A 53,845-nucleotide genomic window follows, 5' to 3' on the forward strand; every position below is an offset into this window, starting at 1 on the left:
CCACGGCTGCGTGTCGTCGTCGATGCCGCATCAGAGCGACCACGCCTTCATGGCATGGCGCATGCCCGTGATGCAGCCCGCGAGCGTGGCCGAGTACCTGGAGTTCGGCCTGTATGGCTACGAGCTGTCGCGCTATTCGGGCGCGTGGGTCGGCATGGCGGCGTTGTCCGAGATCGTCGAGAGCGCCGGCACGGTGGATCTCGATGCGGTGAACGCGCGCGTGTCTGCCTGGGAGGACGCTGATGTCGTGCGCGCCGCCACCGGTCACCGCCCGCCAGCGGACGGCCTGCACTACCGCTGGCCCGATCTGCCGTCGCTGCGCATCGAGTCGCGGCTGGAGGACAAGCTCGCGGCCGTGGCCGCGTTCGCGCGGCGCAACAGCATCGACCGCCACATCATCTTGAGCCCGCACGCCCGGGTGGGCATCGTCACCTGCGGCAAGGCGCACCACGACCTGATGGAGGTGCTGCGGCGCCTGGAACTCTCGCCCGCGCAGCTCGCGCGCGCCGGTGTGCGGCTCTACAAGGTGGGGCTGAGCTTTCCGGTCGAGCAGACGCGCATCAAGGACTTCGCGCGCGGGCTCGACGAGATCCTCGTGGTGGAAGAGAAGGGGGCGGTGGTCGAGACGCAGCTGCGCGACATCCTCTACAACGCCCCCGCCGACGCGCGCCCGGTGCTCGTCGGCAAGCAGGACCGCGAAGGCCGACCACTCGTCTCCGCGCTCGGCGAGCTGCGCCCTTCGCGTCTCATCGAACTGGTCGCGCACTGGCTGGCCGTGCACTTTCCCGACAACCGCGACCTGGGCGACCATCTGCAGCATGTGCGCGACTTCACGCCGCCCGAGCTGCTGGGCAATGCGAGCGATGCGGTCAAGCGCCTGCCGTACTTCTGTGCCGGCTGCCCGCACAACACCAGTACCAAGGTGCCCGAGGGATCGACGGCGCGCGCGGGCATCGGCTGCCATTTCATGGCCAACTGGATGGACCGCAGCACGGCCGGCCTCATCCAGATGGGCGGCGAGGGCGTCGACTGGATCTCGCACGCGATGTTCACGAAGACCGCGCATGTGTTCCAGAACCTCGGCGATGGCACCTACTACCACTCGGGCTACTTGGCGATCCGCCAGGCCGTCGCGGCCAAGGCCACGCTCACCTACAAGATCCTGTTCAACGACGCGGTCGCGATGACCGGCGGCCAGCCGGTCGACGGGGTCATCAGCGTGGACGCGATCGCGCGGCAGGTGGAGTCGGAAGGCGTCACCAAGGTAGTGGTCGTGAGCGATGCCATCGGCAAGTACGACGCCATCAGGAGCCGCTTTCCGCACGGCACCGAATTCCATGACCGCGCCGCGCTCGACGAGGTGCAGCGCCGCCTGCGCGAAATGACCGGCGTGACCGTGCTGATCTACGAACAGACCTGCGCCGCTGAGAAGCGCCGCCGTCGCAAGAAGGGCGAGCTGGCCGACCCGCCCAAGCGCCTCTACATCAACGAGGCCGTGTGTGAAGGCTGCGGCGACTGCACCGTGCAGAGCAACTGCGTGGCCGTGCTCCCGCACGAAACCCCGATGGGCCGCAAGCGCAAGATCGACCAGACCAGCTGCAACAAGGACTATTCCTGCGCCAAGGGCTTCTGCCCGAGCTTCGTGGGCGTCACCGGCGGCAAGCTGCGGCGCAAGAGCGGGGCGCTGGCGGTCGGGCGCGATGCCTTCCTGCACCGCGTGGGCGCGCTCGCGCACCCCGCGCCGCACGCATGGACCGGCCCCTACGACCTGCTCGTGACCGGCGTGGGCGGCACTGGCGTGGTGACGGTGGGCGCGGTCATCGCGATGGCCGCGCACCTGGAGGGCAAGTCGGCCAGCGTGCTCGACTTCATGGGCTTCGCGCAGAAAGGCGGCTCGGTGCTGAGCTTCGTGCGTCTGGCCGACACGCCCGAGCGGCTGAACCAGGTGCGCATCGACACACAGCAGGCCGACGCGATCCTCGCGTGCGACGTGGTGGTGGGCGCGTCGCCCGACGCGCTGCAGACCGTGCGGCATGGGCGTACGCGCGTGCTCGCCAACATCCACGAGATCCCGGTGGCCGAGTCGCTGCGCAACCCCGATGCCGACCTGCATGTCGATCTGCTGCTGGAGAAGATGCGCTTCGTCGCGGGCGAGGAGCAGGTCGAGACCTTCGATGCGCAGAGCCTGGCCGAGGAGTTTCTCGGCGACACGCTGGCTGCGAACATCGTCGCGACCGGCTATGCGTGGCAGTGCGGCCTGGTGCCACTGAGCCTGGAGGCGCTCATGCATGCGATCGAACTCAACGGCGTGGCCGTGGCGGCCAACCAGTCGGCGTTCTCGCTGGGGCGGCTCGCGGCGGGCGACCCCGCTGCGCTCGACCAGTTGCGTGCTGCGCCCCTGCAAGCGCAGGCGCAGCAAACCGACGCGCGCCCGCTGGATGTGCTGCTCGCCGATGCGCGCCGCCATCTCACCGGCTACCAGAACGCCGCGTGGGCCGAGCGCTTCGACAAGCGCATCCGCGCGCTGCAGGCGGCCGAGTCCGCGCTGCCGGGCGGCGATGCGCGCCTGCCTTTCACGCACAACGCGGCGCGCAGCTTGTTGAAGCTCATGAGCTACAAGGATGAGTATGAGGTCGCGCGCCTCTACACCGACGGCGCGTTCATGCAGAAGCTCAAGGACCAGTTCGAAGGCGACCTGAAGCTCGAGTTCCACATGGCGCCGCCGCTGCTTTCGCGTCCGGCGCACGGCCAGGCGCCCCCCAAGATCCGCCTCGGCGCGTGGATGCTGCCGGCAATGAAATGGCTGGCTCACGGCAAGCGGCTGCGCGGCACGGGCCTCGACCCGTTTGGCTACACGCAGGAGCGCCGGACGGAGCGCGCGATGATCATCCAGTTCGATCATCGGCTCGATCAGCTGGTCGCCGAGCTTTCACCGGCGAACCAGCAGCTCGCCGCGCAGATCGCGGCGCTGCCGCTCTCGATTCGCGGCTTCGGTCATGTGAAGCTGGCCAACCTTGCGCTCGCCACCGAGCGCGAGGCGGAGCTGCTGCACCGCTTCGCGCCGCAGCGCTATCCCCGGCCGGAGAAGAAGACGAAGGCGGGGCAGTTCAGGGGGATCGCGGTCGTGTCGCAGTGACCGCGGGTCGAGCGCAGGGCGCGCCGCGGCTGGCTTGGTTGGGCTGGACAACAAGGGCGGTTTGTCGGCAGCGGCGAGGCTCCGCCGGCGCGCGGCTGCGCCAACGTTCGGCGCATCCTGCTGCCGATGGCAAAAGGCGACATGTGCGAGCGTAGGCTCAATGCCCGACCGGGCGGTGGGCCACTGCAAATCGGTGTGCCAAGTCGCCCAAGCGCCTGTCCAAGGTCCACAACTCCGCCCCTGGTGTCATGAGCGTGGATGCCAGCAGAGTCAGGTCGATAAGCTCGCACCCCACTCCAAACAGGCGTTCCGTCTCAATCAGGACGAGCACCTCCCGCAAGTTCGCCTGCTGCATCTGTCGCAGGTGCTGGAGATGGCCGAGCGTCTGCTTGCGCGACGGCGGGGTGCCGCACGCAAGCTCTCCCAGAACCATAGGATGCATCAAAACCCTATCCAGTTCGAGCAATTGCTCTAAGGCGACATTGCGGGCGCGAAAGTGGTCAACCCAGACCGAGGTGTCGACCAGGACAGGTTTCACGAATTCATGCCTCCGCGACGGCGGGGCACATCGGGCATCTTGGGCGCACGCCCCCCGAGGGCTGCAAGTCGTTTGGCCGCTTGCACCCTCACGAAGGTCTTGATCGCTTCCCTGAAGAGGTCCGATTTGTCCATGCTGGGATCCGCAACTGCGAGCGCTTCCTCGTAGAGCGCGTCTTCAATGGTGACAGTAGTTCTCATGGCAAAATTCCGTCATCAAAAGCGATGCGTTTTAGCATCAGATTGGATGACAGGCTGCATCAGCAACAAGAGGGGCATTCGATTCTCCGATTGCCCCTCTTGCAGTGCCAAAAATGCCGACCGGTTTTGGTCGACAAAATTTAGCTTTGTATACAGCTCGGTTGCAACTGTCTCGTTATGCTTTGAAAGCAGTTCCGGGCGCGCTTTTTTCTTGCGGCGATGCCGATCGATGCGGCACCCCGCAGGAAGGTTGAAGACCGTTCACTGCCGGGTTCAAGGGCGGTGCAGGTCATGGATTCGGCCGCCGATCGTTCCCCCTGCGCCTGGCTAGAGCGTCTCGTCGTCTTTGAGTACACCCGCGCTGCGCAGCGCGGAGTCCAGCCACTTGGCGGCGGTGTTGCCTTTCTTGATCGCCTCGATCCGCGCGGCCTCGTCCTCGACCTTCCTGCCTGCGGCCTGCAGGAGCGCTTCCACTCTCTCTCGCTCGACGACGACCACGCCATCGGCATCGCCAACCACGAGGTCGCCGGAGCGAACGGTCACGCCGCCGACGGACACCGGGTGCCCGATTCGGCCTGAAGCCAGCTTGGTCGGACCGTTGGGATTGGTCCCGACCGAGAAGACGGGAAAGTCCATCTCGTCGATCTCGAGGCTGTCGCGCACTGCGCCGTCGACCACCACGCCGGCGATGCCGACCTGCCGGCAGGCGTTCATCATGATGGTGCCCATGAGGGCTGCGGTCTGGTCGCCCTTGCCGTCGATCACCAGCACGTCGCCCGGCCTGGCCAGCGCAATGGCGGCGTGGATCATCAGGTTGTCGCCCGGCCGCACTTCCACCGTGAGCGCGCTGCCGGCCAGCTTCATGCGGTGGCGCAGGGCCGCGATGCGGCCGTGCAGGGCGCCGCGGCGGCCTGCGACGTCGGCCAGGATGGCGGGCTGGAACGCCGAGGCCTGCGCGACCAGGCCGGGGGAAATGCGCGGGAAGTCGCGCGCGATATCGGGGGAGGGGCTCTTCATGTCGTTGTCCTCACTCGGCCTTGACGCCGGCGTCTTTCACCACGCGGCCCCACTTGCGCTTGTCGGCGGCCAGGAACGCACGGAACTGCTCGGGCGTGCTTCCCACGGGCTCCAGGCCGTCGGCGGCGAGCCGCTTGGCGATGTCGGGCGTCGCGAGCACCTTGGCGACTTCGCGCTGGATGCGCTCGACGACGGCCGGCGGCGTATTCTTGGCGGCGCAGATGCCCGCCCATGTCACGGGTTCGAAGTCGGGAATGCCGGCTTCCGTCACGGTCGGAATATCGGGGAACGCCGCCAGCCGGCGCGGACTGGCCACCGCCAGCGCGCGCAGCTTGCCCGAACGCGCGTACTGCATCGAGCTCACGGGCTGGTCGAAGATCATCGAGACCTGACCCGCCAGCAGGTCCGTCATCGCCTGGCCGGTTCCCTTGTAGGCCACGTGAACGATGTCGATGCCTGCGCGCGTCTTCAGCATCTCGCCCGCCAGGTGGCCGCCCGTTGCGGTTCCGGAAGAAGCGAAGTTGAGTTCGCCCGGCTTCTGCCTGGCGTAGGCGACGAGCTCCTTGACGCTGGTCACCGGCAGCGTCGAGTTGACCATCAGCATGTAGGGCGCGTTGGTGACCTGCGTGACCGGCACGATGTCCTTCTCGGGGTCGAAGGGCATGCTTTTCAGAACGTGCGGCTGGATCGACAGGGTTCCGGTGGTGCACATCAGCAGGGTGTGTCCGTCCGCCGGCGCCGTGAGCATGGCCGAGACCGCGATGTTGCCGCCGGCGCCGGGCCTGTTGTCGACCAGCACTTGCGCACCGAGCCCCTCGGCCAGCTTCGGTGCGATCAGGCGCGCCACGACGTCGTTGGAGCCGCCGGGCGAAAAGCCGACCAGGATCTTCACCGGCTTCGACGGAAAGGGATCGGCCGCGAACGCATGGGCGGCGCACAGCCAGGCGGTGCCGGCGACGAGCCACGGCAGGAGGAGTTTGGGCGGAAGCGATCGGACGTTCATGGCTGTTCCTGGTTCATTCAGACGACGACGAGTTCGTTGCGAGCCTGCGCAATGCGGCGGCAACCCTCCAGCAGCTGTTCGGTGCTGGCGGCAAAAGAGAGCCGGAAGTGCGTCGGCACGCCGTAGGCGCTGCCTTGCAACGCAGCCAGATCCTGCGCATCGAGCAAATGCATGATCCAGTCGTCGCTGCTGCCGATCTTCACGCCCTTGGGCGTGCAGAGGCCGAACAGCGCGCTGCATGAAGCAAAGACGTAGAAGGCGCCATCGGGCACCTGGCAATGAATGCCGTCGATGGCGTTGAGCGCTGCAACCACCGTGTCGCGGCGCTGCTGGTATTCGCGCCGGTTCGCGGCAACGATGTCCTGCGGGCCCGCGAGCGCCGCGATGGCCGCGGCCTGGGCGATCGAGTTGGGGCCGGACGTGCTTTGCGACTGGAGCTTGACCATCGCCTTGATCAGCTCCGAAGGACCCGCGCCGTAGCCGATGCGCCAGCCCGTCATCGCATAGGCCTTGGAGACGCCGTTGACCGTGAGGGTGCGGTCCTTGAGGTCGGGCGCCGCCTGGGCCATGGTGGCGAACTCGACGTCGCCATAGATGAGATGCTCGTAGATGTCGTCGGTGAGTATCCAGACCTGGGGGTGGCGCCTCAGCACCTCGGCCAGCGCCTGGAGCTCGGCGCGCGTGTAGGTGGCGCCGCTCGGATTGTTCGGCGAGTTGAGCATCAGCCAGCGTGTCTTGCCGGTGATGGCGCGCTCGAGGTCCGCGGGCTGGAGCTTGAACCGGTTGGCGGCCGGGCAGTCGACGAACACCGGAACGCCGCCGGCCAGCAGGGCGATGTCCGGGTACGACACCCAATAGGGGGCGGGCACGATGACCTCGTCGCCCGCCGCCACCGTGCACATGAGGGCATTGAAGATCACCTGCTTGGCGCCGGTGCCGACGATGATTTCGCCCGGCGCGTAGTCCAGGCCGTTTTCGTTCCGGAGCTTGGCGGCAATGGCCTCCTTCAGCGCCGGCGTGCCGCCGACGTCGGTGTACCGGGTCTGGCCGGCGGCCATGGCGCGGATTGCCGACTCCTTGATGTGCTCGGGCGTCTCGAAGTCGGGCTCGCCGGCGGTCAGGCTCAGGATGTCCCGGCCCAAGGCGCGCAGTTCGCGCGCACGTTGGCCGGCCATGGAGCTGGGAGAGGGTTTGATGCGATGGAGCCGGGGAGCGATATGAAGCATGGGCGCAGTATCAAAGGCCATGCGCTGCGGGACAAACGAGAAATCGGAGGATCCGGGTATTCCTTTTTTTCCTGCGGAGCATCGGGCTTACATTCCATTGGAATGAACTTCACCTTCAAGCAGCTGGAGGCCTTTCTCTTCAGCACCAAGCTCCAGAGCTTCAGCGCGGCGGCGGTGAAGCTGCACACCACGCAGTCGGCCATCTCCAAGCGCCTGGCCGAACTCGAGGAGTCGCTGGGCGGGACGCTGCTGCACCGCACCTCCCATGGGCTGGAACTGGCCCAGGCCGGGCGCGAATTGCTGCCGCTGGCCGAGGAAGCCCATCGCCTGTGGCAGCGCATCCAGCATGACATCAGCGTGGACAAGACGCTGCGCGGCACTTTCCGCGTGGGCGTGACGGAACTGATTGCGATGACGTGGCTCACGCGGCTGATCCAGCTGCTTCAGAAGCTGCACCCCCAGGTGACGCTCGAGCCGGTGGTGGACGCGGGGCTGACGCTCTTCGAGCGCCTCGAGGCCAACAAGCTCGACCTGTCCATCATGCCGGGCACTTTCTGGGGCCAGGCGTTCGAATCGATCAAGGTCGGGCAGGTCGACCAGGCCTGGATCGCGAGCCCGCGGCTCGGCATTCCGCAACGCGCCCTGGCGCCACACGAGTTTGCCGACTATCCGGTGATCGAGCAGCCCGCGGGCGCCTCGAAGAACAAGTTCTACGAGGCCTGGCGCGCGGAGCACGGTTTCCGCTTCGGCAAGGTCATGCTGACGAACAGCACGACCGTCCTGCGCGAGCTGACGATCAGCGGCTTCGGCATCAGCCAGCAAGCGCTCGACTACGTGCGCCCGGACATCAAGAGCGGCCTGCTGCGTATCGTCAAGAGCGACCCGATGCCGCCACCGCTGGTCTACAGCGCGGTCTATCGGAGCGACAATTCCAGTCCTGCGCTGGCACGCATCGTCGAACTGGCCGTGAAGACCTGCGATTTCAAGTTGCGGGCGAGCCAGCACGACGTGGCCCCGGCCCGGCCGTTGCGGGGATCGAGTTCAGGCCTGCGGCAACGGCCGGTACGCAAGGGCGTGAAGAAGAAGCCGGCGAGAAGCTAGCGTCGTGGCATTGGCCGGCACGAAAGCCGGGCCTCCGCCGATGCGGCATACTCCCACCCCCCAACTCGCCAGAGACCCCGCTGAATGGACAAGGAAGTCGACCCCAAAGTGCTCGCCGTCATCGATGAGATGCGGCTTTCCGGACCGCGGCTCACGCCGGTCGAGATCGTTGCGAAGATGGGCGTCTTCGATGCGCGGGAAAAGCCGTTCGACCACGCCTGGCTTGCAACGGGCGACAACGTCATTGCCACCATCTGGGCCGAATTCGTGAACATCGGCGCCGGCGGACACTGGTTCTGCCTCGAGTCGCTCGACACGCAGCACCGCGTCGGCGGCGGCGTGCGCAGCCCCCAGCAGATCCAGCGCGCCAAGGACCGCCGTGCGCTGCTCAAGCGCACCGTCGATGCGGGCCAGGGCTTCCGTGCCGTGCTGCAGACCAACCGCGTCGCCATTGCCGAGCTCGAGAGCAACAAGAGCGCGAAGGTCTCCACGCGGGTGCGCGACGACGCCGAATGGCATGTTGCAAGCTGGGATTCCGACCAGCAGCTCGCGATCCTGGTGCGCGGTCCGCGCGGCTGGGTGCCCGGCGAAGCGGAGATACAGGCGGCCAAGGCGCGGGGCAGCGTGCCGGTCGCTGCGGCCGCCGATGCGGGCGCTGCGGCTGCCGAGCGGTCGGCCTCGCGGGAAGAGGTCCAGGCCGCCGCCATGGACTACGTGATGCGCCACTTCAAGGGCTACGGCTACAACGCCGAGGACGTCACTGGCCAGAAGCTCGGCTACGACCTCGAAGTGTCGAACGCGAAGGGCGCCAAGCTTCTCAGGGTGGTGGTGAAGGGCACGTCCACCGGGGTGCCCAGTTTCCGGCTCACGGACGAAGAACGCGCAAGCTCGGCGCGCGAGCCGCTCTGGCGGCTGCTGGTGGTTGCCGATGCCATCGGCACCGCGGCGCAGCACAAGATCTACAAGCCTTCAGAGATGGAGCAGGCGCCGGGGTTCGAGCCGCTGGACTAACGGGCATTGCTGCTTTCGTGGCGGCCGTGGGCCTGGAAAGCCCCTGGCTCAGCTGAACAGCTTTCCGTTGAACGCGATGCGCAGGGTGCGCACCGTGAGCACCGCCAGCGCCACGGTCAGCATCCCGAGCAGCAGGACCGCGATGGTCCACAGCGGCGCGGTCGCCCGCAGTTGCGCGTACTTCAGCGCCGCGTTGGCCAGTGCGGCCATCGGGAAGCCGATCGCCCACCATCCCGCGGAGAAATTGATGCTGGGCCGGAACACCTTCGGCGCAAGCACCGCGAACATGAAGAGCGCGAAGTAGAAGAGCAGCGCGGCAAAGCGGTCGATGCCGCCCGTGATGTTCGTGTAGGCAAGGAACCCGACCGCGAAGGGCCCCACGAGGATCATCAGCGAGGGCGTCATTGCCGGCGCGAGCGGCGGCTGGTGCACCAGCCGGCCGACGATGAGCACGAGCAGCACCAGTGCGAGCACCGCGCCCACGGCCATTGCCAGCAGGTTGAGCTCTGCGGCCCAGGCCATGGACGGCTCGTGCCCGGCGGTCACTGCGATGTCCAGCGTGGCGACGCCAGGGATCAGCCAGGCCGGCACCGCATGCGATGCATCCAGTTGCCCCCTGAGCAGGCGCGAGACCACCACGAAGCCGAGCACGAAGGTCGCGATCGCGCCCAGGGTCCACAGCGCGTGCGCGGCGGACGCACTGTAGGGCGCGATCACGGCCGACAGCAGCAGCATCGAGATGACGATGGTGCCGAAGAAGTTGCCGGTCACCGGGTGATTGAACTCTCCGCGCACGGCCTGCGGATGCCTGGCCAGCTTCGTCGCATAGCCCAGCGCCAGCAGCACGAAGACGCCGAGCGCAAAGGCGCCGATGGCCTCGCCGATGACGGCCGGCGCGCCCAGGCTGCCATGTGCCAGCCGCCAGGCCAAGGCCAGCCCCGAAAGCCCCATGACAGAGCCGAACAGGTTGACGGGCAGGTTGCGCAGCGAAGCTTCGCTTGCGGCGTGGAACACCGGAAAGGGCGGATTCAATGACTCGTTCTGCATGATGGCCTCGTTGGCTGAATTTGCTGGTACGGATAGTTTCTGCCAAACTGCTCGGGCCGTGGGCGCCGCGGCACGACGTTTTCCGCCAATCACCGAGCCTTCACCGCCATGCGTGTCGCGATCCTTGCCTTTCCCCGTGTCCAGCTGCTCGACGTCGCCGGCCCCGCCGACGTGTTCGCCGAGGCGGCCCGCCAGCTCGGGCAGCCGCGCGCCTACCAGGTGCAGGTGATCGGCACCGAGACAGGGTTGCTCAAGAGCAGCAGCGGGGTGCGGTTGGCGGTCGATGCCACGGTGGGCACGCATCGCGGGCCGATCGACACCTTGCTCGTGGCCGGCAGCCCCGGCATGGATGACGTGGTCGGCGACGCGGCGCTGCACAACTGGCTCAGGCGCCAATCGCGCACGGTGCGCCGCTACGGCTCGGTGTGCAGCGGCGCCTTCGTGCTCGCGTCCGCCGGGCTGCTGGACGGCAAGCGCGTGGCGACCCACTGGAACTCCACCGCGCGCCTGGCCACGGCCTACCCGCTGGCATGTGTCGAACCGGACGCGATCTATGTGAAGGACGGCAAGCTCTTCACCTCGGCCGGGGTGACCGCGGGCATGGACCTGGCGCTCGCCATGGTGGAGGAGGACCACGGCCGCGAACTCGCGCTGCGCGTCGCGCGCGAGCTGGTGATGTTCCTCAAGCGCCCGGGCGGCCAGAGCCAGTTCAGCGCCCACCTGGCGGCCCAGACTTCCGAGCGATCGAGCATGCGGCAGGTGCAGGACCATGTGCTTTCTCACCTGAAGGACGACCTCTCCGTGCCCGCGCTGGCTGCGCTGGCGGGCATGAGCGAGCGCAGCTTCGCGCGGATTTTTCGAAGCGAGACCGGCACCACGCCGGCCGAGTTCGTCGAGAACGCCCGCATCGATGCCGCCCGCCGCCTGGCCGAGGAGTCGCAGCTGCCGGCCAAGCGCCTGGCGGGGGAGGTGGGCTATGCCAACGTGGACGGCTTCAGGCGCGCCTTCGGCCGGCGCCTTGGCGTGAGCCTCGTGGAGTATCGGAGGCGGTTCGCGAAGTGATGGCCGGTCCCGGCCGAGGCGTCAGAATAGGCGAGGCCCCATCCTTCACGAAGCCCATGAAAGCCATCGCGTCCCTCACGGCCCTTGTGCTGGCCACCTGCCTTGCCGCGGCGCCTCGCGCCCAGCCTGCGCAGACTTCGCCGCCCTATGCCGGCCCGCTGTTCGACACGCACCTGCACTACAACCAGGAAGCCTGGGACGGCAACACCGGACCCTACCCGCCCGCCGAGGCGCTCGCGCGCATGCAGCGCAACAACGTGACGGCGATCATTGCCAATTCGAGGCCCAACGCCGGCACGCAGACGCTGGCCGCGGCGCGCGAGACCCGCGCCGCCGGCGTGGCCGTGGTGCCCTTCGTGCGGCTGTACCGCAACCGCGACGACTACAGCAACTGGTTCCGCGACGAGAGCATCCACGACATGGTGCAGGCCGAGCTGGCGCGCGGCACCGCGAGCGGGCCCTACCGCGGGATCGGCGAGTTCCACCTGTACGACAGCGCCAATGCCAACGGCCCGGTGGCCAAGAAGCTGGTCGCGCTGGCGGAGCGGCAGAAGCTCGCGGTGCTCGCGCACGTCGACGACGTGGCGATCGACCTGTTGATGGCCAACGCGCCGTCGAAGGGCCGGGACCTTCGGCTGATCTGGGCCCACACGGGCATCGGCGGCGCGCCCATCGAGCGGGTGCAGGCGCTGCTGGAACGCTATCCGCTGCTGATGGGCGAACTCTCGTACCGGCCGGGCCTGACCTGCGAAGGCGGCAGGCTGTGCCCCGAGTGGCGCGCGCTGATCCTCAAGTACCCGGAGCGCTTCATGATCGGCTCCGACACCTGGGTGAACCAGCGCTGGAGCGCCTACGACGAGATCATGCGCGGCTACCGCACCTGGCTCGGCGACCTGCCGCCCGACGTGGCGAAACGCATCGCCTGGGGCAACGCGGCCGCGCTGTTCGACCTGCGCTGAGCGCTTCGGCCGCTCAGTTGCCGGCGGCGCCTTCGGGCTGCGGCTGCAGCCATTGGGCGGCCTGTTCGCGCAGCGCCTCGATCTGCTGGCGGACCAGCGCGAGCTCGGTGCGGAACAGCCGCGCGGCGTGGTCGCCGGCATCGCTTCCCTGGGGCAGTGCTTGCGGCAGCGCAAGATCCGCGGGCTCGGCCACGGCTTCCGGTGGGCCGCCTTCCAGGTACGACGCCAGCGCATCCAGCGCCGCCGCGGCGCCCTCGGCCTCCGCGCGCAGCGCTTCCAGCTGCTGCGGTGCAGGCAGTGCCACGCGGTGCGCGCCGAGCGCCGAGAGGTAGCTCAGCAGCGCATGCGACTGGATCAGGAAGCGCAGCGCCGTGCCCGCGCGCGGCCGCACGAAGCCGGGTTCGCGGAACATCTCGAACACGGCGGTGGACAGCGTCGCATCGGCGTTGTGTGCGTTGCGCCGCGCGAGCCGGTAGGCCAGGTCGTCGCGCGCGCCCGAGCGGTACTGGTCCGCGATCTGCCGCAGGTAGTGCGCATGGTTGCGCAGCGCCGCCGCCGCCAGGTCGCTGAAGCGCCGCGCCTGCCAGTGCGGCAGCACCAGCAGCATCGCGAGCGCGGCAATCAGGCTGCCGATGGCGGTGTCGATCAGCCGCGGCAGCATCAGCATGTCGCTGTCGCCCACCTGGTTGAAGCACATCAGCACCAGCACCGTGACGGCGGCGGTCGCCAGCAGGTAGCGCGTCGCGCGCGTGGCGAAGAAGAACACGCCCGCGGCCACCGCCAGCAGCGACTGCGCCCAGTGCTGCGGAAAAAGCACCAGCAGGGCCCAGCCCGCCACCACGCCGATCGCCGTGCCCGCGACGCGCTGGCCGACGCGCGACACCGTGTCGCCCCAGGCCTGCTGGCAGACGAACAGCGTGGTCAGCAGGATCCAGTAGCCGCGCACCGGATGGATCAGCAGCATCACGCCGTAGCCGGCCACCAGCGCCACCGCCAGCCGCAGCGCGTGGCGGAACAGCGCCGAGCGCGGCGTGAACTGGCGCCGCACGCGTGCCACCATCTCGCGCGCTGAACGCGGCGAGCGGTCGAACAGGCCCATGTCGGCGCGCCCGGCACGGGCCGAGGGCTCGGTGGCGCCGGCGAGCTGCCGCTCGAGTTGCGCCAGGTTCCACGCCATGGCCTCGACGGACCCGAGCAGTGCCTGCCGGCGCGGTTCGCGCAATGGCTGCGCGCGCTCGTGGTCGATGGCGCTGTGCAGCTCCGCGAGCGCGTGGCCGGTGGCGGGATCGGCGGCAAAGGGTTCGCGCCGCTCGATGGACACGGCGAGCCGCCGGCAGGCCTCGCCCTGCAGCGCCAGCACGCGCTGGCAGCGGTAGAGCAGGTCGCTGTGGAAGAAGGCATCGGCCAGCGCGTTGTAGTCGTCATGCGAGGAGGTGGCGCGCTCGTGCACGTCCTGCGCTATCAGGTAGAGGCCGCGGTAGCGCACGATGCGGCCCGTGGGCGCGCGCGTGCTGCCGATGCGCCGGAAGATGCCTTCCTTGGCCGCGTTGAGCCCGGCCACCACCTGCGTGTTGAGCTGCGCGAGCGACAGCCGCTTGCGCTCCATGTCGATGCCGCGCAGCGGCTCGAAGAGCGAGGCCTTGAAGCACACGTAGTCGCCCAGCACGCGGAACAGCCCCGCCAGCTGCGCCTGCACCGGCTGGGCCGGAAAGAGCGTGCACCACGCCACCGAGAACACGCCATACCAGGCGGCGCCCGCCAGCAGCCACAGGGCCTCGCCGAGCCGGCCGGTGCCGCCCGGCGCGGTCGCGCCGCCGTCGATGCCCAGCATGGCGTAGATCGCCAGCGCGAGCGTCGCAAAGCCGACGGCCTTGTAGCGGGGCTCGATCGCGCCCAGCATCGTCAGCGCGAACGCGGCCAGCGCCAGTCCGGGGACGAAGAGCAGAGGGTGGTCGATCCACGACACCACCGCGAAGGCTGCCGCCGCGAAGCACGCCAGCGTGACGGCCTGCGCGCGCAGCCGGCCCCGGGCGCTGTCGTCGGTCTCGGCCAGCGCGCTTGCAATGGCACCGAGGAAAAGCGGCGTGATCGCTTCGGCATGTCCTCCGAGGCTGCCGATCGCCATCAGGCTGCCGAGCGTGAGCAACACCCGCAGCGGCTGGGCGCGGCCCGCCATCCAGCGAAGCCGCTGGTGGAAAAGATCGAGGGAGAAAAGAGAAGGCATTGCCATCGTTTTGCACGATGCGTGCCAGCGCGCGGCCTGTGCCGCGGCCGCCGGATTGATTCAGCCCGCCTCGGGCCAGCGGTGCCGGGTGCCGCCCGCGCGCCGGTCGGCCTTCTCCACCACCACGCCCTGTGCGCTCAGCGCGCCGGCGCGCTGCTCGAGGTGCTGCAGGCACTGCAGGAACACGTCGAGCTGCGCGGGCGCGATGCCGGCGAGCAGATCGGTGTTGAGCGCCGCGATGCGCGGGAACACCCGCTCGAAGAGCTCCCGGCCCGAGGGGCTCAGGCGGACATGCACGCCGCGCCGGTCCTCCTCGTCCTGCCGGCGCGACACCAGCTTCTTCTCGACCAGGCTGCGCAGGCCGCGCGAGGTGCGCACGCGGTCCAGCTGCAGATGCGCGGCCAGCGCCGAGGAGCTCATCTCGCCATGCTGCGCGAGCGTGCCGATCATTCCCCACTCGCGCCGCGTGATGCCGAAGCCGCCTTCGACCAGGCGCGTGGCCATGCCGCTGGCGGTGCGCACCGCGCGCGAAAGCCGGTACAGCAGCAGCTCGTCCAGGGAGCGGGGCGCGCGCAGGGCGCTGGCGTCGGGAAAGGCTTGCATGCCTTGCGTGTCGTGCATCAGGTCGGGGCCGTCAAGGCGGTGTCGTTCGCGCGCCTCGCGCGCAAATGATGGATTAGATCAACTGTTTGTTGCGTGCGTATAACCATGTAACAAATGACACGGGAAGAAACGAATGTGGGCTGGCGATTGTCGCCGTGAAGTCCTGCGCGCGCCCGGTCGCCACCACTGCAAGCAGGAAGATCCGATGACCGCATTCCTTTCCCGGCGCAAGCTCACGGCATGGTGCCTGGCGCTCGCCGCCGGTGCCGCTCCCCTGGCCCACGCCCAGGCGCCCGCGCTCGATGGCGCGCTCACGCTCGTGGTCGGCTACACCGCCGGCGGCAGCACCGACCGCATCGCGCGCCTGGTCGCCGAGCGGCTGGGCCCCAAGCTGGGCGTGGCTGTCACGGTGGAGAACCGACCCGGCGAAGGCGGCCGTCTCGCGGCCAAGGAGCTCCGGCGCGCGCCCGCATCGCAGAACGTGCTGATGCTTGGCAACCCCGCGGTGATGGTGGTGGCGCCGCTCGTCTTCAAGGACGCGGGTTACGACGCCGAGAAAGACTTCGTGCCGGTGTCGCAGGTCAGCAGCTACGACTTCGCGCTGGCCGTGGGCAACAAGCTGCAGCTCGACCGCGCGATGTTCCTGGTCGGCCGGCTCTGGGCGCATCCCGAAGAGGCCGTCTTCGGCGTGCCGGCCACCGGCAGCCTGCCGCACTTCTTCGGCCTGATGGTGGGCGACGCGCTGAGCGTGCAGCCGCAGATCAAGGGCTACGGCGGCTCGGCGCCGCTGTCGGCCGACCTGAGCGGCGGCAGCCTGCCGATTGCCATCGACACGCTCGACTCGCTCTACGGCCAGCACGTGGCCGGCAAGATCCGCATCCTGGCCGTGTCGGGCAAGCAGCGCGTGAGCTTCGCGCCGGGCATCCCCACCTTCCGCGAGGCCGGCATGAAGATCGATGCCGACGGCTGGAACACCTTCTTCGCCCCGGCCACGATGCCGCCGGCCAAGGTGCAGCTGCTGTCCACCAGGATCCGCGAAGTCATGCAGGACCCGGCGCTGCAGAAGGCTGCCAACGCCGCCTACATCACGCCCATCGTGAGCACGCAGGCCGAGACCGTGCAGATGCTCAAGGCCTTCCGCCAGCAGTGGGAGCCGGTGGTGCGGCGCTCGGGGTTTCAGCCCTGAGGGGGCGGTCGGCGTTGCCGATTGGCGCGGACTTTTCTGGCCGCGGGTTCCTATCCGCTGTTCTTGAGTAGAGACTGGTGGCCGGTCACTGAGCGGATGCCGGTCTCAGGTTTCTCCCGGCCGCCAGTCCGGGCTGAAGCCACCCAGGGCGGGGTGGTACATCTCGTCGCCTTCATGCTGGGTGAACTCGACGTTCAATCGGTCCTCGCGCAGGCCCAGCAGTTCGATGCAATGCGCGCACAAGGCTTTGGCTACCTCCATCCGAAGCTCGGCTGGCCGGCCGCGGCGGATGTCCAGCATCAGCAAGGAAACGGGCACAGGCGCCTTGCCCGCTTCGGCGACGCGCCAGATAGCGCCGGCGCCCAATTCCCGGATCGCTACGGATATTCGCCGAATATCAACGCTCATCATCGAAGCATAGGTCTCGCACATCCGAGCCGCGAGCTGTTGCTTCAAATCCCCGGGATAGCTGTCGTTGACGTCGAGTTGCAGGTAAGGCACAGGATTTCCTTGGAAAATCTAAGGCTCGCATTCCGCCAGGGGATCAGCAGAAATGATAGGCCTCACGCTCGCGCCGACGGTACGCGAATGAGCGGTCAAGCCGAAATACGTCGTATCGTCGTGCCACTGCGCGCCCCGAAGGAGTTCCCCGCCAATGACCTGGTCACTGTTCTATCGCTTCGACAACGAGGTGCCCACGGACTTTCACGAACTGCGCCAGTTCGGCAATTCGCTGTGGAGCGCGAACGGCAAGGTGAACACCATGGGGCACTCCATGGTCGCCGAGTTCGCAAGTCCCCAAGCCGCAAAGGATGCCCTCGCGCAGCGCGGCCACGAGATCGAGGCGCAGGGCTACAAACGGGTGCGCCAGGGCATGCACGATCCCGCTCGAATCGACTTCCCCTTGCTCACCAAAGAGATTCGCGAAGGTGCTCGCCGCGCCTTCCAGGCCATCCGCGCGGCCCATCCTGAGGAAACCATCCGCCTTTTCTCGCTCGGCAGCGATGACGGTGCGATGACCATCGTCCATGCCGCTGGCCATCTCGCTTTGGGCGCTCCGGGCGACATGGATGATGAAAGCGAGGTCTGGTGCTCCGCCGAGTGGCCCTACGCGGAGGGCGGTGAGTTCCTCGACATCGCCTACCGCATGATCCTGCCATGCCACCGCAGCGACCTGCCTTGCGACGTTGAATTCGACGTCCTGTACGCAGGCCTGTTCGAGGCTTGCATTGCCGCCATGGAACAACTCGATCGTGAGGGTTTCTTCGGCACCGGCGACACGCGTGAAGAGGTTGTGCTGCTATGCCAGATCGAAGGCAACGAGGATATGGAAGGCTCGATCGGCCGACTCAACACTTCTCGCGTGGTGGGCCGGCTCGAACGCTGGATCAAGCTCTGCGAATGAGCTGCGATCGGGATCGCCTTCAAGGCGCCCAGCCGTGGAGCTTCGATCGCGCCCTCGTCAGAAGGCGCTCTTGACGACACCGCCGTCGACGCGCAGGGCCGCACCCGTGGTCGCCGACGCGAGCGGACTTGCCACGTAGGCCACGAGCGAGGCCACCTCCTGCGGCGAAGCGAAGCGCTTGATCAGCGAGGTCGGGCGGACGTGGTCGAAGAACTCTGCCTCGACCTGCTCGAAGCTCTTGTCGCTCGAGCGCGCCATGCCTTCCACGAAGTCGCCGACGCCGCGTGACTTGGTCGGGCCCGGAAGTACGCTGTTCACCGTGATGTGGGTGCCGGCGAGCGATTCCGCAAGGCCGCGCGACACCGCGAGTTGCGCGGTCTTCGTCATGCCGTAGTGAATCATCTCGGTGGGGATCTGCACCGCGCTTTCACTGGAGATGAAGATGATCCGGCCCCAGTTCGCGCGCTTCATCTCCGGCAGCACCAGGCGTGCGAGGCGAACGCCGCTCAGCACGTTGACGTCGAAGAAGCGCTGCCAGTCTTCATCGGGAATATCTTCGAAGGCCTTGGCCTCGAAGATGCCCAGGTTGTTCACGAGGATGCCGATGCCGGGGTGGCGACGCACGGCTTCCTCGGCAGCGTCGGCCCGGCTGAGGTCCCCGGCATAACCGAGCACCGTGCCTTGCGTTTCCGAGCGGATGCGGTCCACCGCCTCGTCGACCGCTGCCTGCGATCTGCCGTTCACGATCACGCTTGCGCCCTCCTGGGCCAGCGTGCGCGCAATTGCAAAGCCGATGCCGGCGGTGCTTCCGCTCACCAGGGCGAGCTTTCCATCGAGTTGCAAGTCCATCTTGGTTCTCCAGGTTTGGCAGCTTTTACGCTAGCCCAGGAAATTGATCAATGCCGGAATGACCTGCTCTGGCGCCTCTTCCATCAACCAATGCCCGGAGCCTTTGACGAGGACGCCCTGCACGTTGGTCGCAACCATCTTTCCCTGCTCGATCAGGAAGGTTCCACCGGCTTTTTCACCGGAGAGCACCAGCATCGGCATGGGCAGCGGCGTCTTGCCCAGTTCGGCGAACTCGGCCGCATCCTGCTCGAAAGCCTTGAAATATTCAAACCCTGCACGCATGCCACCGGGTTGCGCGTAGGCCCTGGCATAGAACTGGCGGTCGGCTTCGGGCACCGAGTGCTTGGGGTCGGCCGCAAAATCGTTCCAGAAGTGCTCGAAATAGATGCGCTCGCGTCCTTTCACGAGCGCCAGCGGCGTCGCACCGTGGAAATGGAAATGCCACAGGTCGCGCAGGAGCCAGACGTTTTGCCATTCGCCGATGCCGGGCAGGAAGGCGTCCATGAGCACCACCTTGTCGGTCTCCGAAGGAAACTGCGCGGCATATGCGTAGGCCACCATCAGGCCGATGTCGTGGCCGACGATGCTGGCGCTGCGAATGCCGAGCGAACGCACAAGCTCGTGGATGTCGACAGCCATGTTCTTCTTGCCATAGCCCGTCTCGGGCTTCGAGGAATCGCCGGCACCTCGAAGATCGGGCACGACCACGGTGTGCGTCTTGGCCAGAAGCGGCACCAGCGGATTCCACATGTGCCCGGTCTCGGCATAGCCGTGCAGCAGCACGACGGCCGGCCCGCTGCCGCCGATGCGGTAGTGAATGCGGGTGCCGTTCACCTCCGCGCTGCCCGAGCGGAAGCCCGGCACCGCGTCGGCGGCGGGTGCCGCGTGTGCGGCGCGGCCCATGGCCAGGGCGGCGCCCACGGCGACGGCGCCGCCAAGCAGGGCGCGGCGGGTGGGCGCGGAGGGGGCGGCGGAGCTGAGATCGGTGTCGGTCATGGGGGTTTTCCTTTCCGTCGGTGTTGGGGTGAGGTGAATTTATGATTCAGCTTCACTTCCAGAAAGAGCCCAAAAGTGGTTTACTCATTCAGCTTTTATGAATGATTGGAAGTGGGCCCATGGACCGATTGCGTGCGTACGAGGTGTTTGTCACCGTGGTGGCGCGGGGCAGCTTCACGAAGGCGGCTGACGCGCTGGACACCTCGCCGGCCAACGTGACGCGCTACGTCAATGAGCTGGAAGCCCACCTGCGCACGCGGCTCATGAACCGCACATCGCGCCGCCTGTCGCTCACCGAAGGCGGCGAAGCGCTCTTCGACCGGGCGAAATCGATCCTCGAAGAGGTGGCGGAGACCGAGGCCCTGGCGACCACCGCGTCATTGCAGCCGCGCGGGCGCCTGCGCATCAACGCGCCGCTGAGCTTCGGCAGCCTCGTGCTGGCGCCGCTGTGGCCGAAGTTCATGGCGAAGTACCCCGACGTCGAGCTCGACATCGCGCTCATCGACCGCGTGGTCGACATCGTCGAAGAGGGCTACGACCTGGCCATCCGTATCTCGCGCACCACCTCGGGCAACCATATCGCGCGCCGCCTGGGCCGCTCGCAGAACCTGGTCTGTGCCTCGCCCGGCTACCTTGCGGCCCATGGCATGCCCGAGACGCCGGCGGACCTTTCGCGGCATCCGTGCCTGGGCTACACCTACGGTGCGACCTCCGATGAGTGGCAGTTTGCCGGCCCCGGCGGAACACTGGAATCCGTGCGCGTGCGCTGGGCCTTGCGCGCCAACAATGGCGAAACCGCGCGCGCCGCGGCGCTCGCTGGTGCCGGCGTCATCTGGCAGCCGAGCTTCGTGATTGGCGAGGATGTGCGGGCCGGCCGCTTGGTCGAGGTCATGCCCGGTTATCACATGCCGCCCGTCGACATCCTGGCAATCTATGCAAGCCGTCGACATCTCAGTGCCAAGGTGCGGATGATGGTCGACTTCCTGGTCGATGCTTTTCAAGACTCGCCGCAGGTGACAGGCGGGATGGCGGCGGTGGGCAAGTGAGTCTGCGCCGATCCAGACCGGTCATCCGGGGAACTGCACCAACGGGCCGCCAGGCTTGTTGGCGCCCGGCGGTACGAAAGCGGGCGCCGGGTCGCCGCCGCGGCCCAGCGAGCGGGTGTAGGCGTAGATGGCCTTCAAGTCCGCGTCCGTCATCGGGCGCACGTTGAACCATGGCATGGGCGGGCGGGGTGTCATGGTGCGAGCATGCTTCACCCATTGCTGCTTGCTCATGTCGGCCATGAACAAGCGCAGGTTGACCGGATACGTCGTGCCCCAAGGGCCGGACCAGCCCAGGGCGTCGCCCGTCAACCACAGCTTTTCATCCACCTCACCGTTCTTTGCGGCGTAGCCGGGCGTGTGGCAATCATTGCAGCCCGCGACCATCACCAGATAGCGGCCGCGCTGGATCTCGCCCTTGTCTGCCTTCTGGCTGCTGCCTGTTTGCGCCCCTGCCAGGGCTGAGGACAGGAGGACGGTCAACACGGCGGTGGCGCGCGCGACGCGGCGAACCGGGCGAGCCATCAGGGCGGCATGTGGACTCATGCGATTTTTCATTGGCTGGCCCCCGGTTTGGCGTTCATGCCGAAGCAGGCATGGCACCACGGTAGCGATCGGTTCCGGACCGCGCATGGGCGCTTTGTCCTATTTCTGCCCAGGCGTTTTGTCATGGGTGGCTAACCACGCGCTGGCGCGACGATGCCGCGGCACCCACCCAAAAGCCGATGCACCGGAGGTCCTCGAGCCTGGCGGCTCGGAGTCGGCCTCCATCATGGCGAGCTTCGAGCTCACGGGCGAACAATATACCGGCGGCCATCGCGCTGCGATGCGCACTAGGAGCACGGACGTCGAAGGCGTACTGCCCAATCCCGCACCCGGTCTCTTGGTCAGGCTCTCGAGGTAGATGGTGGGCGGCCGAATCGACCGACGGCTTTCTGGAGAACTGAAAGACTGGGCCAGGCCCACTGCGGTCCTGCTGAATACTCCGAAGCGGTCGTTCCATCAGGCGCTCATGCGGCTGCGCTTTCATTTTTGAGGCTGGTTTCGCACTGGTAAAGCGCTGCTACGTAGCCACTTTGTAGAGCCCGTTCGCCGACTTGAATGAATCCTCGTCTCTCGTAGTAGCGGCAAAGGGCGAAGTTCTTCTCATCGCAGTCCAGCCGAAGATACTGCCGGCCCTGCCGGGCTGCCTCCTGAACAGTCCAAGTCAGAACGTTCGCGCCTACAGCTTTGCCGTGAGCGCTTTCCTTGACGGCGAGCCCGTGCATGTAGGCCGCCACCGGCGGCTGCTTCCCCCAATAGTGCTCATCGTCCCACTGGAGGCGGAAGGTGCCGACGACATCGCAGTCGCTCAGGACGACGTACATTTCGTCTCTGTTGATTGAGGAGGCGTCTTGGTGATCGTCCTCATGCCGCGAACTCAGCAGTGCTGAACGAGCGTTGTGAACGCGTTCTTCGCCGGGTCATGAAAAACATACACCGCCGCCTCGTCATGAAAGTAGTCGGCGACAGGAAACTGCCCCAAGAAGACCAAAGGGCCAGCATCTCCGATGGGCCACGCTGGAGACTGCAACCAGCGCGGGGGCTGCTTGGCGTACTTGAACAGCTCCAAGATTCTCTGGCGCAGCCATGCCTTTCTCTGTTTGGAAGGTAGACATGGCGCGGCAGCGAGTAACGAGGCAAGGAACTTGACGTCCGCGTCCAGCCAGCGCGGCTGGGCATCGAGCAGCAGCGCATATTCCGCCGTTGCGGCCCCGTCCAGCGCTGTCGTCATTCCGTGCTTCTGGAGCAACGAGACCAACACGTCCTTTGCGCTGAGCACGTGGCCTGGGTCGCTGAGGTCGATTCCAATCAGGTAGTGGAACAGCGTTGTCCCCGTTTGGCAAAATCGGGGAGCGCTCTCTGCCGAGAGCAATGTTTCAATGTCCGGATCGTTGTAGAGCTGTTGCTCGAACTCAGGCACCGGGGTTTTGCCAGAGGCGAAATCGCTCAGTCGTTGCAGGGCTTCAGTTGATGGAGGCATTCTCGAAGGCTTCTAGATTGGCATGCGCCGCGAACGACCGGTTTCGCGGGATTAGTGGCAATTGGCGGAATGACTGCATATGGCCGACTGACGCGCGTTAATGGAGAACAGCATCTTGCTTTTCCTCAGCAGAGGCGGCCAGGGCCTCCTCGAGTATTTGGAACACGTCGCCTCCGGTGCTCGACACGAAGTAGTTGCCAAGGCTCGCCGTTACTCCGACTGCCATCAGCGCTCCTCGTGAACCGGCATCGCGTCTTGCGTCGCCTTCTATGACTGCTATCGGGTGCATTCTGCCTCGGAGCCGTACGGCCGGTTCTGGCCGACCGTAGCCGGTCGCAACGTCCAGAGCTTCAGGCCCATGCCGTCCTTCGAATCCGCAAGGCACTAATGCCTTCTTGTGCTCGACGGAGCGCGCAGGCCGCAGAGCCGCGCACGCCACTTGTCGCAATTCGCTCTCTAGGCGGCCCGTCTTGCAGTGTCTGCGTCAGCATTGGAAATTGTTCCTGGTGGCAAGTGATTTCGAAAGCGAGAAGACCATCAGAACTGGCGGCGACAAGTTGACGCAGCCTTCCAGGTCAGCTCGCCGGCAACGGCGCAGCGTTGACCGCCAGCTGCGCGGCGAACGCCCGCTGGTAGGCCGGCCGCGCTTCGCCGCGAGCGACATAGGCGGCCAGGCTGGGAAACTCGTTCAGCAGGCCGGAGGGCCGAAGCCGCAGCAGCACCGACACCATCAGCAGGTCGCCCGCGCTGAAGCCGCCGTCGAGCCATTCCGCATCTCCCAGGCGCGCGGACAGCTGGTTCATTCGGGCGCGCACCCGGTCTTCCACGAGGGGCGTGCGCTCGGCCTTCCAGGGCTTGTCGCCCTCCATCAGCTTGACCGTGACGAGTTCGAGGATGGGGAGTTCGACCGTGTTGAGCGCCGCGAACATCCACGAGATGGCGCGCGCCCTTGCGTTGGCGTCGGCGGGGAACAGGCCCGGGTGGCGTTCGGCGATGTGCATCACGATGGCGCCGGTCTCGAACAGCGCGAGCTCGCCTTCCTCGTAGGTGGGGATCTGGCCGAAGGGATTCAGCGCCAGATGCGCGGCCTCCTTCATCGCGCGGAAGGACACCAGGCGCACCTGGTAGGGCAGGCCGGCTTCTTCCAGCGCCCAGCGCACGCGCGTGTCGCGCGCCAGGCCCTTGCCGCCATCGGGCGAGCGTTCAAACGCGGTGATGGTGATGGTCATGGTGAGTGTCCTTTGGGCGTACGGCAGGAAGCGCCGGCGCCATTCTCAGCGAGGCCGCTCGGAAGATAGTTCACGGCGCGGCAGATGCGGCTTTCACGGTAAATTGTGCCCAAACCACAGGAGACCGCATGCCCGCCATTCCGCACTTCAACCGCTTCGCCTTGCGAGCCGCCTTGTACTCCTGCCTCGCGATGCTTGCCTTGTCGAGCCGGGCCGCCGACTACCCGGCGCCGAAGGAGGGCAGCTGGATCGCCAAGGACTTTCGCTTTCACACGGGCCAGGTCATGCCGGAACTGCGCCTGAACTACGTCACCATTGGCGCGCCCAGCGGCGAGCCGGTGCTGATCCTGCATGGAACGGCCGGCTCGGCGGCAAGCATGCTGACGCCCGCATTTGCCGGCGAGCTGTTCGGCGTGGGCCAGCCGCTGGATGCCACCCGCTACTACATCATCATTCCCGACGGCCTGGGAACCGGCAAGTCGGTCCGCCCCTCGGATGGCCTGCGCGCCAACTTTCCCCGCTACAACTACGACGACATGGTGGACGCGCAGTACCGGCTCGTGACCGAACACCTTGGCGTCAAGCACCTGCGGGCGATCATCGGCAATTCGATGGGGGGCATGCATGCCTGGATGTGGGGCGTGAAGCACCCTGACGCCATGGATGCGCTGGTGCCGATGGCGTGCCAGCCCACCGAGATGTCCAGCCGCAACTGGATGATGCGCCGGCTGCTCACTGAATCCATCCGCAGGGATCCGGAGTGGAACAACGGCAACTACACCGCCCAGCCTCGCAGCGCCCAGTTGGCCTCCGTGTTCTTCGCCACCGCCACCAGCGGCGGCAACCTGGCGATGTACAAGGCCGCACCGACGCGTGCCCAGGCCGACAAGCTGCTGGAGACGCGCCTGGGTGCGCCCTTCACTGCGGATGCAAACGACATCCTCTACCAATGGGAGGCGTCCGCCGACTACAACCCGTCCCCCGGGCTGGAGCGCATCCAGGCGACCGTGCTCGCCATCAACGCGGCCGACGACGAACGCAACCCGCCTGAGACCGGCATCATGGAACGCGAAATGAAGCGCGTGAAGAATGGCCGCTACTACCTGATTCCGGTCAGCGACCGGACCACCGGGCACGGAACCACAGGCCAGGCAACGTGGTGGAAGGCGCAGCTTGCGGAACTGCTGCAAAAGGCGCCAAGACCAGGGCTGTAGCCGGCTCACCGGCGTTGACGCAGCCATCGGCCGAGGCATAGCATCGGCCTGCACGGCACTCTTGCATGCGCCCGGCCGTGCGGAGGGATTGCCATGAGCACCACGTCCTCGACCTTCGTCGCCGCCGACGGCGATGGCTATGAGCGGCTGATGGGCCGCTGGAGCCGCCTCCTTGCGCTGCCTTTTCTCGACTTCGTCGGCACCGCGGACGGCGACCGCATCCTCGACGTCGGATGCGGCACCGGCCACCTGACCTTCGCCGTGGCGCGCCGCACCGGCGCCGGCGAAATGCGGGGCGTGGACATCGCGCTGCCCTACATCGAACACGCGCGGCGCCACAACGAGGATGCGCGCATCGTCTTCGAGGTGGCCGACGCCTGTTCGCTGCCGTACCCGGCGCAAAGCTTCGACCGCGTGCTCTCGCTGCTGGTGCTGCACTTCGTTCCGGAGCCGGGCAAGGCCATTGCAGAGATGCGCCGTGTCGCCAGGCCCGGCGCGGTGGTCGGCGCGGCGGTGTGGGACGCGCGCGGTGGTTGGGTCTCCAACCGCATGTTCTTCGACACCGCCGCCATGCTCGACCCCGAGGCCGGCGCGCGCCGCGCCCGCAACTACACGCGGCCCCTCACGCGGCCCGGCGAACTGGCCCGGGCCTGGCGCGACGCGGGGTTCAAGGGCGTGGAAGAAACGACGCTCGCCATCCGCATGGAGTTTGCCTCGTTCGCCGACTACTGGGCGCCCTTCGAGGGCAAGGACGGGCCCGGCGCGGAATACGTCGCCACGCTCGATGCGGATGCGCGCGCCAGGCTGCGCGAGGCGGTCGAGGCGGCCTACCTCGACGGCGAAGCCGATGGCTCTCGCTCCTATGCCGCGCTCGCCTGGGCCGTCAAGGGCACGGCGCCGGCGTAGACGCAGCGGCTGCACTCCATTGTTGGGCGCCGCCTATTTCCTTGCGACAACTTGTCCAAGAACAATCCGCCCTTCCTGGAGATTTCGCCCCTGGTTTTGTGCCATTGCCTGAAAGTCGGCCCCGAGGAGCAGATGGAATCCAAGGGGCGGAAAGCCTTCCTTGCGGATCTTCTCGGCCAGGGACACAAACCACGTGCGCGCTGCCTCGGTCGTGTCCATCCAGTCGGAAATCGTGAATCCAGCGTTCTCGAGAAGCCTGCGCAACTCGTCCGGCTGCACGAGGAAGCTCGTATCCGGCGTACGCGCCCATGGGACGGGAAACAGGACCGGTCCGGAAGGGCCGGCCAATACGTCGTAGATGGCGAGCGTGCCGCCCGGCTTCAGAACCCGGTGCATCTCCTTGTACAGCCGGAGTTTGTCTGGAATGTTCATGGCCACGTGCTCCGTCCAGACGACGTCGAACACGCCGTCATCAAACGGCAGGTGGGTGGCATCACCCTGGCGATAATCGACCAGGTCCGCGAGGCCGACCTTGGCAGAGAGCATTGCAGCGGCACGGCAGTATTCGTCTGTGAGGTCAATGCCAGTGACGTGGCAACCGAATTCCCTTGCAAGACAGCGCGAAGTCCCGCCAACACCGCTCCCGACGTCGAGCACACGCTTGTTCGCATCGAGACCCGCGGCCCGGGCAAGCTCCAGCGTCGCTGCCCGGCCCCGGATATGAAACTCGTCGACAGGTGCCAAGTCTTCCGGCGTGAGGCGGTCCAGGTCCTTGCCCGCCTTTTCCAGGGCCGCCAGAATGACGCTTCCCACATCCGGGCGGCCGTAATGCGCCTGGATGGCTTGGTTGATTCGATTCGGCATAGAAAGCCTCCAGTGCCTGTTGGCGTTGTCCAGCGAATGAAAGGGACCTTTGCGTCCCGAACCGCGTGGCGGCGAATGGCGACAAGGCTGCTGATCCCGAGCCTGCGTCGACGTTGCCACGCGGCATCTTGCGCCACCTCACGCCGCGCTGCAACGGCTCGCGCTCACTGGGCCAGGCGAATGTTCGCGTCCTTGATGATCTTCGCGTAGATGGCGGCATCGGCGCGCACCACTTTCTGGAACGCTTCGGGCTTGCCGCCGGCCACCTGCAGGCCCAGCGCCTCGATCTTGGCGCTCACGTCGGGCAGGTGCACGATGCGGTCGATCTCGTCGGACAGCTTCTGCACCACCGGCGCCGGCGTGGCGGCGGGCACGAACACGCCGAACCAGCCGTAGGGGTCGAAAGAGTGAAAGCCCAGCTCAGCGAAGGTGGGCACGTCGGGCAGGCCGGGCATGCGCTGCGTGCCGGTCACGGCCAGCGGGCGCATCGACTTGAGGTGCGGCCGCGCGGTGGCGCTGTCGATGAAGGCCGAGGCGAGCTGGCCGCCCACCAGGTTGGTGACCAGCGGCGCGGCGCCCTGGAACGGCACGTGCACCAGGTCGATGCCGGCCTGCATGTTCAAGAGCGCGCCCTGGATGTGCGACGAAGTGCCCGCGCCGTAGCTGCCGAAGTTGTACTTGCCGGGGCTCTGCTTCACCATCGCGATGAAGTCCTTGAGGTTCTTCGCGGGCGAATCGAGCGGCACGGCCAGCATGCTGGGGCTGCGCGCAATCATGGTGACGGGCGCGAAGTCCTTCAGCGGATCGTAGGCGAGCTTGTCCATGAGCGGCGGCTGCTGGATCAGCGCGGTGATGGCGATGAGCAGCGTGTGGCCGTCGGCCGGCGCCTTGGCGACGAAGCCGTTGCCGATGGTGCCGCCGGCGCCGGGGCGGTTCTCCACCAGCACAGTCTGCCCCCAGGCTTCCTGCAGCTTCTGGCCGATGGTGCGCGCCAGCGCGTCGGTGGCGCCGCCGGCGGGGTAGGGCACGATCAGCTTGAGCGGCTGGCTCGGATAGGCGGAGTGCGCGGCCGTTTGCGTGGCTGTTTGTGCCAAGGCCGGCGCGCTGAGCAGAAGCGCAAGGCCTGCGGCCGCGCAGAGCCTTCGTACCAGCATCGATGTCGTCTTCATGGGCTTGTCTCCTCTTCGGGGGTGGAATAACTCGGCTCGATTCGGCTCAACGCAGCGCTTCGGCCGTGCCCAGGATCGCGGTGGCCTGGCTCGACAGCATGCCGCCGTTGCCATGCGCGAGCGCGGTCTGCGCGTTCTTCACCTGGCGCTCGCCGCATTCGCCGCGCAACTGCCGCACGGCCTCGATGAGCGCGAAGATGCCGTACATGCCGGGATGCACGCACGACAGCCCGCCGCCGTTGGTGTTCACGGGCAGCTGGCCGCCGGGGGCAATGGCGCCGTCGGCCACGAAGCGGCCGCCTTCGCCCTTGGGGCAGAAGCCCAGGTCTTCGAGGAACAGCAGCGTGTTGATGGTGAAGGCGTCGTACAGCTGCACCACGTCCATGTCCGCGGGTGCGAGCCCGGCCATCGCGAAGGCCTCGCGGCCCGATTGGCGGGCCGCCGTGACGGTGAGGTCCGCCATCGAGGAGATCTGCCGGTTCCACACCGCCGTGGCGTTGCCCAGCACGTAGACCGGCTTCCTCGGCAGGTCCCTCGCGCGCTCGGCGCCCACCAGCACGCAGGCGCCGGCGCCATCGGTGACCAGGCAGCAGTCGCGCACGCCCAGCGGGTCCGACACCATGCGGGCGCCCAGCACCTCTGCGCGCGTGAGCGGCTCGCGCATGAAGGCCTCGGGGTTGAGCCCGGCCCAGGCGCGCGCGGCCACCGCCACGTCGGCCAGCTGCTCGCGCGTGGTGCCGAATTCGTGCATGTGGCGCGACGCCGCCAGCGCGTAGGCCGACACCGGCAGCATCGGCTCGTAAGGATGCTCGTAGGGCTGCGGGTCGAGAAAGCGGCGCGCCGCCACGATCTCTCTCCGGCCGAAGGCGGCACTGCGCTGCGCGCTGCCGTAGCAGATGAGCACCGCGCTGCACTGGCCCGAACGGATGGCCTGCATCGCGGGCAGCAGGTGCGCGATGAAGCTGCTGCCGCCCAGCATGGTGCCGTCGATGTAGCGCGGATTGAGGCCCAGGTATTCGACCACCGGCAGCGTCCACATTGCGGCCGAGGCGCTGGCGGTGCAGAGGCCGTCGATGTCGCGCATCTGAAGGCCCGCATCCGCCACCGCCGCGCGCGCGGCGCGCGCCAGCAGTTCCATGTCGGTGAAGCCCGGCGCTTCGCCGCAGCCAAAAGTGGCGGCGCCGGCGATGGCCGCGCTGCCGCGCAAGGCCTTGAGTTCCGCGCTCATCGAGCGGCTCCTTCGACGGCTTCGAACAGCACCAGGCTGCGGCCGTCCTTCACCTGCACCCGCGCGCGGACGCGCTGGCCGATGCGCACCGCTTCGGGCGCGAGGTTCTCGATGCGGCTCATGAGCCGCACGCCTTCGTCGAGATCGACCAGGCTCACGTTGAGGTCGCCGCCGTCGGCCGGCTTGCGCCGCACGGTCGTCACGGCATGCACGGTGCCCAGGCCGCCAGGCGCCTTCCATTCGAGCGCCGTGCCGCCGCAGTACGGGCAGCTTTCGCGCGGGTAGTAGACGTGGCGGCCGCAGTCGCCGCAGCGCTGCAGCAGGAAGCGGCCGGCGTCCAGCTCGCGCTGGTGGAAGGCCTGCACGCCGAGGCTGTGGTCGTTCATCGGGCTTGCTCCTTGTGGGCCGGCCACTGGAAGGGCAGCGGCTTCTTGCCCAGGAAATGGTTCACTGCCTCGCGGTGCTCGGCACTGCCGAAGGCCAGTGCCTGCACGTTCGCCTCGGTGTCGAGCAGCGCGGCCAGTGCGCCTGCATCGCCGGTGGCGCGCTTCACCAGGCTCACGGCCAGCGGCGACGCGCCGGCAAAGCTCTGGGCCAGCGCCAGCGCGCGCGGCAGCAGCTGCGCGGGTTCGTGCAGTTCCATCGCAATGCCGAGCTCGAGCGCCTCGGCCGCGCCGACCTCGCGCGCCGACAGCATCAGCTCGCGTGCGCGCTGCGCGCCCACCGCGCGTGGCAAGGTGTAGAAGGCGCCGCAGTCCGGCACCAGGCCGAGCTTGAGAAACGACATGCAGAAGCGCGCGCGCGGGCTCGCAAGCACGAAGTCGGCCGCGAGCGCCAGGCTGAAGCCCGCGCCATAGGCCGCGCCATCGACCGCGGCGATCACGGGCTTGTCGAGCAGGATCAGCTCGCTGAACCAGCGCTGCGTGGCCTGCATGCGCTCGCGCCAGCCGGCGTTGTCGAGCTTCGCATCGGCAATGCCGCGCAGGTCGCCGCCCGAGCAGAACTGGCCGTTGGCGCCGGCCAGCACCAGCGCGCGCACCTCGGGGTCGCCGCGCACCTGCGCGATGGCCCGGGCGAGCTCGTCGCGCAGGGCGGGGGCGAGCGCGTTGCGGTTGGCGGGCGTGTCCAGCGTCAGCAGCGCGGTGCTGCCGTGGCGCTCGCAGCGCAGTGCGGTGAAATCGTTCATGGGTGTGCTTGCTCCTGGGCGGCGGCGCGGTGCGCTTCCTGCAGTTCGCGCCAGAGGATCTTTCCGGTGCCGGACTTCGGCAGGCTCTCGAGAAACTCGACCACGCGCGGCGCCTTGTAGACGGCCATGCGCTCGCGGCACCAGGCGACGATGTCCTCTTCGGCGACGCGGCCGCGCTCCTGGGGCTTGAGCACCACCAGCGCCTTGACCGACTCGCCGCGCCTGCCGTCGGGCACCGCGATCACGCAGGCCTCGTGGATGGCCGGATGCTCGTACATCGCGTTCTCCACCTCGGTGGGCCAGACCTTGTAGCCGGAGGCGTTGATCATTCGCTTGAGCCGGTCGCGCAGGAAGAAGTAGCCGTCCTCGTCCATCGACGCCAGGTCGCCGGTGCGAAAGAAGCGCTGGCCGCCAATCTCGATGAAGGCCTCGCGGTCAGCCTCCGGATTGCGCCAGTAGCCCTTCATGAGCTGCGCGCCGCGCGTGACCAGTTCGCCCACCTCGCCAGGCGGCAGCTCCTCGAACGTGACCGGATCGACGATGCGCGAGTCCACGCCCTGCGTCGGCATGCCCAGGCACTGGCGCTTGCCGCGCGCGGGCGGGTTGGCGTGCAGGAAGGAAGCGGTCTCGGTCAGGCCATAGCCTTCGTTGTACGAGAGGCCGTGGCGCTGCAGGAGCATGGCGGCCACCGCCTCGGGCATCGCGGCGCCACCGCCCGACAGCAGCGCCAGGCTCGAGAGGTCGCGCCGCTCGGCTTCGGCGTGGGAGAACAGGTCGATCACCATCGCCGGCGGCGCCGACCAGGCCGTGACCGCATGGCGCTCGATCAGGCGCGCGGCCATCGCCGGGTCCCAGCGCGGCATCATCACCGCGGTAGCGCCCAGGAACATCGGCAGGTTCATGCCGTTCTGCAGACCCAGCATGTGGAAGAGCGGCGCAACGGCCAGCGTGACCGTCTCCACATGCAGCTGCTTCCACACCGCCGAGGAAGCGAGCGAAGCCAGCAGCGTCGCATGGGTGTGCATGCAGCCCTTGGGGTGGCCGGTGGTGCCCGAGGTGTAGGGCAGCACGGCCAGGTCGTCGGGCGACAGGGGCAATGCCGCGGGCGCGAGGCCGAGCGCGATCGCCTGCTCGAAGCCGTGCAGGCGCGGGTCGTCGAGCGGCGCGCGCGGCGCCGTGACCCAGCCGGGCAGCGCGTCGTTGCTCGCCGGCGCATCGATCGCGTCGGCATAGGCATGGACGAGCGCGGCGCGCAGCTCGCCGTCGCCTTCGCCGAACGCGAGCGCGGGCAGCAGCTCCTGCGCGACGAAGGCGATGCGCGCTCCGCTGTCCGCCGCATAGTGCCGCACCTCCGCGGCCTTGCTCATCGGGTTCACCGGCACCACCACGGCGCCCGCGCGCAGCACGGCATAAAAGGCCGCCACGAACTGCGGGCAGTTCTGGCTCGCGAGCAGCACGCGGTCGCCGGGCGCGACGCCCAGGCGCTGCTGCAGGTAGCCGGCCAGCGCGTCGACGCGTTCGCGCAGCTGCGCATAGGAGGTGGCCGCGCCGCAGTAGACGATGGCCGGCTTGCCGGGATAGCGGCGCGCCGCGGTGTCCAGGTAGTCGGGCAGCGTGGCGCGCGGCACGCGCAGCTCGCGCGCCACGCCCTTGGGCCAGAAGCGGAAGTGCGGCGGCCTGGCGTTCATTGCCGCTCCATCGCCCGCGCGATGATCTCCTTCATCACCTCGTTGGCGCCGCCGTAGATGCGGCCGACGCGCACATCGGCATAGAGCCGCGCGATCGGGTATTCGTTCATGAAGCCGTAGCCGCCATGCAGCTGCAGGCATTCGTCGACGATGCGGCAGCAGGCGTCGGTGGTCCACCACTTGGCCATGGCGGCCGTCGGCACGTCGAGCTCGCCCTGCATCAGGCGCGCGATGCAGTCGTCGACGAAGGCGCGCGCCACCTGCGCCTGCGTTTCGCACTCGGCGAGCTTGAAGCGGGTGTTCTGCATCTTCAAGAGCGGCTCGCCGAACACCTGGCGGTCGCGCACGTAGCCGAGCGTGTCGCCGATGGCGCGCTGCATGGTCGCGACCGCGCCGACCGCGATCAGCAGGCGCTCGCGCGGCAGCTGCTGCATGAGCTGCGCGAAGCCGCGGCCCTCTTCGCCGCCCAGCAGGTGGTCGGCCGGCACGCGCACGTCGTCGAAGAACAGCTCGGTGGTGTCGAGCGTCTTCTGCCCCATCTTGTCGAGCAGCGGCCCGCGCCGAAAGCCCGGCGTGCCTTCGGTCTCGACCATCAGCAGCGAGATGCCCTTGCCGCCGGCCCCCGCGTCGGTCTTGGCCGCGACGCAGACCAGGCCCGCGTGCATGCCGTTGGTGATGAAGGTCTTGCTGCCGCTGATGCGCCAGTGGCTGCCGTCGCGCCGTGCCTGCGTCTTGATGCGCTGCAGGTCGGTGCCGGCGCTGGGTTCGGTCATTGCGATGGCCGCCACCAGCTCGCCGCTGGCCATGCGCGGCAGCCAGCGCTGCTTCTGCGCCTCGGTGCCGTAGGCCAGCAGGTAGTGGGCGACGATGCCGCTGTGCACGTTGTTGCTGAAACCCTGCGCCATGGCGCGCATCTGCTCCTCGCAGATCACCGCCTCATGCAGGAAGCTGCCGCCGCCGCCGCCATATTCTTCGGGGATGCTGGCGCACAGCAGCCCGGCCGCTCCGGCCTTGGTCCAGATCTCGCGGTCGGCATGGTGCTGCGCGCGCCAGCGCGGCTCGTGGGGCACGCATTCGCGCTCGAAGAAGCGGCGCGCACTGGTGCGCAGCATCTCGAGTTCTTCGTTCATCCACGGCCGCGTGGCGACGGCCCCGCCGGTCATGGCCGCCCGCCTCCGCAGACCAGCACCTGGCCGCTCACGTAGTTCGACTCCGGAATGCAGAACAGGTAGACCGCGCCCGCCGCCTCCTGCGGCGTGCCGCCGCGGCCGAGCGGGATCAGCGCCTCGGCGTTCTTGAGGATCTGCGGGTTGACGCCGACCTTGATCTGCCGGCCCTCGATGTCGATGCTCGCGCCCGCGCTGGCATCGGCTTCGGTCAGCCGGGTCTTGATCAGGCCGAAGGCCACGCTGTTGACCGTGACCTTGTAGCGGCCCCATTCCTTGGCCATGGCCTTGGTCAGGCCGTTGATGCCGGCCTTGGCGGCCGCGTAGTTGGCCTGGCCCGCGTTGCCGTACACGCCCGAGGTGGACGAGATGTTGACCACCTTGCGGAACACCTCACGGCCTTCGTCGGCTTCGCGCCTGGCCGCGTCGCGGATGAAGCTGGAGGCCGCGCGCAGGATGCGGAACGGCGCCGTGAGGTGCACGGCCAGCATCGCTTCCCACTGCTCGTCGCTCATCTTCTGCACCACGTTGTCCCAGGTGTAGCCGGCGTTGTTGACGACGATGTCCAGGCCGCCGTAGCTGTCGACCGCGGTGCGCACGAAGCGGTCGGCAAAGCCGGCGTCCGTCACGCTGCCAGGGCAGGCGATGGCGCTGCCGCCCGCGGCCACGATGTCATTGACGGTCTGCGCGGCGGGTCCGGCATCGAGGTCGTTGATGACCACGCGCGCGCCGTCGCCCGCGAGCTTGAGCGCGATCTCGCGCCCGATGCCGCGGCCGGAGCCGGAGACGATGGCGACCTTGCCTTCGAGTTTTCTGTGGGTGCTGCTGTTCATGGGTTGTCTCCTCGGAATGTGTCAGGGCCAGGCGACCAGTGCCTCGGCGCTCAGCCTGGCGGCGCCTTCGTGGTTGGCCGTCATGAGCTTCAGCCGCACGCTGCGGCGGCCCTCGTGCTCGAACTTCTCGGCCACCGTGCCGGTGCAGCGGATGCGCTCGCCCACCTGGGTGATGGCGGCAAAGCGCAGGTCGAGCGAGCGGATCGCCGGCTGCGGCACCCAGTGGGTCAGCAGCCGCGCGAGCCAGGCCGCCGACAGCATGCCGTGCGCGAACACGTCGGGCATGCCGGCGGATCTGGCGAAGTCGATGTCGACGTGGATCGGGTTGTGGTCGCCCGAGGCACCGCAGTACAGCGCCAGGTCGAGCCGGCGGATCGGCGGCAATTCGAGCGGGGGCAGGGCGTCGCCGGGCTGCAGTGCGTTCCAGTCGGGGAGGGTGGCGGTGGTCATGGCGAGCCTCATGAGTTGCGGACGACGGTCACGCAGCGCAGCTCGGCCACGAGTTCGCCGCGCTGGTTGCTCACGTGGGTCTTGCGCACGACGAATTCGAGCGCGCCGCTCTTCTTGTCGTAGATGTCCTCGATGCGCTGGCGGAAGGTGAGCGTGTCGCCCGCATAGGCCATCGCGTGGTAGCTGAAGCCCTGCTCCCCGTGCAGCAGGCTGCGGTAGTCCATGCCCAGCAGCTCGCGGATGGCGGCCGGGTTGGGCGCCTCCATCTCCAGGCAGAAGAGAAAGGTGGGCGGCACCGGCAGGCCCGGATTCCCCGCATCGTGCGCGGCGGCCTCGTCGATGTAGACGGGATCGGTCTGGCCCGTGGCCTTGGCGAAGAAGCGCAGGCGGCCTTTTTCCACTTCCACCTGGAAGGGCGGGAGCTGGTGGCCGATGTGGCGGCGGTCGATCATCTGGATTGATAGAGCGTGACCACGCAGGCGCCGCCCAGGCCCAGGTTGTGCTGCAGCGCGAGCCGTGCGCCTTCGACCTGGCGCTGCTCGGCCCGGCCGCGCAATTGCCACACCAGCTCCGCGCACTGCGCAAGGCCCGTGGCGCCGAGCGGATGGCCCTTGGACAGCAGGCCGCCCGAAGGATTGGTTACCACGCGCCCGCCGTAGGTGTTGTCGCCCTCGACGATGAAGCGCTCGGCCGTGCCCTCGGGCGTGAGGCCCAGCGCCTCGTAGGTGATGAGCTCGTTGGCGGTGAAGCAGTCGTGCAGCTCCACCACGTCGAGTTCCTCGGGGCCGATGCCGGCGTCCTCGTACACCTGGCGGGCGGCGGCGGCGGTCATGTCGTAGCCGACCAGCTTGCGCATGTCCCTGCTGTCGAAGGTGGAAGGCGTATCGGTGGTCATGGCCTGCGCGGCGATCACCACGCGCATGTCGAGGCCGTGCTTCTCTGCGAACTCGGCCGAGCAGAGGATGGCCGCGGCCGCGCCGCAGGTGGGCGGGCAGCACTGGAAGCGCGTGAGCGGATCGAACACCAGCGGCGAGGCCATCACCTCGTCGAGCGTGAGCGTCTGGCGGAACACCGCGAGCGGGTTGCGCGCGGCATGCTGGCGCGCCTTCACCGAGATGCGGCCGAAGGTGTCGCGGCGGATGCCGTGCTGCGCGATGTAGTCGCGGCCGGCACCGCCGAAGAACTGCGCGGCGCGCGGCGCTTCGGGCACGTAGCCCTGCTTCTCGGCCATGACCTCGGCGAAGCGCGCCATCGGCGAAGGCCGGTCGTCGTAGGCGCCCTTGAGCGCGCCGGGCTGCATCTGCTCGAAGCCGAGCGCGATCGCGCATTCGACCATGCCGCTCTCGACCGCCTGGCGCGCGAGGAACAGCGCGCTGGAGCCGGTGGAGCAGTTGTTGTTGAGGTTGAAGACCGGAATGCCGCTCAGGCCGACACCGTAGATGGCGGCCTGCCCCGCGGTGGAGTCGCCGTAGACATAGCCGACATAGGCCTGCTGCACCAGCGCGTAGTCGACGCCGGCATCGTCGAGCGCGAGCCTGGCGGCGCGCGCACCCATCACGGTGTAGGGGTCGCTGGCGCCGGGCTTGGTGAAGGGGATCATGCCCACGCCGACCACATGGACGGGGCGCTGCATACGTGTCATGGAAACTCCTGGATGAGACGCGGTGACGATGGATGAAGTCTCCGCCGCTGCGCAGGCTTCAACAATCGCGGATCGGCCCAAAACGATTGGCCGAAACGCTCAAGCCGGGTCGCGGTAGCGGAAGGTACCCATCGCACGCGCCGCCACCTCGCCGCTGGCATCGGTGACGGTGGCCTCGCAAAAGCACACCGAACGCCCGCCGCCCGTGGCGTGCCCCTGCGCCTGCAGCACCCCGCCCGCGGGCCGCATGAAGGCGATGTGCATGTCGACCGTGACGACCTCGCGTGCATAGCCGACGCGCGAGAGCGCGGCATGCGCCATGGCGCTGTCGAGCAGGGTCATCAGCACGCCGCCGTGGCCGCTCGCGTGGTTGTTCAGCAGCTCGGGGCGCAGCACCACCGACACCCGCGATTCGCCGCCCTCCGCATGCTCGAGCCTGAGCCCGAGGTGCTCGGAAAAGGGCACGTGGCGCCGCGGTCCGCTGCGCGGCCGGCCGTCGCCTTCCTGCGGCGCGCTCGCAAGGTGCAGGCTCATGGCGCGGACCCCCGCTTCGACGCGGCCGCTGCCGCCGTGAAGTCGCGCGGCCCGGTCAGCGCCAGGCCGCCGTCCACGGGAATGACGGCGCCCGTGATGTAGGAGCCCCAGTCGCTCGCGAGCATCATCGCCATGCGGCTGATGTCTTCGATGCGGCCCAGCCGCTTGAGCGGCACGCGATCGGCCATCGCGGCCATGGTGCCTTCGGTGGGCGCGAGCCGCTTCAGGCCCTCGGTGTCGGCGATCGGCCCGGGCACGATGGAGTTGATGCGGATGCCCTGCGGGCCCCACTCGAGCGCGAGCACCTGCGTCAGCATGTCGACACCGGCCTTGGCCGCGCACACATGGGCCTGGAAGGGCGTGGGCGTGAAGGCCTGGCCGGCCGAGATCTGGATCACGCAGGCGCCGGGCCGGCGCAGGTGTGCATGCGCGAGCCGCGCGACGTTGAAGCTGCCCAGCAGGTCGATGTCGACCACCGTCTTGAAGGCATTGGGCGACATGTCGAGCGCGCTCGCAAGAAAGTTGCCCGCAGCGCCCGAGACCAGCACGTCGATGGGGCCGAAGCGCTCGGCGCCCTGCGCGAAGGCGCGTTCCAGCGCCTCGGGCTGGCGCACGTCGGCCGCAATGCCCAGTGCCTGCGTGCCGAGCGCCTCGAGCTGCTGCGCCGCCGCGGCCACCTTGTCGGCCGAGCGGCTGAGCACCGTGAGCCGCGCACCGGCGCGCGCAAAGGCCTGCGCGATGCCGAAGTTGATGCCGCTGGAGCCGCCGGCCACGGCCACGTGGCGGCCCGAGAAATCGAAGGCGGAAAAGTCCATGGGGTTCATCGCTGTGTTCACTCCGGCTTGAAGCCGATCTCGGCCAGCATCTTGCGTTCGCGCTCGAACTGCGCACGGGCGTAGCCGGCATAGCCCTCGCCGGTCATCAGCTTGGGCTGCATGTCGAACAGCTCCAGCTGCTGGAGGTAGGCCGGATCCGCCGCGGCCTTGCTGAAGGCCGTGTGCAGCCTGGCGGCAATCTTCGGATCGAGGTTCTTCGGCGCCACCAGGCCCACCGGCGACTCGATCACCATGTCGTGGCCCAGCTCCTTGACGGTCGGCGCGTCGTAGCGCTTCAGGCGCTCGGCCGTGAAGGTGGCGAGCAGGCGCACCTTGCCGCCCTGCACCTGGGGCCCGAAGCCGGGGTCGCCGTAGACGTCGAGATGGCGGCCGATCACCGCCTGGAAGGCCTCGCTGCCGCCCTTGTAGGGCACCAGGTTGAAGGAGGTGCCCGCCTGTTTGGCGAGCCGCTCGGCGTAGATGCGGTTGATGCTGATCGCGCCGACGTTGCCCCAGCTGACCGCGCCGGGGCGCTTCCTGGCGTCGGCCAGCAGCTCGGGCAGCGTCTTCCAGGGCGCATCGGCGGCCACCACGATGCCGGTGGCGAGGCTGGCCAGCCCGATCAGGTAGCTGAAGTCCTTGAGCGGATCCCAGCTCACCTTCTGCACCAGCGGCGCGCGGATCACCGAGTTGTGCATGACCGCGATGGTGTAGCCGTCGGCTTCGTTCATGGTTGCCAGCGATGCGGTGCCGGTGACGCCGCCCGCGCCCGGCTTGTGCATCAGCACGATGGGCTGGCCCAGGTCCCTGGAGGCGGCCTCGGCCAGCGTGCGGAAGATCGGGTCGAAGGAGCCGCCCGGCGGAAATGGCAGCACGAGCAGGATCGGCTTGCTCGGATACGGCTCGGCGGCCAAGGCCGGGGCGGCCGTGCCGGCGCCGAGCGCGATCAGTGCGCCCAGTGCGGCGCGCCGGCTGAGCGGGCGGAAGCTGCGGTTCATGGTGTCGTGTCTCCTGTCGTTTGAAATTGGCGGCGGCGCATGCGGCTCAGGCGGCCTGCGGCAGCGGCAGGTAGCGGAAGGACCCCTGCGCTTGCGCGACCACGCAGCCGGCCTCGTCGCTGACCGTGGCGCGGCACCAGGCCACGCTGGCGTCGTGCTGCACCACTTCGCCGTCGGCCGTGAGGCGGCCGCGGCCCGGCGCGTGGAAGCTGGTGTTGAGGCTGAGCGTGACGGCGGTGCGCGCAAAGTCGAACAGCGACACGGCCGCGCTCGCCATGGCCACGTCGAGCAGCGTGACCAGCACGCCGCCGTGCACGGCGCCGATGACGTTGCCGAGCTCGGGCCGCGCATCGATGACGAGGCGTGCGCGACCGCCTTCGGAGAACTCGCGGCGCGCCTCCAGCAGCCGCATGAACGGCACCTGGCCGAACAGGTGGCGGGGGTCCGCACCGGTGACGGGCTGCATCACGCCTGCAGCCGCTCGCGCAGCACGTTCTTCAGCACCTTGCCCGCGGCCGACAGCGGCAGCTCGCGCAGGAAGCTGATGCCGCGCGGGCACTTGTAGCCGGCCAGGCGCTCGCGGCACCAGGCGCGCAGTTCATCGGCATCGGCGCGCGCATCGTCGGCCAGCACGACCGCCGCGTGCACCGCCTCGCCCCAGCGCGCATCGGGCACGCCGATGACCGCCGCCTGCCGCACCTGCGGATGGCTGCGCAGCGCGGCCTCCACCTCGGCGCAGTAGACGTTCTCGCCGCCGCTGATGATCATGTCCTTCAGGCGGTCGACGATGAACAGGTGGCCGTCGGGCAGCATGCGGCCCGCATCGCCGGTGCGCAGCCAGCCGTCCCGCAGCGCGGCGGCCGTGGCCTCGGGGTTGCGCCAGTAGCCCTGCATCACCATCGGTCCGCGCGCCAGCACTTCGCCGACCTGGCCGCGCGGCAGTTCGCGGCCGCTCTCGTCCGCGATGATGATCTCGGCGCCCAGGCCGGCGCGGCCGACCGAGTTCAGCCGGCCGAGCGCGCGCGCTTCCGGTCGGTGGTTCGACGGCAGGTTGATGCACACGGCACCCGCGGTTTCGGTGAGGCCGTAGGCCTGGAAGAACTCGGCATGCGGCCAGGCTTCCAGCGCGCGGTCGAGCAGGTCGGGCGGCATCGGCGCCGCACCGAAGGCGATGCGCGTGAGGCTGCGCACGCGCCCGGGTGTGAACGCCGGGTCGTCGAGCAGCGATTGCAGCATGCTCGGCACCACGACGATGTCGCCGATGCGGTGCTCCTCGATCGCGTCGATCACGGCGGCGGGCCGGAATTGCGCCATCGTCACGCAGCCGCCGCCGACGATCAGCTGGCCCACCAGGCGGCCGAGCCCGGCGACGTGGAACAGCGGCGCCACCAGCAGCGAGACGGAATCGGGCGCGTTGTTGAGTTCGGCGCCGCGCGTCATCGATGCGGTCCAGAAATTGGCGTGGCTCAGCATCACGCCCTTGGAGCGGCCGGTGGTGCCGCCGGTGTAGAGGATGGCGGCGAGCGCGTCGCCGCCGGTGCGCGTGTCGGGCAGCGGTTCCAGCGCCGCGCCTTCGTCTTCGAGCGCATCCAGCTGCGCAAGTGCGGGTGCATCGGCCGGCGCCAGCGCCCGCAGGCTTTGGTGCACGAGCAGCAAGGAGGCTTGGCTGTCCTGCAGCGCATGCGCGAGCTCCGGCGTGCTCCAGCGGATGTTCAAGGGACAGGCGACGGCGCCGAGCCACCAGCATGCGAGGATGGCCCGCACCAGCTGGTCGCTGTTGGGCGCGAGCAGCGCCACGCGGTCGCCGCGCGCAATGCCGCGCCGGGCCAGCGCGGCCGCCTGGTGCGCGATGCCGTCCGCCATCTGCGCATGCGTCTGGCGGCGCACGCCGGCCTCGCCCACGTGGGTGAGCGCCGCCATGCCGGGGTTGCGCTGGAGCGCGCGATGCAGGCCTTGGGTCAGGTACACGATGGAGCCACCGACGGGTAACGAAGATGCGGCACAGCTTAGGCCGCACCGCGCACCGCACCCATGGCGGGAAGCGCCAAAGGGCTTGGCGAAACCGCTCAGCGTTCCGGGCCGTGCGTCAGCCGGTACTCGCCGGGCGCCACACCGGTCCACTGCTTGAAGGCGCGGTGGAAGGTGCTGGCTTCCGAGAAGCCCACGCGGTTGGCGATGTCCAGCAGCGGCAGCGGCGTGTGCAGCAGGTAGTCGATGGCGGCGTCGCGCCGCAGCTCGTCCTTGATCTGCTGGAAGCCGCGGCCTTCGTCGCGCAGGCGACGGCGCAGCGTCTGCGGCGTCACCGCGAGCGCCTCGCCCACTTCCTCCAGCGACGGCAGCTCGCTGCCCAGGCCCTTGCGCAGCAACCGGCGGATGCGCTCTGTGAGGCTGCTGGTGTCGCGGTACTTCACGATCAGGTTGGCCGGCGAACCCGCGAGGAATTCGCGCAGGCTCTGCGGCGACTGCACCACCGGCAGGTCGAGCCAGCGCGCCTCGAACGACATGCCCACATGCGCCTGGCCGTAGCGGATCGGCACCTGGTAGACGCGCGAGGTCTCGGTGTTGGTCTGCTCGGCCGTGTAGTCGACCTCGAGCAGCGGAATGCGGCGCGCCACCAGCCAGGAGGAGGCATTGAACGCGAACAGCATGAAGGCCTTCACCGCATAGTCGAGCCGCGCATCGGAGGCGCGCCGCAGCACGAACTGCACATGCGCGCTGCTGCCCTGCACCGTAAGGCGCGGCACGAAGTCGTGCAGCAGCAGGTGGTAGGAAGCGAAGCCTTCGCGCAGGGCCTCGCCCAGCGTGGCGCAGCGCACCAGCTGGCGCATGCACTGGCCGAAGCTGCCGGGCGGCAGCGGGCCGCTCAGGAGGCCCCAGATCTCGTCGCGCAGTTCGCGACGCAGCGCGCGGATCAGCAGCGCGTACTGGCGCTGCGAGATGCGCGCGAGCGGCGATTCCAGCAGCGACGGCGCGATGCCCGCGCGGACCAGCACGCGCGCCGCATCGATGCCGCGGTGGCGCGCGCCCATCAGGATGCTGTGCACCTGCTGGATGGCAACGGTGTGGTGGGTGAGCGTCATCGGTGGCGGCCGCTGCTGCAACTCGGCCGGTGGGATTGTAGGCAGCGCCCCGGGAGGCAGTGCCTCAGTCGATGGCGCCGGCGGCCCGCAGCGCGGCCACGGCCGATGCATCGAGCCCGGCCTGCCGCAGGATCTCGTCGGTGTGCTCGCCGGCGCGCGGGGCGGCGCGGGGAACAGACGGCTCGAAGCCGGTCATCTTGATCGGGCAGCCGAGCTGCGGCGGCGCGGCGTCATCGGCCGCAACGCGCATGCCGCGCGCGCGGAAATGCGGATGCGCCAGCGTCTCGTCGATGCGCAGCACCGGCGTCACGCAGCCCGTGCCGTCGTGGAACAGGCTGCGCCAGTGCGCGAGCGGCCGCGCGCCGAAGATCGCGGCCAGCTCCGCGCGCAGGCGCTCCTCGGTGGCGGCATCGCCGCTGCGGTGCAGCGGCGCGAGGTCGGGGCGCTCGAGCAGGCGGCACAGGTCGTGCCAGAACTTGGGCTCCAGCGCACCGACCGCCAGCTGCCGGCCGTCGGCCGTGCGGTAGTAGCCGTAGCAGGCGAGCGCGCCCGTCAGCGCGCTGTGGCCGATGCGCGGCACCTCGCCGTGCTGGTGCAGGCCGGCCAGCGGCAGCACCGCATGGGCCAGCACGCCGTCGGCCATCGCGATGTCGACATGCCGCCCGCGCCCGCTGCGCGCGGCATCGAACAGCGCGGCCAGGATCCCGGCCACCGCGGTCATGGTGCCGCCCAACAGGTCGGCCACGGGCAGGTTCGACAGGGCAGGGCCCGCGGCATTGCCGACCTGGTCGGCCACGCCGGCAAGCGCCGCGTAGTTCAGGTCGTGCCCGGGCGTGTCGCTGAGCGGCCCGGTCTGGCCGAAGCCGCTGATGCTGCAGTAGACGATGCGCGGGTTCGCGGCCGCCACCGCTTCATAGCCGACCCCCAGCCGCTGCATCACGCCGGGCCGGAAGCCCTCCACCAGCACGTCGGCCTCGCGGCACAGGCGCAGCAGCGTGGCCACGCCCTGCGCCTGCTTCAGGTCGATGCGGATCGCGCGCTTGTTGCGGTTGACGAGCGCACGCACACTGGGGCTCGCGTAATCGCCGGCGCCGGTGTCTTCGATCTTGATCACGTCGGCGCCAAGGTCGGCCAGGTGCATGGCGCCGAGCGGCCCGGGCAGCAGGCGGGTCAGGTCGAGCACGCGCACGCCGGCGAGCGGCGCGCCTTTGGCTGCGCCGGCGATGGGTTCGGGGGAAGCGGTCATGTGGGCTGCAATCTAGGCGGCGCGGCGCGGCGCGGCAATGGCGGCACCGCTCCGGGCGATTGGCGAAAAGCGTCAGGGGGCGCCATGGCGCGGCTTGTTGCCGGCGTATGCTTCGGGATGCGGAGGTTTCAGATGCTCCCCATGGTCATTGCGCTCATAGCGACCGTCGTCCTGCTCGTCTGGATGGGATTCTTCATGATGGGCTCGCTGCCACTGCTGGTGCTCAAGCACGACACACCGCTGGACTCGCGCTTCATCCGGGGCCTTTTCAACGTCTACTACGTTGCCGTGATGCTGACGGCGAGCGCGGCAGCACTCAGCTACACGTGGGCCGGCAAACCCGCTTTCGCCCTGGGCATGGCTCTCATCGCAGCCTGGGCATTCGCGCTGCGCCGCTGGATCATCATCCCGCGCATGGACATGCTGCGGCACACGATACCGGCCGCTGACACTTCGATCTTCCGGTTCCGCCGGCTCCACGTCGCCGGGATGATGCTCAACGTGGCGCAATTGGCCACGGTGGCCTGGGCCTTGACGCGGTTGGGTCTCTGAACCGGCCGCGCCAACCTGCGCGCAGCAGCTGCAGCGCAGCGGCAGGTGTTACGATGCCGCCATCGGGAAAACAGCCTCCCGTTCTGCAAAGTCAGACGGTGTCCCGTCCAAGCGCTGGTGACTCACAACGGAGCCTTCCGTGGACACCGCCTTGCCTGACGCACCTCCTGCGCTTCCTGCGCCCTCCCAGCCTGTTTCCTTCGCCGAAGCGCTTCGCTTCTGGCTCAAGCTCGGCTTCATCAGCTTCGGCGGGCCCGCCGGACAGATCGCGATCATGCATGCCGAGTTGGTCGAGCGCCGGCGCTGGATCAGCGAAAAGCGCTTTCTGCATGCGCTGAACTTCTGCATGCTGCTGCCCGGGCCCGAGGCGCAGCAGCTGGCCACCTACATTGGCTGGCTCATGCACCGCACCCGCGGCGGCATCGTGGCGGGCGCACTGTTCGTGCTGCCTTCGCTGTTCATCCTGATCGCGCTGTCGTGGATCTACCTGCGCTTCGGCAACGTGCCGGTGGTGGCCGGCATCTTCTACGGCATCAAGCCGGCGGTCACCGCACTGGTGCTGCACGCGGCGCATCGCATCGGCAGCCGCGCATTGAAGAACCGGTGGATGTGGGGCATTGCCGCGGCCGCCTTCGTGGCCATCTTCGCTTTCGACACGCCATTTCCCGCGATCGTGCTGGCCGCCGGGCTGGTCGGCCACTTCGGCGCGCGATGGGCGCCCGGCGTGTTTGCACTGGGCGGCGGCCACGGCAGCGCCGCGCAGAGCTACGGCCCGGCACTCATCGACGACGACACGCCCACGCCGCCGCATGCGCGCTTCTCGCGCTCGCGCCTGGCCGGGATCCTTGCGGCCGGGCTCGGCCTGTGGCTGCTGGCGATGGGCATGCTTGTCGCCACGCAGGGGCTGCACGGCACGCTCACGCAGATGGGCTGGTTCTTCACCAAGGCGGCGCTCCTGACCTTCGGCGGCGCCTATGCCGTGCTTCCCTACGTCTACCAGGGTGCGGTCGAGCAATACCACTGGCTCTCCGGCGCGCAGATGATCGACGGGCTGGCGCTGGGTGAGACCACGCCGGGCCCGCTGATCATGGTGGTGGCTTTTGTCGGCTTCGTCGGCGGATGGCTGAAGCAGGCGCTCGGGCCCGACTCGCTGCTGCTTGCGGGCGCGCTCGCCGCGACGGTCGTCACCTTCTTCACCTTCCTGCCGTCGTTCATCTTCATCCTGGCCGGCGGACCCGCCATCGAGGCGACGCACGGCAAGCTGGGCTTCACGGCGCCGCTGTCGGCCATCACGGCGGCCGTGGTGGGCGTGATCCTGAACCTGGCGCTCTTCTTTGCGTACCACGTGCTGTGGCCGCAGGGCTTCGGCGGCCGCTTCGATGCGGTCTCCGCGGCGATCGCGCTGGCGGCGGCCGCCGCGCTGTTCCGCTTCAAGGTCGGCGTGATGCCGCTGCTCGGTGCCTGCGCGGGCATCGGATTGGCGGTGACCTTGCTGTTTTCCCAACTGCGCTGAAGGAGCCACTCATGGACGCCCGGATTCAACCCCTGCCCTTCGATCCCGCCATGCTGCGCGGCCTGTCGGAAAAACTGCTCGCGAGCCACCACCAGAACAACTACGGCGGGGCGGTGAAGCGCCTCAACGCCATCCGCGCGCAGCTCGCCGCGACGCCGTTTGCATCCACGCCGGGCTTTCAGCTCAACGGCCTCAAGCGGGAGGAACTGATCGCGAGCAACTCGATGCTGCTGCACGAGCTGTACTTCGCGTCGCTCGGTGGCGACGGCCAGTCGATGGAACCCGCCATGGCGCTGGCACTGGCGGCCAGCTTCGGCAGCGCCGAGCGGTGGCGCGAGGAATTCGCGGCCCTGGGCAAGGCGCTCGGCGGCGGCTCCGGCTGGGTGCTGCTTGCGTTCCAGCCGCGCGAGGGCACGCTGGTCAACCAATGGGCCGCCGACCACACCCATGCGCTGGCAGGCGCCACGCCCATCCTTGCGCTGGACATGTACGAGCACGCCTACCACCTCGACCATGGCGCCGCGGCGGGCGCATACGTCGATGCCTTCATGGACAACATCCATTGGGGGCAGGTCTACGCGCGCTACCAGCAGGCCGTGCATGCGGCCAGCGAGCCTTTCGGCGCCACGCAGGACGAGATCGCCGGATCGGTGCTGCTCGACGTGCGCCGCGCCGGGGTGTTCGAGCGGGCCGCCGCGATGCTTCCAGGGGCGCGCTGGCGCGATCCGGCCGCGGTCGACAGCTGGGCCTCCGAACTGCCGGCCGGCAGCGACGTGGTGGTGTATTGCGTCTATGGCCACGAGGTGGGGCGCAGCACTGCCATGCGGCTGCGCGCGGCAGGCCTGAATGCACGCTACCTGCGCGGCGGCATCGACGGCTGGCAGGCGGCGGGCCGGCCGCTCGAAGCCAGGGCCGGCGTGCAAGGCGCGGCGCCCTGAATGGGTCCGCCCGGACGCGCACGCCCGGGCACCGGCTCAGTGGATGTGCTGGTGATGGGCGTCAGGCACATGGGCGTGCGCGTGGCGAGCCGGCTCGTGCACATGCGGATGGCTGTGCGAGCCCACGGGGAGCACATCGTGGGTGTGGTCATGGTGGCCGTCGTCGTGGCGGTGCGCATGCTCGTGCTCCATGCGCTCATGCGTGTGCTCGTGGCCATGCGACTCCGCCAGGTGCAGCGCCACGCCCAGCATCATCAGAAGCCCGCCCGCCGCCATCACCCAAGTCCCGCTCCGGTCGCCCAGCGCAATGGCAAAGGCGGCGCCGATGAACGGCGCAAAGGCAAAGACGGAGCCGGTCCGCGCCGCCCCGAAGGCGCGCTGTGCGAGCAGGTAGAAGCGAAGGCTCAGGCCATAGCCGCTGGCGCCGACCGCGAGCAGGACCAGCGCGGCGCTCGATGCAGGCATCGGCTCGCCGAACAGCCACGCCAGCAAGGCCGTCGCCGTGGCGCCGATGGCGGCCTTGCCCAGCACCACCTGCCCCGGATCGCGCTCGGCCAGCGCGCGCGAGAGCGTGTTGTCCATGCCCCAGGCCGCGGTCGCGACGAGCACGGCCAGCATTCCCCAGAGCTGCGTGCTGCCGCTGCGTCCCTGGTCGAGGACCAGCGCGATGCCTCCGGCAAGCAGGAGCAGCATGGCACCCCATACGCGCCGGTCCATCGTCTCCTGGTAGAGCAGGCGCGCCAGCAGGGCGGTGAACAGCGCTTCCAGCGTCAGCATCAGCGATGCGCTGGTCCCGCTCGTGTGCTGCAGCCCCCAGGCCAGAGCGACGGGGCCGAGCACCGCGCCGAAAGCCGCCATGGACAGGAGCCGCGGAAGATCGCCGCGCACCATCCGCGCCTCGCGCTCCACCCGCTGGCGGGACGCGAAGCCGACGGCCGCCGCGCCCGCATACAGCAGTGCGGCGGTGGTGAAGGCACCCAGTCCCTTGCCGAAATGCTGGACCAGCGGCGTGCTGACGCCAAAGAGAACGGCGGCAAGCAGTGCGAGCAGGCCGCCTTTTACGGCGGGCAGGGAAAGATGCCGAGCAGTCATGGCCGCCTTTTGAATTTCATGTGAATCACATCCGGCGCTGTGACCGTTTTCGCCAGCGCGAGGGCGCCCAGCGCCTCGGCATTGTCGAACAGGCGCTCGCCACCGCCGAGCAGGATCGGCGCCAGGTGGAGCTGCATTTCATCGACCAGGCCGGCCTTCAGGTATTGCTGCGCAGCGCGTGCGCCGCCCGCGAGCGCCACGTCCTTGCCGCCTGCCGCGCGGCGGGCCTGGTCCAGCGCGCTCTCGATGCCGTCGGTCACGAAGCTGAAGCGCGTGCCGCCTTCCATGACCAACGGGTCGCGCGCGTGATGCGTCAGCACGAACACCGGGTGATGGAACGGCGGATTGCGGCCCCACCAGCCGTCCCAGGGGGCGGTCGTGCTCCACGGTCCCGGGCCGCCGCCGAACATGTTGCGGCCCATGATGGTCGCGCCGATGCCGGCAAGCTCTTCCTCCACCACCGGCGTGCTCTCGTTCACCACGCCGCCCTCCAGGCCATGTGGACGCCGCCAGGCTTCGAGCGGGAACACCCATTCGTGCAACCGCTCGCCGCCGATGCCCAGCGGCTCCCGCAAGCTCTGGTTCGGACCGGCGACGAAACCGTCCAGCGACATCGAGATCCTGAATCGAAGCTTTGACATGCTGCGTCTCCTGCAGGCGTGGCCGAAGAGGGCGAGTCTAGGAATTGCGGGGCTGCGCGGCAATGCCAATGAAGCCGCGGTTTCTGCCAGCGGCGCGCCGCCCGCGGGTGTCGCCGGGGCTCATCCGCCCGGATCATTGCGGGACCATCCAAAACATATACAATCCACGCACATTTCATATAAAGGCAAGCGATGGGCATCGTGAAGATTTCGGACCTGATGCATGAGAACCTGCGGGTGGCGGGGAACGCCCTGAGCAGGTCCATCAATGCACAGGCAGAGCACTGGATGCGGGTCGGCATGCTGACCGAGATGCATCCGGAACTGGACTACCGGGAAGTCTGCCAGCTGCTGATACAGGCTGAACTCGCGGGCGGCCTGGACATTGCCGCGGCCGTCACCAGCCAGCCTGGCAAGCCCCGCGGATCCGCGACGGGGAAGCACTAGTGGCGCACGGCGTTCCCATCAGGTCCGCCGAGGAACTCGCGATGGCGCGGCGCGCCGGCAGGCTTGCCGCGGAGGTGCTGCAGATGGTCGAGCCCTACGTGGTGCCGGGGGTGAGCACGGAAACGCTCGACCGGATCTGCCACGACCACATCGTGAACGTGCAGGGCGCCATTCCCGCCAACGTGGGATACCAGGGCTATCCCAAAACCATCCTCACCTCCGTCAACCAGGTGGTTTGCCATGGCATTCCGTCGCCGGCCAAGATCCTGAAGAAGGGAGACATCGTCAACATCGATGTCGCCGTCATCAAGGACGGCTGGTTCGGCGACACCAGCCGCATGTACTTCGTCGGCGCGCCCAGCGTGCTGGCTCGGCGCCTGGTGGAGACGACGTACGAGGCCATGCTGGCCGGCATCCGGCAGGTCAGGCCCGGAGCGACCCTGGGCGATATCGGCCATGCGATCCAGTCGGTCGCTCACCGCGAGCAATTCAGCGTGGTGCGCGAATACTGCGGACACGGCATCGGCCGGATCTACCACGACGAACCGCAAGTGCTGCACTACGGGCAGCGCGGAGAAGGCCTCGAGCTGGAGCCGGGGATGGTCTTCACCATCGAGCCGATGCTCAACGCAGGCAGGCGCGAGACCAGGCAATTGCCCGACGGGTGGACCGTCGTGACCAGGGACCGGTCGCTGTCTGCCCAGTGGGAGCACATGGTGGCCGTCACGCCCGAGGGGTATGAAGTGCTGACGGCCTGGCCGGAAGGCGCGGGCAGCTACGCGCCAAGCGCCTCGGGCACCGGCCCCACATAGCGCCCGCGCGGGCGGATCACCTGCGCCGTGCCCAGCTGCTCCAGGCTGTGCGCCAGGAGCCCGACGCTGCGCGCAGTGGCGAACAGGCCGAAGGCCGCATCGGCAGGCAGCCGATGGTGCGCGGCCATGGCGGCCAGCGCAACGTCGATGTTGGGCTGCAGGCCGGTCAGCTTGGTCACCTTTGCGATGAAGCGCGCAATCACCTTGGGAGGCTCGAACAAGGCCAGCAGCGCGGCCGCGCGCGGGTCGCCGTCGGGGTAGAGGTGATGGCCGAATCCGGCGAGCGACAAGCCGTTCGAGAGGTGGTGTGCGAGCACCTGGTCTTCGCCCAGCCGTTCCACCTCGCTGAACAGCGCGCGCACGCGTCCCGAGGCATCGCCGTGCAGGGGGCCGGAGAGCGTGGTCAATCCCGCAAGCAGGCATGCGGGCAGCGAGGCGCCGGTCGAAGCGGCAATGCGCGCGGCAAAGGCCGAGCTGGTCAGTTCGTGGTCGGCCAGCAGCACCAGGGCCGTTCGCAGCAGATCGGCCACCTTGGCGGGCTGCTTCCATCCTTTCGCAAAGCGAAGATGCAGCGGCTCATGGCCCGGTGACGCGCCGAACGCATTGGCCAGCCGGCCGACGAGGTCCTGGCTTTCGGCATGCAGCACCCGGGTCAGGCGGCCCCCGGTGGAATGGCCGGCGGCCGCCAGGCTGGCCAAGGCCGCGAAGGCCGCGCCTCGCCCGGGCTTGCCGGAACGCAGGGACGCCATGCAGGTGAAGTCGACGGCATGTTCGGCGCCCCACAACAATTGCGCCGCATCCTCGAGCGTGGCGGTCCGGGCCATGCGCACGGCATCGCGGCCGCGGTAGTACGGCCGCCCGCGCGAGAACGCGCTGAGGGCTGTCGGAATGCTGGGCTCCGAGCCGAACAGCGTGTTGGCGGCCAGCGTCTCGTGCTTGCGGCCGGCCTGCTTGCGCCTGGCCAGGCCGGCCACGTCCTCGGTGCGGTAGAGCCTGCGCCGCGTGTCGGCCGGGTCGGGCATGACCTCGAGCTTGCCGCGGCTCACGTAGGCGTAGATCGTCTGGGGCTGCACGCCCAGGAGCTTGCACGCCTCGGTCATCGAAATCCAGGAAGCCATGGGCGGGTCGTGAGAGTCAATTTCTATTGATTATATGTATCAAGATTGACCAGCATGTCAATCTATTCATAGCATAGGCCCGGCTCCGTGAAGAGCGTTCCCGAACAGCGATATGAAACCCCAAGTCCTTCAACTCAATCCGATCCTGATCCCTGCAGTCAACGACAAGCTCGCCTCGCTCTACGCCGTGCACAAGCACTTCGAGCTGCCCGATCCAGAGGGCTGGCTGCGCCAGCACGGTGCATCGATCGATGCCGTGATCACCGGTGGGCACACCGGCATTTCGCGCGCCATGCTGGAGCAGCTGCCCAGCCTCAAGGTGGTGGCCGTCAATGGCGTGGGCACCGACGCCGTGGACCTGGCGTACTGCCGGGAGCGCGGCCTGCCCGTCACCGCAACGCTGGGCGCGCTCACCGAAGACGTGGCCGACCTCGCTATCGGCTTGCTGATCGCGGCCTGCCGCAACCTTTGCGCGGGCGACCGCTTCGTGCGGGACGGCCAGTGGGAGCGCCACCCCCAGCCCGGCGCCATTCCGCTCGCCCGCCGCTTCAGCGGCATGCGCATCGGCATCGTCGGAATGGGGCGGGTGGGCCGCGCCGTGGCGGTGCGGGCGGCTGCCTTCGGTTGCCCCATCCGCTACACCGACCTGCGCCCGATGGACGACGTTGCCTACAGCTTCATGCCGAGCCTGGTGGACCTGGCGCGCGAATCGGATGCGCTGGTGCTGTGCGCCGCCGCGGACCAGGCCGAAGGCATCGTCGACGCAGCCGTGCTCGACGCGCTGGGGCCGCGCGGCTTCCTGGTCAACGTCGCGCGCGGCCGGCTCGTGAACGAAGCCGACCTCACACAGGCGCTGGTCGACGGCCGCATTGCGGGTGCGGGGCTGGATGTGTTCGTCGACGAGCCGCGCGTGCCGCTGGCGCTGCGCCAGTCCGAGCGCACGACGCTGCAGGCCCACCGCGCCAGCGCCACCTGGGAGACCCGCACCGCCATGGCCGAGATGGTGCTCGCCAGCGTTGCCCAGGCCCTGGCCGGCGAGCGGCCGGCCATGAGCCTGACCACCTGAGCATCCGTCCGCCTTCGCGACGCGGCGGCCGCGCATCAAAACCTATAAATGGAGACACCCTTGTTCATTCGACGCCTTGCCATTCCCCTGGCCCTTGCCCTCTGCGCCATCCAGGCGCCAGGCTTCGCGCAGACTTTTCCTTCGCGCCCCGTCACGCTGGTGGTGCCGTTCCCGCCGGGCGGCGGGACGGACACCGGCGGCCGCGTCATCGCCGAGCAGCTGGGCCGGCGCTGGGGCCAGCCTGTGATCGTGGAGAACAAGGGTGGTGCCGCCGGGCAGATCGGCGCCGACTTCGTCGCCAAGTCCAGGCCGGACGGCTACACGCTGCTGCTGGGCAACATCGGGACGCAGGCGATCAATCCGCTGCTGTATCCCAAGCTGCCCTACGACGCCGACAAGGCCTTTGCGCCCGTCTCGTTGGTGGCCGAACTGCCGCTGGCGATGATGGTGAATCCGTCGGTCCCGGCGAAGACGGCGGCCGAATTCGTGGCGCTGGCCAAGGCCAGGCCGGGCCAGATGAGCTACAGCAGCTCGGGCGCCGGCGGCGCGCCGCACCTGGCGGCCGAGATGTTCAAGGACCAGACGGGTGCCTTCATCCTGCATGTGCCTTACCGCGGCGGCGGGCCGGCCATCGCCGACCTGCTCGCGGGCCATGTGCAGTTGTCGTTCATGACCGTGCTCGAGGCCTCCGGCCACATCAAGGCGGGCAAGCTGCGTGCGCTGGCCGTGACTGGCGACAAGCGCGTGCCGGCGTTTCCCGAAGTGCCCACGCTCGCCGAAAGCGTGGCGCCCGGCTTCAACGCGATCTCCTGGATCGGCCTGCTCGCACCGGCGGGCACGCCGCCCGAGGTGGTGGAGAAGATCGCCGCCGACCTGCGCGCTGTGCTGGCCGACGAATCGGTGAAAGCGCGCTTCGTGGGGCTGGGCGGCGTGCCGCGCGCCACATCGCCGCAGGAGTTCGCGCGGCTGATCGACGACGACAAGCGCCGCTACGCCCAGGTCATCCGCAGCCGCAAGATCACGATCGAGTGAGCGCGGCGAGCCGGGCTTTCCTTTCAAGAGAGACACAGACCCACCCCCAAGAGGAGACATCCATGCAGCTCACATCCCTGGTCAAGATCCTTGCCGTCTCGGCGTCGCTCGCGGCAATGCCGATCGCCGCATCGGCCGATGCGGCCTATCCGGCGCGCGCCATCAAGATCGTCGTGCCCGCGCCGCCCGGTGGCGCCATCGACACCATTGCCCGCGTCGTCGGCGACAAGCTCGCGGTGTCGATGGGCCAGCCGGTGATCGTCGACAACCGGCCCGGCGCTTCCAACAACCTGGGCACCGACGTTCTCGCCAAGTCGGCGCCCGACGGCTACACGATCGGCATCGTCGGCGGCAGCCACAACATCAACAAGTTCCTGTTCAGGAACCTCGGCTGGGATCCGGAAAAAAGCTTCGAGCCCATCGTCTACAGCCATGAGGTTCCGCTGGTGTTTGCCATCTACCCGCAGCTTCCGGCCAAGACGCTGCCGGAGCTGGTGGCGTGGATGAAGGCCCATCCGGACGAGGCCAAGGTTGCCACCTCCGGCCGCGGCAGCGCGCAGGAAATGGCGGCCGAGATGTTCCGCATGGCCAGCGGCGCACCGATGCTGCTGGTGCCCTACAAGGGTTCGTCCGCCGCGCACCCGGACCTGCTGGCCGGACGCACCGCGCTCTTCATCGACACCATCAGTGCCATCCAGCCGCAGGTGAAGGCCGGCAACGTGCGCGCCGTGGCAGTGTCGACGCGCAAGCGGACAAGCTCGCTGCCCGACGTGCCGACCGCGGACGAGCAGGGATTGAAGGGCTACGACGCCAACACGAACGGCGGCTTCCTGGCACCGGCCGGCACGCCCAAGGCCGTCGTCGCCAAGCTGAACGCAGAGATCAACGCGGCGCTCAAGCTGCCCGACGTGCGGACCAAGCTGGAGGCCGCCGGCATCGAGGTACAGGGCGGCACGCCGCAGGAATACGCCGCACTGATCAAGTCCGATCTTGCCAAGTGGGGCAGGGTGGTGAAGGAGGCGGGGATCCAGGCGGAGTAAGGGCCGCGGGAGCTCGATGGCCGGATTCGATCGGACCAATCTCGGCATCCAAGCCGCCCGCCGGCTGCGGCGCCGCCGCGGTGACGCCTGATGCAGGCAATGGTGCGGTCGCATCGAGTCCCGCTTCAGCTGCCAGCGCGCGTGGCCAGCTGGCGCGCCAGCGCCTCGCGAGCCCTGCGGCCCACTTCCGTATCCACGCGTTCCGCAAGCACCTGCGCCAGCTGGTCGAGCTGGGCCGCACTGATGCCCACGTTCATGCTGATGCGCATGTGGGATTGAAGCTGGGATTCGGCGCCTGCAAGCGCCGACAGCATGCCGACCGTCGCCAGCTCGCGGCTCGGCCAGTCGAGGTTGTCGCGCTCGAACACATCGCCGAAGAGGTGCGTCTTCAGGTATTCGTCGATGGCCGGCGCGAAATCGAACAATGCGCCCTTGACCGGGCCACCGGCGAGCTTCGTCTGGTTGGCCGTGCCGGCCGCCAGCAGTGCGTCGCCCTTCGGAATGGGGCGCGAGGGCAGTTGGCCCTGCTTGTCCTGGGCACCGCGCTGCTTGCGGGCTTCCACGACCTTCATCAGTTCGCCCAGCGCATTGAGGCTGCGCGGGAATCCGGCATAGGCATACACCTGCACCAGGATCTCCTTTGCCTCGTTGACGGCCAGGCCGGCATCGAGCCCCTGCTCGAGCGCCGTGTTCAGGCGGGCGATGTCGCCCGCCGCT

55 protein-coding genes (2 of these 55 only partly in view) are annotated in these 53,845 nt (G+C 68.5%); 18 read left to right on the top strand and 37 right to left on the bottom strand.

Going from position 1 to position 53,845, the window contains the following annotated elements:
- Positions 1–3,136 carry the 3' portion of an indolepyruvate ferredoxin oxidoreductase family protein gene (locus ACAM58_RS26195; RefSeq protein WP_369664843.1) on the top strand. The gene continues 467 nt to the left of window position 1, outside the view, so 3,136 of the gene's 3,603 nt are visible here — the last part of the coding sequence; the start codon falls outside the window, past its left edge; the stop codon is at positions 3,134–3,136.
- Positions 3,137–3,293: 157 nt separating this feature from the next.
- Here ACAM58_RS26195 and ACAM58_RS26200 read toward each other — a convergent pair whose 3' ends face one another.
- The 5 genes from ACAM58_RS26200 to ACAM58_RS26220 form a co-directional block, all read right to left on the bottom strand.
- Positions 3,294–3,674 carry a type II toxin-antitoxin system VapC family toxin gene (locus ACAM58_RS26200; RefSeq protein ID WP_369664844.1) on the bottom strand — a complete coding sequence of 127 codons (381 nt, stop codon included), beginning with the start codon at positions 3,672–3,674 and terminating at the stop codon, positions 3,294–3,296.
- On the bottom strand, positions 3,671–3,874 hold the full coding sequence (locus ACAM58_RS26205; protein ID WP_018904925.1) for a type II toxin-antitoxin system VapB family antitoxin: 204 nt from the start codon (positions 3,872–3,874) through the stop codon (positions 3,671–3,673). Before ACAM58_RS26205 ends, ACAM58_RS26200 begins: the two co-directional genes overlap by 4 nt.
- 327 nt (positions 3,875–4,201) lie before the next feature.
- Positions 4,202–4,891 carry an RraA family protein gene (locus ACAM58_RS26210; protein ID WP_369664845.1) on the bottom strand — a complete coding sequence of 230 codons (690 nt, stop codon included), beginning with the start codon at positions 4,889–4,891 and terminating at the stop codon, positions 4,202–4,204.
- A 10-nt stretch (positions 4,892–4,901) separates the two neighbouring features.
- A complete protein-coding gene (locus ACAM58_RS26215) occupies positions 4,902–5,894 on the bottom strand; it encodes a Bug family tripartite tricarboxylate transporter substrate binding protein (RefSeq protein WP_369664846.1) in 993 nt (330 codons plus the stop codon).
- 17 nt (positions 5,895–5,911) lie between these two features.
- On the bottom strand, positions 5,912–7,120 hold the full coding sequence (locus ACAM58_RS26220; protein ID WP_369664847.1) for a pyridoxal phosphate-dependent aminotransferase: 1,209 nt from the start codon (positions 7,118–7,120) through the stop codon (positions 5,912–5,914).
- A gap of 102 nt (positions 7,121–7,222) precedes the next feature.
- On the opposite strand from ACAM58_RS26220, the gene ACAM58_RS26225 reads away from it, so the two are divergent.
- Together ACAM58_RS26225 and ACAM58_RS26230 are read left to right on the top strand one after the other, a co-directional pair.
- The gene (locus ACAM58_RS26225; RefSeq protein WP_015865849.1) at positions 7,223–8,221 is read left to right on the top strand and encodes a LysR family transcriptional regulator; all 999 of its coding nucleotides are present in this window, start codon (positions 7,223–7,225) and stop codon (positions 8,219–8,221) included.
- A gap of 84 nt (positions 8,222–8,305) precedes the next feature.
- Complete coding sequence (locus ACAM58_RS26230) at positions 8,306–9,232, top strand: DUF3883 domain-containing protein (RefSeq protein ID WP_015865848.1); 927 nt, start codon at positions 8,306–8,308, stop codon at positions 9,230–9,232.
- Positions 9,233–9,280: 48 nt separating this feature from the next.
- Here the strand turns inward: ACAM58_RS26230 and ACAM58_RS26235 are convergent, their stop codons facing one another.
- Positions 9,281–10,279 (bottom strand): SLAC1 anion channel family protein, encoded by a 999-nt coding sequence (locus ACAM58_RS26235; protein WP_369664848.1) that lies wholly within the window; start codon positions 10,277–10,279, stop codon positions 9,281–9,283.
- A gap of 108 nt (positions 10,280–10,387) precedes the next feature.
- On the opposite strand from ACAM58_RS26235, the gene ACAM58_RS26240 reads away from it, so the two are divergent.
- The gene (locus ACAM58_RS26240; protein ID WP_369664849.1) at positions 10,388–11,341 is read left to right on the top strand and encodes a GlxA family transcriptional regulator; all 954 of its coding nucleotides are present in this window, start codon (positions 10,388–10,390) and stop codon (positions 11,339–11,341) included.
- Positions 11,341–12,300 carry an amidohydrolase gene (locus ACAM58_RS26245; RefSeq protein ID WP_369665097.1) on the top strand — a complete coding sequence of 320 codons (960 nt, stop codon included), beginning with the start codon at positions 11,341–11,343 and terminating at the stop codon, positions 12,298–12,300. Before ACAM58_RS26240 ends, ACAM58_RS26245 begins: the two co-directional genes overlap by 1 nt.
- 13 nt (positions 12,301–12,313) lie before the next feature.
- Here the strand turns inward: ACAM58_RS26245 and yccS are convergent, their stop codons facing one another.
- On the bottom strand, positions 12,314–14,530 hold the full coding sequence (gene yccS, locus ACAM58_RS26250) for a YccS family putative transporter (protein WP_369664850.1): 2,217 nt from the start codon (positions 14,528–14,530) through the stop codon (positions 12,314–12,316).
- 54 nt (positions 14,531–14,584) lie between these two features.
- Positions 14,585–15,127: a MarR family winged helix-turn-helix transcriptional regulator gene (locus tag ACAM58_RS26255; protein WP_259347615.1), complete on the bottom strand. Its 543-nt coding sequence runs from the start codon at positions 15,125–15,127 to the stop codon at positions 14,585–14,587.
- Positions 15,128–15,332: 205 nt separating this feature from the next.
- Here ACAM58_RS26255 and ACAM58_RS26260 point away from each other — a divergent pair, with 205 nt between their 5' ends.
- Positions 15,333–16,313, top strand: coding sequence for a tripartite tricarboxylate transporter substrate-binding protein (locus tag ACAM58_RS26260; protein ID WP_015865842.1), 981 nt, complete (start codon positions 15,333–15,335; stop codon positions 16,311–16,313).
- Positions 16,314–16,418: 105 nt separating this feature from the next.
- Here the strand turns inward: ACAM58_RS26260 and ACAM58_RS26265 are convergent, their stop codons facing one another.
- Positions 16,419–16,814 carry a tautomerase gene (locus tag ACAM58_RS26265; protein ID WP_369664851.1) on the bottom strand — a complete coding sequence of 132 codons (396 nt, stop codon included), beginning with the start codon at positions 16,812–16,814 and terminating at the stop codon, positions 16,419–16,421.
- A gap of 154 nt (positions 16,815–16,968) precedes the next feature.
- On the opposite strand from ACAM58_RS26265, the gene ACAM58_RS26270 reads away from it, so the two are divergent.
- Positions 16,969–17,718, top strand: a complete 750-nt coding sequence (locus tag ACAM58_RS26270; protein ID WP_369664852.1) for a DUF4303 domain-containing protein — start codon at positions 16,969–16,971, stop codon at positions 17,716–17,718.
- Positions 17,719–17,775: 57 nt separating this feature from the next.
- On the opposite strand, the gene ACAM58_RS26275 is transcribed toward ACAM58_RS26270, so the two are convergent.
- Both ACAM58_RS26275 and ACAM58_RS26280 read right to left on the bottom strand, forming a co-directional pair.
- On the bottom strand, positions 17,776–18,567 hold the full coding sequence (locus ACAM58_RS26275) for an SDR family NAD(P)-dependent oxidoreductase (RefSeq protein ID WP_369664853.1): 792 nt from the start codon (positions 18,565–18,567) through the stop codon (positions 17,776–17,778).
- A gap of 30 nt (positions 18,568–18,597) precedes the next feature.
- Complete coding sequence (locus ACAM58_RS26280; RefSeq protein ID WP_369664854.1) at positions 18,598–19,563, bottom strand: alpha/beta fold hydrolase; 966 nt, start codon at positions 19,561–19,563, stop codon at positions 18,598–18,600.
- 119 nt (positions 19,564–19,682) lie between these two features.
- Here ACAM58_RS26280 and ACAM58_RS26285 point away from each other — a divergent pair, with 119 nt between their 5' ends.
- Positions 19,683–20,609 carry a LysR substrate-binding domain-containing protein gene (locus ACAM58_RS26285; RefSeq protein ID WP_369664855.1) on the top strand — a complete coding sequence of 309 codons (927 nt, stop codon included), beginning with the start codon at positions 19,683–19,685 and terminating at the stop codon, positions 20,607–20,609.
- A gap of 21 nt (positions 20,610–20,630) precedes the next feature.
- Here ACAM58_RS26285 and ACAM58_RS26290 read toward each other — a convergent pair whose 3' ends face one another.
- From ACAM58_RS26290 to ACAM58_RS26305, 4 genes are all read right to left on the bottom strand, one after another.
- Complete coding sequence (locus ACAM58_RS26290; protein WP_369664856.1) at positions 20,631–21,164, bottom strand: c-type cytochrome; 534 nt, start codon at positions 21,162–21,164, stop codon at positions 20,631–20,633.
- A 452-nt stretch (positions 21,165–21,616) separates the two neighbouring features.
- Entirely contained in the window at positions 21,617–21,973 is a 357-nt protein-coding gene (locus ACAM58_RS26295) for a GNAT family N-acetyltransferase (protein WP_369664857.1), read from the bottom strand.
- Between the two features lie 53 nt (positions 21,974–22,026).
- Positions 22,027–22,629 (bottom strand): hypothetical protein, encoded by a 603-nt coding sequence (locus ACAM58_RS26300; RefSeq protein WP_369664858.1) that lies wholly within the window; start codon positions 22,627–22,629, stop codon positions 22,027–22,029.
- A gap of 575 nt (positions 22,630–23,204) precedes the next feature.
- Complete coding sequence (locus tag ACAM58_RS26305; protein WP_369664859.1) at positions 23,205–23,858, bottom strand: glutathione S-transferase family protein; 654 nt, start codon at positions 23,856–23,858, stop codon at positions 23,205–23,207.
- A 128-nt stretch (positions 23,859–23,986) separates the two neighbouring features.
- Here ACAM58_RS26305 and ACAM58_RS26310 point away from each other — a divergent pair, with 128 nt between their 5' ends.
- Together ACAM58_RS26310 and ACAM58_RS26315 are read left to right on the top strand one after the other, a co-directional pair.
- Positions 23,987–25,072 carry an alpha/beta fold hydrolase gene (locus ACAM58_RS26310; RefSeq protein ID WP_369664860.1) on the top strand — a complete coding sequence of 362 codons (1,086 nt, stop codon included), beginning with the start codon at positions 23,987–23,989 and terminating at the stop codon, positions 25,070–25,072.
- A gap of 93 nt (positions 25,073–25,165) precedes the next feature.
- Positions 25,166–25,978, top strand: coding sequence for a class I SAM-dependent methyltransferase (locus ACAM58_RS26315; RefSeq protein WP_369664861.1), 813 nt, complete (start codon positions 25,166–25,168; stop codon positions 25,976–25,978).
- Between the two features lie 33 nt (positions 25,979–26,011).
- Here the strand turns inward: ACAM58_RS26315 and ACAM58_RS26320 are convergent, their stop codons facing one another.
- From ACAM58_RS26320 to ACAM58_RS26405, 18 genes are all read right to left on the bottom strand, one after another.
- A complete protein-coding gene (locus ACAM58_RS26320; RefSeq protein ID WP_369664862.1) occupies positions 26,012–26,842 on the bottom strand; it encodes a class I SAM-dependent methyltransferase in 831 nt (276 codons plus the stop codon).
- A gap of 164 nt (positions 26,843–27,006) precedes the next feature.
- Positions 27,007–28,011 (bottom strand): tripartite tricarboxylate transporter substrate binding protein, encoded by a 1,005-nt coding sequence (locus ACAM58_RS26325; RefSeq protein WP_278880917.1) that lies wholly within the window; start codon positions 28,009–28,011, stop codon positions 27,007–27,009.
- A gap of 46 nt (positions 28,012–28,057) precedes the next feature.
- The gene (locus ACAM58_RS26330; RefSeq protein ID WP_369664863.1) at positions 28,058–29,239 is read right to left on the bottom strand and encodes a thiolase; all 1,182 of its coding nucleotides are present in this window, start codon (positions 29,237–29,239) and stop codon (positions 28,058–28,060) included.
- Positions 29,236–29,625, bottom strand: coding sequence for a Zn-ribbon domain-containing OB-fold protein (locus ACAM58_RS26335; protein WP_369664864.1), 390 nt, complete (start codon positions 29,623–29,625; stop codon positions 29,236–29,238). Before ACAM58_RS26335 ends, ACAM58_RS26330 begins: the two co-directional genes overlap by 4 nt.
- Complete coding sequence (locus tag ACAM58_RS26340) at positions 29,622–30,425, bottom strand: enoyl-CoA hydratase/isomerase family protein (RefSeq protein WP_369664865.1); 804 nt, start codon at positions 30,423–30,425, stop codon at positions 29,622–29,624. The genes ACAM58_RS26335 and ACAM58_RS26340 overlap by 4 nt, the downstream gene beginning before the upstream one ends.
- The gene (locus tag ACAM58_RS26345; protein ID WP_369664866.1) at positions 30,422–32,113 is read right to left on the bottom strand and encodes a long-chain-fatty-acid--CoA ligase; all 1,692 of its coding nucleotides are present in this window, start codon (positions 32,111–32,113) and stop codon (positions 30,422–30,424) included. The genes ACAM58_RS26340 and ACAM58_RS26345 overlap by 4 nt, the downstream gene beginning before the upstream one ends.
- A complete protein-coding gene (locus tag ACAM58_RS26350) occupies positions 32,110–33,276 on the bottom strand; it encodes an acyl-CoA dehydrogenase family protein (RefSeq protein WP_369664867.1) in 1,167 nt (388 codons plus the stop codon). The genes ACAM58_RS26345 and ACAM58_RS26350 overlap by 4 nt, the downstream gene beginning before the upstream one ends.
- On the bottom strand, positions 33,273–34,112 hold the full coding sequence (locus ACAM58_RS26355) for an SDR family NAD(P)-dependent oxidoreductase (RefSeq protein WP_369664868.1): 840 nt from the start codon (positions 34,110–34,112) through the stop codon (positions 33,273–33,275). The genes ACAM58_RS26350 and ACAM58_RS26355 overlap by 4 nt, the downstream gene beginning before the upstream one ends.
- Before the next feature lie 21 nt (positions 34,113–34,133).
- The gene (locus tag ACAM58_RS26360; protein WP_041945786.1) at positions 34,134–34,562 is read right to left on the bottom strand and encodes a MaoC family dehydratase; all 429 of its coding nucleotides are present in this window, start codon (positions 34,560–34,562) and stop codon (positions 34,134–34,136) included.
- An 8-nt stretch (positions 34,563–34,570) separates the two neighbouring features.
- Positions 34,571–35,014: a MaoC family dehydratase N-terminal domain-containing protein gene (locus tag ACAM58_RS26365; protein WP_369664869.1), complete on the bottom strand. Its 444-nt coding sequence runs from the start codon at positions 35,012–35,014 to the stop codon at positions 34,571–34,573.
- Positions 35,011–36,195: a lipid-transfer protein gene (locus ACAM58_RS26370; RefSeq protein WP_278881087.1), complete on the bottom strand. Its 1,185-nt coding sequence runs from the start codon at positions 36,193–36,195 to the stop codon at positions 35,011–35,013. Before ACAM58_RS26370 ends, ACAM58_RS26365 begins: the two co-directional genes overlap by 4 nt.
- A gap of 108 nt (positions 36,196–36,303) precedes the next feature.
- Entirely contained in the window at positions 36,304–36,738 is a 435-nt protein-coding gene (locus tag ACAM58_RS26375) for a PaaI family thioesterase (RefSeq protein WP_369664870.1), read from the bottom strand.
- Positions 36,735–37,553 (bottom strand): SDR family oxidoreductase, encoded by an 819-nt coding sequence (locus ACAM58_RS26380; protein WP_041945785.1) that lies wholly within the window; start codon positions 37,551–37,553, stop codon positions 36,735–36,737. The genes ACAM58_RS26375 and ACAM58_RS26380 overlap by 4 nt, the downstream gene beginning before the upstream one ends.
- Positions 37,554–37,570: 17 nt before the next feature.
- Positions 37,571–38,551 (bottom strand): tripartite tricarboxylate transporter substrate binding protein, encoded by a 981-nt coding sequence (locus ACAM58_RS26385; RefSeq protein ID WP_369664871.1) that lies wholly within the window; start codon positions 38,549–38,551, stop codon positions 37,571–37,573.
- Positions 38,552–38,597: 46 nt separating this feature from the next.
- Entirely contained in the window at positions 38,598–39,017 is a 420-nt protein-coding gene (locus ACAM58_RS26390; RefSeq protein WP_369664872.1) for a PaaI family thioesterase, read from the bottom strand.
- Complete coding sequence (locus tag ACAM58_RS26395; protein ID WP_369664873.1) at positions 39,017–40,519, bottom strand: class I adenylate-forming enzyme family protein; 1,503 nt, start codon at positions 40,517–40,519, stop codon at positions 39,017–39,019. Before ACAM58_RS26395 ends, ACAM58_RS26390 begins: the two co-directional genes overlap by 1 nt.
- A gap of 98 nt (positions 40,520–40,617) precedes the next feature.
- Entirely contained in the window at positions 40,618–41,631 is a 1,014-nt protein-coding gene (locus ACAM58_RS26400) for an AraC family transcriptional regulator (RefSeq protein WP_369664874.1), read from the bottom strand.
- A 64-nt stretch (positions 41,632–41,695) separates the two neighbouring features.
- Positions 41,696–42,877, bottom strand: coding sequence for a CaiB/BaiF CoA transferase family protein (locus ACAM58_RS26405; RefSeq protein WP_369664875.1), 1,182 nt, complete (start codon positions 42,875–42,877; stop codon positions 41,696–41,698).
- A 141-nt stretch (positions 42,878–43,018) separates the two neighbouring features.
- Here ACAM58_RS26405 and ACAM58_RS26410 point away from each other — a divergent pair, with 141 nt between their 5' ends.
- The 3 genes from ACAM58_RS26410 (at position 43,019) to ACAM58_RS26420 (ending at position 45,880) form a co-directional block, all read left to right on the top strand.
- On the top strand, positions 43,019–43,429 hold the full coding sequence (locus tag ACAM58_RS26410; protein WP_230537802.1) for a hypothetical protein: 411 nt from the start codon (positions 43,019–43,021) through the stop codon (positions 43,427–43,429).
- 139 nt (positions 43,430–43,568) lie between these two features.
- Positions 43,569–44,942: a chromate efflux transporter gene (chrA, locus tag ACAM58_RS26415; protein WP_369664876.1), complete on the top strand. Its 1,374-nt coding sequence runs from the start codon at positions 43,569–43,571 to the stop codon at positions 44,940–44,942.
- Between the two features lie 11 nt (positions 44,943–44,953).
- Positions 44,954–45,880: a Fe-Mn family superoxide dismutase gene (locus tag ACAM58_RS26420; protein ID WP_018904811.1), complete on the top strand. Its 927-nt coding sequence runs from the start codon at positions 44,954–44,956 to the stop codon at positions 45,878–45,880.
- A 36-nt stretch (positions 45,881–45,916) separates the two neighbouring features.
- Here the strand turns inward: ACAM58_RS26420 and ACAM58_RS26425 are convergent, their stop codons facing one another.
- On the bottom strand, positions 45,917–46,972 hold the full coding sequence (locus ACAM58_RS26425; protein WP_015865807.1) for a DMT family transporter: 1,056 nt from the start codon (positions 46,970–46,972) through the stop codon (positions 45,917–45,919).
- The gene (locus ACAM58_RS26430) at positions 46,969–47,613 is read right to left on the bottom strand and encodes a dihydrofolate reductase family protein (protein ID WP_369664877.1); all 645 of its coding nucleotides are present in this window, start codon (positions 47,611–47,613) and stop codon (positions 46,969–46,971) included. Before ACAM58_RS26430 ends, ACAM58_RS26425 begins: the two co-directional genes overlap by 4 nt.
- A gap of 192 nt (positions 47,614–47,805) precedes the next feature.
- On the opposite strand from ACAM58_RS26430, the gene ACAM58_RS26435 reads away from it, so the two are divergent.
- The gene (locus tag ACAM58_RS26435) at positions 47,806–48,060 is read left to right on the top strand and encodes a ParD-like family protein (RefSeq protein ID WP_015865805.1); all 255 of its coding nucleotides are present in this window, start codon (positions 47,806–47,808) and stop codon (positions 48,058–48,060) included.
- Positions 48,060–48,872 carry a type I methionyl aminopeptidase gene (gene map / locus ACAM58_RS26440; RefSeq protein ID WP_278877793.1) on the top strand — a complete coding sequence of 271 codons (813 nt, stop codon included), beginning with the start codon at positions 48,060–48,062 and terminating at the stop codon, positions 48,870–48,872. The genes ACAM58_RS26435 and map overlap by 1 nt, the downstream gene beginning before the upstream one ends.
- Here the strand turns inward: map and ACAM58_RS26445 are convergent.
- A complete protein-coding gene (locus tag ACAM58_RS26445; RefSeq protein WP_015865803.1) occupies positions 48,836–49,990 on the bottom strand; it encodes a citrate synthase family protein in 1,155 nt (384 codons plus the stop codon). The two genes, map and ACAM58_RS26445, sit on opposite strands and share 37 nt — an antisense overlap.
- A 112-nt stretch (positions 49,991–50,102) precedes the next feature.
- Here ACAM58_RS26445 and ACAM58_RS26450 point away from each other — a divergent pair, with 112 nt between their 5' ends.
- The 3 genes from ACAM58_RS26450 (at position 50,103) to ACAM58_RS26460 (ending at position 53,128) form a co-directional block, all read left to right on the top strand.
- On the top strand, positions 50,103–51,056 hold the full coding sequence (locus tag ACAM58_RS26450) for a 2-hydroxyacid dehydrogenase (protein ID WP_369664878.1): 954 nt from the start codon (positions 50,103–50,105) through the stop codon (positions 51,054–51,056).
- Between the two features lie 60 nt (positions 51,057–51,116).
- Positions 51,117–52,088: a Bug family tripartite tricarboxylate transporter substrate binding protein gene (locus ACAM58_RS26455; protein ID WP_369664879.1), complete on the top strand. Its 972-nt coding sequence runs from the start codon at positions 51,117–51,119 to the stop codon at positions 52,086–52,088.
- 62 nt (positions 52,089–52,150) lie between these two features.
- Positions 52,151–53,128 (top strand): Bug family tripartite tricarboxylate transporter substrate binding protein, encoded by a 978-nt coding sequence (locus ACAM58_RS26460; RefSeq protein ID WP_369664880.1) that lies wholly within the window; start codon positions 52,151–52,153, stop codon positions 53,126–53,128.
- Between the two features lie 125 nt (positions 53,129–53,253).
- Here ACAM58_RS26460 and ACAM58_RS26465 read toward each other — a convergent pair whose 3' ends face one another.
- Positions 53,254–53,845 carry the 3' portion of a carboxymuconolactone decarboxylase family protein gene (locus ACAM58_RS26465; protein ID WP_369665098.1) on the bottom strand. It continues 74 nt past the right edge of the window, so 592 of the gene's 666 nt are visible here — the last part of the coding sequence; its start codon lies off the right edge, out of view — the gene reads right to left on this strand; it ends in the stop codon at positions 53,254–53,256.

It is taken from the genome of Variovorax sp. V116, assembly GCF_041154435.1.
Classification (GTDB): domain Bacteria; phylum Pseudomonadota; class Gammaproteobacteria; order Burkholderiales; family Burkholderiaceae_C; genus Variovorax; species Variovorax paradoxus.

Excerpts from the sequence above, each read along its gene's own strand:
- ACAM58_RS26435 (WP_015865805.1), top strand. The coding sequence starts at position 47,806 with ATGGGCATCGTGAAGATTTCGGACCTGATGCATGAGAACCTGCGGGTG.
- ACAM58_RS26400 (WP_369664874.1), bottom strand. The coding sequence starts at position 41,631 with ATGACGCTCACCCACCACACCGTTGCCATCCAGCAGGTGCACAGCATC.
- yccS (WP_369664850.1), bottom strand. The coding sequence starts at position 14,530 with ATGGCAATGCCTTCTCTTTTCTCCCTCGATCTTTTCCACCAGCGGCTT.
- ACAM58_RS26345 (WP_369664866.1), bottom strand. The coding sequence starts at position 32,113 with ATGAACGCCAGGCCGCCGCACTTCCGCTTCTGGCCCAAGGGCGTGGCG.
- ACAM58_RS26305 (WP_369664859.1), bottom strand. The coding sequence starts at position 23,858 with ATGACCATCACCATCACCGCGTTTGAACGCTCGCCCGATGGCGGCAAG.
- ACAM58_RS26300 (WP_369664858.1), bottom strand. The coding sequence starts at position 22,629 with ATGCCTCCATCAACTGAAGCCCTGCAACGACTGAGCGATTTCGCCTCT.
- ACAM58_RS26285 (WP_369664855.1), top strand. The coding sequence starts at position 19,683 with ATGGACCGATTGCGTGCGTACGAGGTGTTTGTCACCGTGGTGGCGCGG.
- ACAM58_RS26355 (WP_369664868.1), bottom strand. The coding sequence starts at position 34,112 with ATGAACAGCAGCACCCACAGAAAACTCGAAGGCAAGGTCGCCATCGTC.
- ACAM58_RS26205 (WP_018904925.1), bottom strand. The coding sequence starts at position 3,874 with ATGAGAACTACTGTCACCATTGAAGACGCGCTCTACGAGGAAGCGCTC.
- ACAM58_RS26210 (WP_369664845.1), bottom strand. The coding sequence starts at position 4,891 with ATGAAGAGCCCCTCCCCCGATATCGCGCGCGACTTCCCGCGCATTTCC.
- ACAM58_RS26225 (WP_015865849.1), top strand. The coding sequence starts at position 7,223 with ATGAACTTCACCTTCAAGCAGCTGGAGGCCTTTCTCTTCAGCACCAAG.
- ACAM58_RS26235 (WP_369664848.1), bottom strand. The coding sequence starts at position 10,279 with ATGCAGAACGAGTCATTGAATCCGCCCTTTCCGGTGTTCCACGCCGCA.
- ACAM58_RS26350 (WP_369664867.1), bottom strand. The coding sequence starts at position 33,276 with ATGACCGGCGGGGCCGTCGCCACGCGGCCGTGGATGAACGAAGAACTC.
- ACAM58_RS26245 (WP_369665097.1), top strand. The coding sequence starts at position 11,341 with ATGGCCGGTCCCGGCCGAGGCGTCAGAATAGGCGAGGCCCCATCCTTC.
- ACAM58_RS26310 (WP_369664860.1), top strand. The coding sequence starts at position 23,987 with ATGCCCGCCATTCCGCACTTCAACCGCTTCGCCTTGCGAGCCGCCTTG.
- ACAM58_RS26275 (WP_369664853.1), bottom strand. The coding sequence starts at position 18,567 with ATGGACTTGCAACTCGATGGAAAGCTCGCCCTGGTGAGCGGAAGCACC.
- ACAM58_RS26280 (WP_369664854.1), bottom strand. The coding sequence starts at position 19,563 with ATGACCGACACCGATCTCAGCTCCGCCGCCCCCTCCGCGCCCACCCGC.
- ACAM58_RS26370 (WP_278881087.1), bottom strand. The coding sequence starts at position 36,195 with ATGCAGCGCCCCGTCCATGTGGTCGGCGTGGGCATGATCCCCTTCACC.
- ACAM58_RS26320 (WP_369664862.1), bottom strand. The coding sequence starts at position 26,842 with ATGCCGAATCGAATCAACCAAGCCATCCAGGCGCATTACGGCCGCCCG.
- ACAM58_RS26420 (WP_018904811.1), top strand. The coding sequence starts at position 44,954 with ATGGACGCCCGGATTCAACCCCTGCCCTTCGATCCCGCCATGCTGCGC.
- ACAM58_RS26410 (WP_230537802.1), top strand. The coding sequence starts at position 43,019 with ATGGTCATTGCGCTCATAGCGACCGTCGTCCTGCTCGTCTGGATGGGA.
- ACAM58_RS26315 (WP_369664861.1), top strand. The coding sequence starts at position 25,166 with ATGAGCACCACGTCCTCGACCTTCGTCGCCGCCGACGGCGATGGCTAT.
- ACAM58_RS26220 (WP_369664847.1), bottom strand. The coding sequence starts at position 7,120 with ATGCTTCATATCGCTCCCCGGCTCCATCGCATCAAACCCTCTCCCAGC.
- ACAM58_RS26425 (WP_015865807.1), bottom strand. The coding sequence starts at position 46,972 with ATGACTGCTCGGCATCTTTCCCTGCCCGCCGTAAAAGGCGGCCTGCTC.
- ACAM58_RS26325 (WP_278880917.1), bottom strand. The coding sequence starts at position 28,011 with ATGAAGACGACATCGATGCTGGTACGAAGGCTCTGCGCGGCCGCAGGC.
- ACAM58_RS26365 (WP_369664869.1), bottom strand. The coding sequence starts at position 35,014 with ATGATCGACCGCCGCCACATCGGCCACCAGCTCCCGCCCTTCCAGGTG.
- ACAM58_RS26340 (WP_369664865.1), bottom strand. The coding sequence starts at position 30,425 with ATGAACGATTTCACCGCACTGCGCTGCGAGCGCCACGGCAGCACCGCG.
- ACAM58_RS26460 (WP_369664880.1), top strand. The coding sequence starts at position 52,151 with ATGCAGCTCACATCCCTGGTCAAGATCCTTGCCGTCTCGGCGTCGCTC.
- ACAM58_RS26445 (WP_015865803.1), bottom strand. The coding sequence starts at position 49,990 with ATGGCTTCCTGGATTTCGATGACCGAGGCGTGCAAGCTCCTGGGCGTG.
- ACAM58_RS26360 (WP_041945786.1), bottom strand. The coding sequence starts at position 34,562 with ATGACCACCGCCACCCTCCCCGACTGGAACGCACTGCAGCCCGGCGAC.
- ACAM58_RS26290 (WP_369664856.1), bottom strand. The coding sequence starts at position 21,164 with ATGAAAAATCGCATGAGTCCACATGCCGCCCTGATGGCTCGCCCGGTT.
- ACAM58_RS26430 (WP_369664877.1), bottom strand. The coding sequence starts at position 47,613 with ATGTCAAAGCTTCGATTCAGGATCTCGATGTCGCTGGACGGTTTCGTC.
- ACAM58_RS26260 (WP_015865842.1), top strand. The coding sequence starts at position 15,333 with ATGACCGCATTCCTTTCCCGGCGCAAGCTCACGGCATGGTGCCTGGCG.
- ACAM58_RS26335 (WP_369664864.1), bottom strand. The coding sequence starts at position 29,625 with ATGAACGACCACAGCCTCGGCGTGCAGGCCTTCCACCAGCGCGAGCTG.
- ACAM58_RS26255 (WP_259347615.1), bottom strand. The coding sequence starts at position 15,127 with ATGCAAGCCTTTCCCGACGCCAGCGCCCTGCGCGCGCCCCGCTCCCTG.
- ACAM58_RS26330 (WP_369664863.1), bottom strand. The coding sequence starts at position 29,239 with ATGAGCGCGGAACTCAAGGCCTTGCGCGGCAGCGCGGCCATCGCCGGC.
- ACAM58_RS26405 (WP_369664875.1), bottom strand. The coding sequence starts at position 42,877 with ATGACCGCTTCCCCCGAACCCATCGCCGGCGCAGCCAAAGGCGCGCCG.
- ACAM58_RS26375 (WP_369664870.1), bottom strand. The coding sequence starts at position 36,738 with ATGAGCCTGCACCTTGCGAGCGCGCCGCAGGAAGGCGACGGCCGGCCG.
- ACAM58_RS26270 (WP_369664852.1), top strand. The coding sequence starts at position 16,969 with ATGACCTGGTCACTGTTCTATCGCTTCGACAACGAGGTGCCCACGGAC.
- ACAM58_RS26215 (WP_369664846.1), bottom strand. The coding sequence starts at position 5,894 with ATGAACGTCCGATCGCTTCCGCCCAAACTCCTCCTGCCGTGGCTCGTC.
- ACAM58_RS26240 (WP_369664849.1), top strand. The coding sequence starts at position 10,388 with ATGCGTGTCGCGATCCTTGCCTTTCCCCGTGTCCAGCTGCTCGACGTC.
- ACAM58_RS26450 (WP_369664878.1), top strand. The coding sequence starts at position 50,103 with ATGAAACCCCAAGTCCTTCAACTCAATCCGATCCTGATCCCTGCAGTC.
- ACAM58_RS26385 (WP_369664871.1), bottom strand. The coding sequence starts at position 38,551 with ATGAACCGCAGCTTCCGCCCGCTCAGCCGGCGCGCCGCACTGGGCGCA.
- ACAM58_RS26230 (WP_015865848.1), top strand. The coding sequence starts at position 8,306 with ATGGACAAGGAAGTCGACCCCAAAGTGCTCGCCGTCATCGATGAGATG.
- ACAM58_RS26295 (WP_369664857.1), bottom strand. The coding sequence starts at position 21,973 with ATGTACGTCGTCCTGAGCGACTGCGATGTCGTCGGCACCTTCCGCCTC.
- ACAM58_RS26380 (WP_041945785.1), bottom strand. The coding sequence starts at position 37,553 with ATGGACTTTTCCGCCTTCGATTTCTCGGGCCGCCACGTGGCCGTGGCC.
- ACAM58_RS26390 (WP_369664872.1), bottom strand. The coding sequence starts at position 39,017 with ATGCAGCCCGTCACCGGTGCGGACCCCCGCCACCTGTTCGGCCAGGTG.